The organism is Acidaminobacter sp. (assembly GCF_030247605.1).
Classification (GTDB): Bacteria; Bacillota; Clostridia; order Peptostreptococcales; family Acidaminobacteraceae; genus Acidaminobacter.
Genome location: NZ_JAOTSB010000003.1, coordinates 57672 through 115342, shown reverse-complemented (window position 1 = coordinate 115342; position 57671 = coordinate 57672). Strand labels below are relative to the sequence as shown.

Annotated in this window: 53 protein-coding genes and 1 riboswitch (2 of these 54 cut by a window edge); of the genes, 8 read left to right on the top strand and 45 right to left on the bottom strand. The window is 47.7% G+C overall.

The annotated features are described in order from the left end of the window. The 5 genes from OEL90_RS02450 to OEL90_RS02430 form a co-directional block, all read right to left on the bottom strand. Window positions 1–1736: the 5' portion of a molybdopterin biosynthesis protein gene (locus OEL90_RS02450; RefSeq protein WP_300687009.1), read on the bottom strand. 187 nt of this gene lie to the left of the window's left edge; 1736 of the gene's 1923 nt are visible here — the first part of the coding sequence; its start codon is at window positions 1734–1736; the stop codon falls past the left edge of the window. A gap of 32 nt (window positions 1737–1768) precedes the next feature. Beyond that, window positions 1769–3052, bottom strand: coding sequence for a gephyrin-like molybdotransferase Glp (gene glp, locus OEL90_RS02445; RefSeq protein WP_300687008.1), 1284 nt, complete (start codon window positions 3050–3052; stop codon window positions 1769–1771). Beyond that, window positions 3039–3728 (bottom strand): ATP-binding cassette domain-containing protein, encoded by a 690-nt coding sequence (locus OEL90_RS02440; RefSeq protein WP_300687006.1) that lies wholly within the window; start codon window positions 3726–3728, stop codon window positions 3039–3041. Before OEL90_RS02440 ends, glp begins: the two co-directional genes overlap by 14 nt. Further along, a complete protein-coding gene (locus tag OEL90_RS02435; protein ID WP_300687004.1) occupies window positions 3728–4420 on the bottom strand; it encodes an ABC transporter permease in 693 nt (230 codons plus the stop codon). The genes OEL90_RS02440 and OEL90_RS02435 overlap by 1 nt, the downstream gene beginning before the upstream one ends. A gap of 165 nt (window positions 4421–4585) precedes the next feature. Then, entirely contained in the window at window positions 4586–5521 is a 936-nt protein-coding gene (locus tag OEL90_RS02430; protein WP_300687003.1) for a substrate-binding domain-containing protein, read from the bottom strand. A 156-nt stretch (window positions 5522–5677) separates the two neighbouring features. Continuing rightward, a riboswitch (molybdenum cofactor riboswitch) is annotated at window positions 5678–5829 on the bottom strand. Window positions 5830–5972: 143 nt separating this feature from the next. Here OEL90_RS02430 and OEL90_RS02425 point away from each other — a divergent pair. The 3 genes from OEL90_RS02425 (at window position 5973) to OEL90_RS02415 (ending at window position 9080) form a co-directional block, all read left to right on the top strand. Beyond that, complete coding sequence (locus OEL90_RS02425) at window positions 5973–7562, top strand: ABC-F family ATP-binding cassette domain-containing protein (protein WP_300687002.1); 1590 nt, start codon at window positions 5973–5975, stop codon at window positions 7560–7562. Between the two features lie 222 nt (window positions 7563–7784). Beyond that, entirely contained in the window at window positions 7785–8867 is a 1083-nt protein-coding gene (locus OEL90_RS02420; protein ID WP_300687000.1) for a M24 family metallopeptidase, read from the top strand. Window positions 8868–8921: 54 nt separating this feature from the next. After that, window positions 8922–9080: a hypothetical protein gene (locus OEL90_RS02415; protein WP_291403429.1), complete on the top strand. Its 159-nt coding sequence runs from the start codon at window positions 8922–8924 to the stop codon at window positions 9078–9080. A 155-nt stretch (window positions 9081–9235) separates the two neighbouring features. On the opposite strand, the gene OEL90_RS02410 is transcribed toward OEL90_RS02415, so the two are convergent. The 19 genes from OEL90_RS02410 to OEL90_RS02320 all read right to left on the bottom strand — a co-directional run bounded on the left by OEL90_RS02410 (window position 9236) and on the right by OEL90_RS02320 (window position 30474). Further along, entirely contained in the window at window positions 9236–10690 is a 1455-nt protein-coding gene (locus OEL90_RS02410) for a TrkH family potassium uptake protein (RefSeq protein ID WP_291403431.1), read from the bottom strand. Continuing rightward, entirely contained in the window at window positions 10641–12047 is a 1407-nt protein-coding gene (trkA, locus tag OEL90_RS02405; protein ID WP_291403433.1) for a Trk system potassium transporter TrkA, read from the bottom strand. The genes OEL90_RS02410 and trkA overlap by 50 nt, the downstream gene beginning before the upstream one ends. Before the next feature lie 138 nt (window positions 12048–12185). Continuing rightward, window positions 12186–13352, bottom strand: a complete 1167-nt coding sequence (locus OEL90_RS02400) for an iron-containing alcohol dehydrogenase (protein WP_291403435.1) — start codon at window positions 13350–13352, stop codon at window positions 12186–12188. Between the two features lie 217 nt (window positions 13353–13569). Next, window positions 13570–14256 (bottom strand): hypothetical protein, encoded by a 687-nt coding sequence (locus OEL90_RS02395; protein ID WP_291403437.1) that lies wholly within the window; start codon window positions 14254–14256, stop codon window positions 13570–13572. 103 nt (window positions 14257–14359) lie between these two features. Next, window positions 14360–15802, bottom strand: a complete 1443-nt coding sequence (locus tag OEL90_RS02390; protein ID WP_291403439.1) for a sensor histidine kinase — start codon at window positions 15800–15802, stop codon at window positions 14360–14362. Further along, a complete protein-coding gene (locus OEL90_RS02385; RefSeq protein WP_300686999.1) occupies window positions 15799–16503 on the bottom strand; it encodes a response regulator transcription factor in 705 nt (234 codons plus the stop codon). Before OEL90_RS02385 ends, OEL90_RS02390 begins: the two co-directional genes overlap by 4 nt. 54 nt (window positions 16504–16557) lie before the next feature. Further along, entirely contained in the window at window positions 16558–17964 is a 1407-nt protein-coding gene (locus OEL90_RS02380) for a sulfite exporter TauE/SafE family protein (RefSeq protein WP_291403443.1), read from the bottom strand. A 151-nt stretch (window positions 17965–18115) separates the two neighbouring features. After that, the gene (locus OEL90_RS02375) at window positions 18116–18796 is read right to left on the bottom strand and encodes a HesA/MoeB/ThiF family protein (protein ID WP_291403445.1); all 681 of its coding nucleotides are present in this window, start codon (window positions 18794–18796) and stop codon (window positions 18116–18118) included. Window positions 18797–18837: 41 nt separating this feature from the next. Further along, window positions 18838–19035: a sulfur carrier protein ThiS gene (gene thiS, locus OEL90_RS02370; protein ID WP_291403447.1), complete on the bottom strand. Its 198-nt coding sequence runs from the start codon at window positions 19033–19035 to the stop codon at window positions 18838–18840. A 113-nt stretch (window positions 19036–19148) separates the two neighbouring features. After that, entirely contained in the window at window positions 19149–21308 is a 2160-nt protein-coding gene (locus OEL90_RS02365) for an aldehyde ferredoxin oxidoreductase family protein (protein WP_291403449.1), read from the bottom strand. A gap of 51 nt (window positions 21309–21359) precedes the next feature. After that, window positions 21360–21782, bottom strand: coding sequence for a 4Fe-4S binding protein (locus tag OEL90_RS02360; RefSeq protein WP_291403451.1), 423 nt, complete (start codon window positions 21780–21782; stop codon window positions 21360–21362). Window positions 21783–21949: 167 nt separating this feature from the next. Next, window positions 21950–23098 carry an NAD(P)/FAD-dependent oxidoreductase gene (locus tag OEL90_RS02355; RefSeq protein WP_291403453.1) on the bottom strand — a complete coding sequence of 383 codons (1149 nt, stop codon included), beginning with the start codon at window positions 23096–23098 and terminating at the stop codon, window positions 21950–21952. After that, a complete protein-coding gene (locus tag OEL90_RS02350; protein ID WP_291403455.1) occupies window positions 23095–23880 on the bottom strand; it encodes a (2Fe-2S)-binding protein in 786 nt (261 codons plus the stop codon). Before OEL90_RS02350 ends, OEL90_RS02355 begins: the two co-directional genes overlap by 4 nt. Window positions 23881–23936: 56 nt before the next feature. Then, complete coding sequence (locus OEL90_RS02345) at window positions 23937–25016, bottom strand: NAD(P)/FAD-dependent oxidoreductase (protein WP_291403457.1); 1080 nt, start codon at window positions 25014–25016, stop codon at window positions 23937–23939. Then, window positions 25013–25324, bottom strand: coding sequence for a (2Fe-2S)-binding protein (locus tag OEL90_RS02340; RefSeq protein ID WP_291403459.1), 312 nt, complete (start codon window positions 25322–25324; stop codon window positions 25013–25015). Before OEL90_RS02340 ends, OEL90_RS02345 begins: the two co-directional genes overlap by 4 nt. A gap of 272 nt (window positions 25325–25596) precedes the next feature. Then, window positions 25597–27111: a sodium-dependent transporter gene (locus tag OEL90_RS02335; protein ID WP_291403461.1), complete on the bottom strand. Its 1515-nt coding sequence runs from the start codon at window positions 27109–27111 to the stop codon at window positions 25597–25599. 441 nt (window positions 27112–27552) lie between these two features. Beyond that, the gene (locus tag OEL90_RS02330; RefSeq protein WP_291403462.1) at window positions 27553–29337 is read right to left on the bottom strand and encodes a sigma 54-interacting transcriptional regulator; all 1785 of its coding nucleotides are present in this window, start codon (window positions 29335–29337) and stop codon (window positions 27553–27555) included. A gap of 48 nt (window positions 29338–29385) precedes the next feature. Next, the gene (gene trhA, locus OEL90_RS02325) at window positions 29386–30063 is read right to left on the bottom strand and encodes a PAQR family membrane homeostasis protein TrhA (RefSeq protein ID WP_291403464.1); all 678 of its coding nucleotides are present in this window, start codon (window positions 30061–30063) and stop codon (window positions 29386–29388) included. A gap of 36 nt (window positions 30064–30099) precedes the next feature. Beyond that, complete coding sequence (locus tag OEL90_RS02320; RefSeq protein WP_291403466.1) at window positions 30100–30474, bottom strand: PH domain-containing protein; 375 nt, start codon at window positions 30472–30474, stop codon at window positions 30100–30102. Window positions 30475–30888: 414 nt separating this feature from the next. Between OEL90_RS02320 and OEL90_RS02315 the strand changes: the two genes are divergently transcribed. The 3 genes from OEL90_RS02315 to OEL90_RS02305 all read left to right on the top strand — a co-directional run bounded on the left by OEL90_RS02315 (window position 30889) and on the right by OEL90_RS02305 (window position 34212). Next, the gene (locus tag OEL90_RS02315; RefSeq protein ID WP_291403469.1) at window positions 30889–31956 is read left to right on the top strand and encodes a pyridoxal-phosphate-dependent aminotransferase family protein; all 1068 of its coding nucleotides are present in this window, start codon (window positions 30889–30891) and stop codon (window positions 31954–31956) included. A gap of 65 nt (window positions 31957–32021) precedes the next feature. Beyond that, on the top strand, window positions 32022–32930 hold the full coding sequence (locus OEL90_RS02310) for a D-2-hydroxyacid dehydrogenase (protein ID WP_291403471.1): 909 nt from the start codon (window positions 32022–32024) through the stop codon (window positions 32928–32930). Window positions 32931–32964: 34 nt separating this feature from the next. After that, window positions 32965–34212, top strand: a complete 1248-nt coding sequence (locus tag OEL90_RS02305) for a DUF1015 domain-containing protein (RefSeq protein WP_291403473.1) — start codon at window positions 32965–32967, stop codon at window positions 34210–34212. Window positions 34213–34275: 63 nt separating this feature from the next. On the opposite strand, the gene OEL90_RS02300 is transcribed toward OEL90_RS02305, so the two are convergent. From OEL90_RS02300 to OEL90_RS02280, 5 genes are all read right to left on the bottom strand, one after another. After that, window positions 34276–35718: a nicotinate phosphoribosyltransferase gene (locus OEL90_RS02300; protein WP_331488094.1), complete on the bottom strand. Its 1443-nt coding sequence runs from the start codon at window positions 35716–35718 to the stop codon at window positions 34276–34278. A 124-nt stretch (window positions 35719–35842) separates the two neighbouring features. Then, the gene (locus OEL90_RS02295; RefSeq protein WP_300686997.1) at window positions 35843–37102 is read right to left on the bottom strand and encodes a PIN domain-containing protein; all 1260 of its coding nucleotides are present in this window, start codon (window positions 37100–37102) and stop codon (window positions 35843–35845) included. Window positions 37103–37113: 11 nt separating this feature from the next. Further along, on the bottom strand, window positions 37114–38262 hold the full coding sequence (locus OEL90_RS02290; RefSeq protein ID WP_300686995.1) for a hypothetical protein: 1149 nt from the start codon (window positions 38260–38262) through the stop codon (window positions 37114–37116). A 55-nt stretch (window positions 38263–38317) separates the two neighbouring features. Beyond that, window positions 38318–39106 carry a 4,5-DOPA dioxygenase extradiol gene (ygiD, locus tag OEL90_RS02285; protein ID WP_291404646.1) on the bottom strand — a complete coding sequence of 263 codons (789 nt, stop codon included), beginning with the start codon at window positions 39104–39106 and terminating at the stop codon, window positions 38318–38320. Then, window positions 39103–39846: a pseudouridine synthase gene (locus OEL90_RS02280; protein WP_291404645.1), complete on the bottom strand. Its 744-nt coding sequence runs from the start codon at window positions 39844–39846 to the stop codon at window positions 39103–39105. Before OEL90_RS02280 ends, ygiD begins: the two co-directional genes overlap by 4 nt. Before the next feature lie 234 nt (window positions 39847–40080). Here OEL90_RS02280 and OEL90_RS02275 point away from each other — a divergent pair, with 234 nt between their 5' ends. Further along, window positions 40081–41019, top strand: coding sequence for an AEC family transporter (locus OEL90_RS02275; RefSeq protein ID WP_291404644.1), 939 nt, complete (start codon window positions 40081–40083; stop codon window positions 41017–41019). A gap of 156 nt (window positions 41020–41175) precedes the next feature. Here OEL90_RS02275 and OEL90_RS02270 read toward each other — a convergent pair whose 3' ends face one another. The 14 genes from OEL90_RS02270 to OEL90_RS02205 form a co-directional block, all read right to left on the bottom strand. Then, the gene (locus OEL90_RS02270) at window positions 41176–42615 is read right to left on the bottom strand and encodes a CHAD domain-containing protein (RefSeq protein ID WP_291404643.1); all 1440 of its coding nucleotides are present in this window, start codon (window positions 42613–42615) and stop codon (window positions 41176–41178) included. Between the two features lie 25 nt (window positions 42616–42640). Then, window positions 42641–43552, bottom strand: coding sequence for a class I SAM-dependent methyltransferase (locus tag OEL90_RS02265; protein WP_300686993.1), 912 nt, complete (start codon window positions 43550–43552; stop codon window positions 42641–42643). 42 nt (window positions 43553–43594) lie between these two features. Continuing rightward, a complete protein-coding gene (locus tag OEL90_RS02260; RefSeq protein WP_291404641.1) occupies window positions 43595–44161 on the bottom strand; it encodes a nitroreductase family protein in 567 nt (188 codons plus the stop codon). After that, complete coding sequence (gene rlmD, locus OEL90_RS02255; protein ID WP_300686991.1) at window positions 44158–45540, bottom strand: 23S rRNA (uracil(1939)-C(5))-methyltransferase RlmD; 1383 nt, start codon at window positions 45538–45540, stop codon at window positions 44158–44160. The genes OEL90_RS02260 and rlmD overlap by 4 nt, the downstream gene beginning before the upstream one ends. A gap of 146 nt (window positions 45541–45686) precedes the next feature. Beyond that, the gene (locus OEL90_RS02250; RefSeq protein ID WP_291404639.1) at window positions 45687–46172 is read right to left on the bottom strand and encodes a phosphatidylglycerophosphatase A family protein; all 486 of its coding nucleotides are present in this window, start codon (window positions 46170–46172) and stop codon (window positions 45687–45689) included. Window positions 46173–46215: 43 nt separating this feature from the next. Beyond that, window positions 46216–47103, bottom strand: coding sequence for an ADP-polyphosphate phosphotransferase (locus OEL90_RS02245; protein ID WP_300686990.1), 888 nt, complete (start codon window positions 47101–47103; stop codon window positions 46216–46218). 137 nt (window positions 47104–47240) lie between these two features. After that, complete coding sequence (locus OEL90_RS02240) at window positions 47241–47669, bottom strand: thioesterase family protein (RefSeq protein ID WP_291404637.1); 429 nt, start codon at window positions 47667–47669, stop codon at window positions 47241–47243. 90 nt (window positions 47670–47759) lie between these two features. Beyond that, the gene (locus tag OEL90_RS02235; protein WP_291404636.1) at window positions 47760–48326 is read right to left on the bottom strand and encodes a DUF6648 family protein; all 567 of its coding nucleotides are present in this window, start codon (window positions 48324–48326) and stop codon (window positions 47760–47762) included. Further along, window positions 48323–49036: a metallophosphoesterase gene (locus tag OEL90_RS02230; protein WP_300686985.1), complete on the bottom strand. Its 714-nt coding sequence runs from the start codon at window positions 49034–49036 to the stop codon at window positions 48323–48325. The genes OEL90_RS02235 and OEL90_RS02230 overlap by 4 nt, the downstream gene beginning before the upstream one ends. A gap of 51 nt (window positions 49037–49087) precedes the next feature. After that, on the bottom strand, window positions 49088–49933 hold the full coding sequence (locus tag OEL90_RS02225) for a GTP pyrophosphokinase (RefSeq protein WP_291404634.1): 846 nt from the start codon (window positions 49931–49933) through the stop codon (window positions 49088–49090). A 23-nt stretch (window positions 49934–49956) separates the two neighbouring features. Continuing rightward, window positions 49957–50643 carry an HAD family hydrolase gene (locus OEL90_RS02220; RefSeq protein ID WP_291404633.1) on the bottom strand — a complete coding sequence of 229 codons (687 nt, stop codon included), beginning with the start codon at window positions 50641–50643 and terminating at the stop codon, window positions 49957–49959. A gap of 262 nt (window positions 50644–50905) precedes the next feature. Continuing rightward, window positions 50906–53686, bottom strand: coding sequence for a UPF0182 family protein (locus OEL90_RS02215; protein ID WP_300686980.1), 2781 nt, complete (start codon window positions 53684–53686; stop codon window positions 50906–50908). A gap of 156 nt (window positions 53687–53842) precedes the next feature. Further along, entirely contained in the window at window positions 53843–55567 is a 1725-nt protein-coding gene (locus tag OEL90_RS02210; protein WP_291404666.1) for a 5'-nucleotidase C-terminal domain-containing protein, read from the bottom strand. A gap of 170 nt (window positions 55568–55737) precedes the next feature. Then, window positions 55738–56163 carry a universal stress protein gene (locus tag OEL90_RS02205; protein WP_291404665.1) on the bottom strand — a complete coding sequence of 142 codons (426 nt, stop codon included), beginning with the start codon at window positions 56161–56163 and terminating at the stop codon, window positions 55738–55740. A 278-nt stretch (window positions 56164–56441) separates the two neighbouring features. On the opposite strand from OEL90_RS02205, the gene OEL90_RS02200 reads away from it, so the two are divergent. Continuing rightward, window positions 56442–56681, top strand: a complete 240-nt coding sequence (locus OEL90_RS02200) for a hypothetical protein (RefSeq protein WP_291404664.1) — start codon at window positions 56442–56444, stop codon at window positions 56679–56681. Window positions 56682–56868: 187 nt separating this feature from the next. Here the strand turns inward: OEL90_RS02200 and OEL90_RS02195 are convergent, their stop codons facing one another. Together OEL90_RS02195 and rlmN are read right to left on the bottom strand one after the other, a co-directional pair. Further along, window positions 56869–57282, bottom strand: a complete 414-nt coding sequence (locus OEL90_RS02195; protein ID WP_291404663.1) for an ATP-binding protein — start codon at window positions 57280–57282, stop codon at window positions 56869–56871. 147 nt (window positions 57283–57429) lie between these two features. Next, window positions 57430–57671, bottom strand: the 3' end of a protein-coding gene (gene rlmN, locus OEL90_RS02190; protein WP_330583777.1) for a 23S rRNA (adenine(2503)-C(2))-methyltransferase RlmN. The gene runs 826 nt beyond the window's last position; the window shows 242 of its 1068 coding nt (coding positions 827–1068); the start codon falls outside the window, past its right edge; its stop codon occupies window positions 57430–57432.

Here is a 57671-nt window from a genome sequence, read left to right as displayed (position 1 = left end):
AGAGCAGCTGCCGAGCGTACACCAAGGCCTGCATCCGCAGTGCCGGAAGCGACGGCTGAAGCTACCGCCATATGGGTTGTCATTTCGCGGTCATACCCTTGGATGTCCTCCGAATCCATGTTTCTGATCTTCAGACTATGATCCAAAAGCAGCCGTGTCCCAGAGCCCTTCTGACGGTTGACGAAGCGAAGGTCGCTGCGGGTCAGGTCCTCCAGGCCTTTGATGTCTTTTGGATTTCCTTTTGGGATCATCAGGCCTTGGGTTCGCTTTACCCCTCGAATCAGGAACCCCGTAAAGTCAGGAAAGAGTTTTTTCACATAGGAAATGTTGTATTCTCCGGTGGCTTCGTCCAGCAGGTGGATTGGCGCGAGGTGCGCTTCCCCTTTGACAATTGCCATGACGCCGCCGAGGCTCCCGACATGGGCGCTGGAGAGGCCGGCATCCGGCCACTGTGTATGGATTTGGTCTGCCAGAAGGTCTATGACCAGGTCATGACTGCCTATGACCACGACCGTGCTCTCTATTTCCTCGAGAGGCCTCAGAAGCCGCACCGGGACCTTCATCCCAGCCTCGAAGCCCTCACTGTTTTGAGGGATTTCAAGCAGCCCGTCCGCGCGCACCAGGGACATAGTGACGCCGGCCCCACGATTCAGCGGGGTCGCGATCAGCTGATCCCCAACCTTGCCCAGCTTGACCCTGACAACCTCAAGGTTCTTAAGGGAAGAGACCAGTCTCCTGGAGAGCACCGCTTCTGTGGTTGGCCGCTGAAGCGAACGCTGGTGCTGCATAGTATAGAGGAGCGGCTTGACAATGGTGTCAAACACCACCCATGCAGAAACAGGGTAACCTGGTACGCCAATCACAGGAGCATGCCCAATCTTGCCTAAGATGGCCGGTTTGCCGGGTTTAAGGGCGATGCCATGAACAAAGACTTCACCGAGTTCCTCAACGATCCGTGAGGTAAAATCCTCTGTCCCCGCCGAGGAGCCTGCTATGATAATGACCATGTCGCTGCTCTGTGCAGCCTTTCGAACGGTGTCCACGAGGAGCGGGTAGTCATCCGCCACCGGTGCCAGGCGAATGGCCTCGCCGCCGCACTGCTGAACGATCCCCTCAAACACCCTGGAATTGGATTCTATGATCTTTCCAATCTCCATGGGCTCTCCCGGCTCAACGATCTCCGTGCCGGTCGGCAGGATGGCCACACGCGGCTTGCGGATGACCTTCACTGTGTTGATGCCGCCGCTTAGGAGGGCGCCTAAATCTATAGGCGTCACTTTATGATAGGCCGGCAGAATTAATTCGCCTGCAACAATGTCTTCACCCACCGGCCGTACGTTGTCCCAAGGCGAAATTGCTGCTCTGATTTCCACTTGATCCTCGCTCAAATCGACGAGATCCTCCACCATAATGACCGCATCCCACGGATCCAGAATAGGATCCCCGGTATCCACTATGATGTAATCCTTCCCTTTAGTCAGCGCCACAGGCCGCCGCCCGCTGGCCTCATAGGTTGAAGCTGCGTTCACCGCAATCCCGTCCATGGCGCTGGCATTGAACCAGGGCGCGGACAGGGCAGCGAACACCGGTCCGGCTGTCACCCTGCCCAGCGCCTCCACGGTTGGTACAACCTCTTCTCCCAGTGCTATTTCGCCGCTGGCACAGGCGTTAGTATAGTGTGAGATGGCCTCGTCCAGCGCCATATTGCTCAGGTAAATATTTCTCTCGTGCTTCATTTGCCGACACCTCCGGTGGATTGGTCAAGATTCTAGAACAGGATCACTTGAACAGGTTCGTTTTGGAGGATGCCCTCCTGCTCAGGCTCAATTTGGATATAGCCGTCCGCTCTGCTCATCAGGGAAATCATGCCCGATTTGCCGTGGACAGGGATGGCAGTCAGCTTGCCTGATCGCCGCTCAAGGGAGACCATTTGGAAAGTCGTCCTGCCTGGCGCCGCATGGATATTCGATGACGCGACCGCGTTGACTGTCCGCTTACTGAAAAGGGCAGCAAGTTCTTCTGCTTGCTCAGTACCGGAGCCATCGGCTAAAGAAAAGATCTGTTCTCCTGTCAGTCTTTGAAGGAGCGGCTCTACGACCGCTTTGAAAATCATCATGGCGGAAGCGGGCTGGCCCGGAAGGCCAAAGACAGGCACCCCGCCTATTCTGGCAACTACGGTCGGCTTGCCCGGCTTGATCCCGAGGCCGTGAGCCAGGATCTCCGAGTCCTCGAAGGACTGGATCACCCTTTGAGTGTAATCCTTCTCGCCCACGGAGCTGCCCCCCGAGAGCAGGACCAGATCGCTGTCCGAAACCGCTTCCGAGACGGCCCATTTCAGAGCGTCAAAATTGTCCTTCACGAGGATGGCGCGCTTCACGTGGCCACCTGCCGCCTCAATCAGCCCGGAAATGGTATAGCTGTTGATGTCCCTGATCTGGCCCGCCGTTGGCTTTTGCCCGATTGGTACAATTTCATCCCCCGTTGAGAGGACGCTGACCTGAAACGGCGCAAACACCTGAACATTTTCGATCCCAAGGGCGGACAAAACCCCCAGGTCCTGAGGCCTGAGGCGCGTGCCGCGTTTTAGGACGACTTCGCCGCTGGTGAGGTCATCACCTTTTTGCATAACATTTTCAAGGGGTGCCGATGGTCGGTGGACCGCAATCTGTCCAGCGCCAAAAGGCTCGGTGTACTCAATCATAACAACGGCGTCCGCCCCCTCCGGCAGCGCGCCCCCCGTGGGTACATAAACGGCCTCTCCGGATTTTACGGCTCGAAGCGCCGGCTTTCCCATTTCCACAGCCCCAACGAGATTTAAGAACCCGGGAATGCTCTCACTGGCACCAAAGGTGTCTTTGGCTCTCACGGCGTAGCCATCCACTACGGACCTTGAGAAATGAGGGACATCCTCAGTGGCGGTTTGATCTTCGGCCAGAATTCTGCCAAGGGCTTTCTCCAGGGGGAGACTTTCTTTGGGCCGCGCAAGTTCTGCAAAGGTTTCGTTGAGCTTTGCCGTGACTTCCCGCAGTGTCAAAACGTTAAAAAGATCCAACTCCATCACCTCGTGTAGTGTCGTCTATTGGCGTTTGCAGCATTGAAATTTCCAGTCGGCCCTCCTGGAGCCACAGCAGTTCTTTGCAGCATCTTTGAGCTTGCTCTGCGCTGTGTGTCACCAAAATGATGGTTGCGCCGGTTTCACTGTGGTACTGGATCAGCCTGGACTCAAAGAGTTCCGTCGCCTGTCGGTCCAGACTGGCGGCTGGCTCGTCCATCAAGAGGAGTCTGGGCTCAAAGACCAGGGCTCTGGCCAATGCCACCTTCTGCGCTTCCCCACCGGAAAGTGTCGTCGCTTTTCGGCTGGCGAGTTCCGGAATCTCCATCCGCTCCAGGGCAAGCCTGACTCTTTTGTCCCGTTCCAGCCCTCTGACGCCCCTCACTTCAAGTGGCCAACCCACGTTGTCCTCAACGGTTGCGTTCATCATATATGCCTTTTGACTGAGATAAGTCGTTTCGGTAAACAGACCTTTATGCCAGGCGCGTCCGTCGTAAAGAAACCTTCCATGATCCGGCTTTTCAAGACCCGCTGCCATTTTGAGCAGCGTTGTCTTACCGGCGCCATTCGGTCCCATCAGTCCGTACAGACCGCCTGTAGGCAGTCTGAGATTTTCAATGTCAAATAAAACCCGTTTTCCGTGGCGTTTGACCAGTGCTTCTATTCTGAGCTCCATCAGATCTCCTCCCCGGCGGCGTGATAGACAAATGCGTTCGCCAGAAAGGACAGGCTGAGAAGCACTATGGCCATAGCTATGGATTTTGCGTAATTGCCCATACTGTTGTTCATGGCTATATAAGTCGTCATGACCCGTGTGTGCCCTTGAATATTGCCACCTACAATCATAACAGCCCCTACCTCTGAGACGGCCCGGCCAAATCCAGTGACGAAAGCCGCCATGAGCTCTGCCTTCAGCTCTTTCAGAAAGAGTCCGAGGATCGCCACATGGCCGCCACCCAGGGTCTTCCCCAGCTCATAGACCTCTCTGCCCCTTTTGACGGTGACATTGAAGACAATACCCGTCACAATAGGCGTGACCAGGATGACCTGGGCTATGACCATAGCCGTGGGAGTAAAAATCAGTTCCAGGGAACCCATAGGGCCGCGGCGGGAGAGCAGGATGGCCACCAGAAGTCCAACGACCACCGGCGGCAGTCCCATCATTGTATAAAGGATTCTGGCATAGAGCCGCTTTCCTCTAAATGCCTTGAGTCCTGTGTAAATGCCGAGCACAGTTCCAAACAGGCCCGCGATCAAGGCTGACAATGTCGAAACGACAAGAGACAAGCCTATAACGCTGTACACCTCTGAATCCATGGAGATCAACAGATTAAAGGCTTGCTTAAATCCGTCTGCGATATAGTCCAATCTGTTTTCCCTCCTTTGCGAAAAATGTTGGTCGACAGGCCAAAGGTCACCGTGGCCTTGGCCTGTTGCGTCTTATGCCTGTCGACCCTATCTTCATGATGGCGGAAACGGGTGTCTGACACCCTCTTCTTTGTTTTGCGGTGTGGCAGCGGTCCACAAGTCAAACTATTCCGCGTCCGGGAAGAACAGCGGCGCGCCAAACTTTTCTACGCCATATTCTCCAATCAGCTTCTGTGCCTCATCTGAGACGATCCAATCAATGAAGGCTTGGGCAGCCTCTGCATTAATCTGGGCATTCTTGTCCGGATTGACGGCAATGACGCCATAAGGATTGAGCAGCCCGTCAAGGCCTTCCGTAACAATCTCAAGCTCCAGATTATCCTTCATGCTGAGATAGGTCGCCCGGTCCGTGAGCGTGTAAGCTTGAAGCTCGTCCGCCATTTGCAGAACGTCGCCCATCCCTTTGCCCGCTGAAACGTACTGATCGCCTGACGGTGTCATGTCAGCCAATTTCCAGAGGCTGTTCTCTTTTTTGTGGGTGCCGGAGTCATCCCCTCTGGAAACAAAGGAAGCGCCTTTGTCCATGATCTGCTTGAGGGCTTCGCCGGCATTCGCGAAGGATGCCCCTTTAAGTGCTGCAGGGTCTGCCGATGGTCCCACAACGACAAAATCATTGTACATGACAGAGAAACGCTGGAGTCCGTGGCCATCTGCCACAAATTTCTCTTCATCTGCCTTAGCATGAACCAACAGGACATCTGCTTCTCCGTCGACGCCCATCTGAATGGCTGCACCGGAACCCACGGCAACAACTTTGACTTCAGCGCCGGTTTTAGTTTCGAAATCCGGAAGAATAAAATCCAGAAGTCCGCTGTCCTGAGTGCTGGTGGTTGTGGAAAGAATCAGGGTCTGACCCTCCAGGGACGGCAGCGTCGATTCAGCCGGCGTTTCTGCAGGTGTCTCGGCAGGTGTCTCGGCCGGCGCTTCAGCCGGGGCCGGCTGGCTGCAGCCCGCGCCAAACAGAACGAGCGACAAGAGCAGCATTGTCAGCAGCATGGTGTTGATTGACTTTTTTGAGATTGAACAAAATTTCATTTTCATGTGATTGCCTCCTTAGATTTTGGGGATAAAAAAACATCCTCAAAAAAAGGACGCCCGAAGTCAGATCTTTTAAGTATACGAATGTCATAGTCACGCTTAGTTGGCGTCTTCCGGCGCCGCGAGTCGCGCCGCCTATGTAATGACCTGTCCTTAAAAGTTCGTATAGGGCTTTTTCCTTTCCTCAAGTGGGAGGCCCCAGAATTTCTCCTGTGACCCGGCGGCTGAAGGCCATGACACAGCCTGTCAGTCCGAATGTTTCAGACTTGACCGCGTGCTTTAGGCTATTCAGCTCGAAAAAAGCGCATTATGTTGTGAACCGCTGTTTTAAGTATAGCATGCTATAAATCCGCCTACAATGCGAATTTTGCGTCAATTCAGTTTTATGAGCACAAAACCTACTTTTGTGATATAATGCTAAGTTGTACAAATAATGAATTGAGGAAGATGCATTGTGATTACAGTATCCAACGTCAGTCTGCGTTTTGGCGAGCGCAAGCTCTTTGAAGACGTCAACTTAAAATTTATTCCCGGCAACTGTTATGGTGTCATAGGCGCAAATGGCGCCGGAAAGAGTACCTTTCTAAAGATCCTGTCCGGCGACCTCGAGCCCAATACCGGCGATGTTATTGTCGCGTCCGGCACGAGACTGTCTGTCCTGAAACAGGACCACTTTGAATTTGATCAGAACGAAGTCATGGAAACGGTTATTCTCGGCAATCAGCGGCTTAGCGAGGTCATGAAGGAAAAAGATGCAATATATATGAAGGAAGACTTCACTGACGAGGACGGCATGCGCGCTGCTGAGTTAGAGCACGAATTTGCCGAAATGGGCGGCTGGGAAGCAGAATCAGAGGCCTCATCCCTTCTTCAGGGTCTGGGCATCACAACGGACATGCACTACAAAAAAATGTCAGAGCTCATGGGCTCAGAAAAAGTCAAGGTCTTGCTCGCGCAGGCCCTGTTCGGCAAGCCCGGCGTCCTGATCCTGGACGAGCCTACAAACAACCTCGATATCCAGTCCATCAATTGGCTGGAGGATTTTCTGATCGACTTTGAAGGTACCGTCATAGTCGTTTCCCACGACCGGCACTTCTTGAACAAAGTCTGTACCCATGTGACAGACGTCGACTTTGGGAAGATCAAGATGTTTGTGGGCAACTATGATTTCTGGTATGAATCCAGCCAATTGGCGCTTCAAATGTCAAAGGACCAAAATAAGAAAAAAGAAGAAAAGATCAAGCAGCTGCAGGATTTTATCACGCGGTTCAGTGCCAACGCCTCAAAATCCAAACAGGCGACTTCCAGGAAAAAACTTTTGGATAAGATTACGCTGGATGACATTCAGCCTTCCACAAGACGCTATCCGTTTGTTGGTTTCAAACCGGACCGCGAGGTGGGCAACGACATTCTGATTGTCGAGGATCTCTCCAAGTCCATTGACGGCGAGCTCATGTTCAAGGATGTCAGCTTCACTGTACGCAAAGGTGACAAGATCGCATTCGTCGGAGATAACGAGCTGGTCAACACCGTCCTTTTCAAAGTCCTTATGGGCGAGCTCGAGCCGGACAGCGGTACAATCAAATGGGGCGTCACCATTACCAAGTCCTATTTTCCTAAGGACAACTCAGAGTTCTTCAATGATATCGATATGAACCTCGTGGATTGGCTCAGACAATACTCCGTAGAAAAGGACGCAACGTATATCCGCGGCTTCCTGGGACGTATGCTGTTTTCAGGCGAAGAAGCGCTCAAGTCTGCTACTGTGCTTTCCGGCGGCGAGCGCGTACGCTGCATGCTCTCCAGAATGATGCTCTCGGGCGCTAATGTCCTAGTCCTCGACCAACCGACAAACCACTTGGATCTCGAATCCATCACTGCCCTCAACAATGGTCTCGGCGCTTACAACAGCAACATTCTATTATCCTCCCACGACCATGAGCTCATCCAGACTGTTGCCAACCGCATTATTGAGCTCTCCCCTGCGGGCATGGTTGACAGATTGATGACCTTTGACGAATACCTCGAGAGCAAAGGTAAATAAAGGCAGCTATCATAGAAAATTGGTTTTAACCGCAGTCGATCTCCGTCTGCGGTTCGCGCCAATTTTCTTTTTTATGTGACTGATCCTTTTTGTTCAATATTATAGGCGTTTGTGCCGGTCACAAAACCATCGGCAAAATTCACTCTCTGGCATAAAGTTCAGTACCACTTGCCCATCTCAACCTGATATAATTAGAGTAGCATTGAGCATGGAGGGGTAAAAGTGAACCAGTTGAGATTAGACCGTGTAACGGATTATATGCTTCAAACCCAAATGGGACAAATGCTTATTTCTGATCCCGCTTCCATTTTTTATCTGACCGGAGTATGGATCCAACCTGGAGAAAGAATGCTTGTTCTCTACCTGAACCTGAGCGGCGAGAAGCGGTTATTTGTCAATGGGCTCTTCCCAATTCAGACAAAGGATGCGTCAGACCTTCAGATCCACTACTTCAGCGACACGGATGACAGCATTTCCCTGTTGGCAGAATACATGAGGGACGAAGGCGACATAGGCATAGATAAAACATGGCCGGCGCGCTTTCTGCTGCCGCTCATGGAAAAGCTCTCGCACGCGTCCTTTATCATTGGCTCTCCAGCTGTAGATTCAGTACGGCTGGTCAAAGATGTCAACGAGCAGGCACTGATGAGAAATGCTTCTGAGCTGAATGATCAGGCTATGAAAGTTTTGGCCTCCTCTGTTGAGGATGGATGCACCGAGCTTGAACTCAGCCGCCTTCTGAAGGAAACTTATAGGACTTTAGGGACGGACGGCATTTCTTTTACGCCCATTATCGCTTTTGGCGCCAACGCTGCGCTGCCTCATCACGATAGTGGAAATGTACCGATTCAGCCGGGGGCGTCAATTATTTGCGATATTGGATGCATCAAAGACGACTATTGCTCGGACATGACCCGGACGTTTTTCTATAAAAGCGTCTCTGAAAAGGCCCGCCAGGTATACGACCTGGTGCATCAGGCTAACCTCGCTGCCATTGCTGCAGTTCGCCCCGGCGCCCGGTTCTGTGATGTTGATACGGCAGCTCGACAGGTCATCGAAGCCGGAGGATATGGGGCTTTCTTCACGCATCGTACCGGCCATTCCATAGGCATGGAAGTCCACGAGTTCGGGGATGTCTCCTCTGTCAATACCGCACGCCTAGAGCGGGGGATGGTATTTTCCATTGAACCGGGGATCTATCTCCAAAATGAATTTGGCGTTAGGATTGAGGACCTGGTCCTTGTCACTGAAACCGGATGCGAAGTCTTGAATCATTTCTCAAAAGCACTGACAGTCATTGGTTAAACTGAGCGTCAGCGCTGCTCCCAGTCCACAATATCATTTTTGGAGGCGTCTTATATGAATAAGATCAAACATTATGCCCCGCTGGTGGGCGGAATAGCTTTAGTGGTCTTCGGCATCATTTACTTGTTCCAGGGCGATTACGTAAAGGCCGGCGCAGGTATTCTTGTTGGGTTTATCCTCGCCTCCCCTTTCTTTTTTGGACGCCCTCGCTAAATTTAGCGAGCAGCGTTGGAAATTCCACGAGTTAAATCATGAAATTTTAAAAGGATGTCCGGTTTTCAGAGAAAACCGGACATCCTTTTTCGTTGGTAATATTAAGTACGATTCTTTTTACGCAAAATTTCCTAAGCTGTGGTTTGAAGAAGCTCTTACGACTGGAACACCCGCTCGCGGAGCTGACCTGGAACGATCAGCGCTATGACCGTATAGAGCTCAAGACGCCCAATCAGCATCAGGAATGATAACAGCAGCTTAGATGGATCACTGAAATTTGCGTAGGTCTGCGTTGGTCCAACGAAGTCAAAACCAGGTCCAATGTTGCCTATGGTCGCCGCAACCGCACTCGCTGCGCTGACCAAACCATGCCCCTCGAGTGAAATTAAAACTGTTCCGCCCACGAACGCCACAATGTAAAGCGCGAAAAAGCTCGCGATACTAACGTTTATGTCTCCGGACAACGCTTTGCCTCCAATGCGGATTGGGATCATAGCTCTCGGATGGTAGATCTTTGAAATTTCCCGTCTGATTAGTTTAAACAAAAATAGAATCCTGATAATTTTGATTCCGCCGCCCGTGGAACCCGCGCTGGCGCCAGTAAACATCAATAAAAACAATATGCTTTTGCTGAAATCCGGCCACAAGTCGAAGTTTGCGGTCGCATAGCCTGTTGTTGTGATTATTGAGTTTACTTGGAAAAAAGAGTCCCTGAGCGCTGTCCAGGTGCTGTCATAGACACTGAACCTCAAGTTGAGAGTAATAGCCAGGGTTGACATTAAAATGATGCCCAGATATAATCTCAGCTCTTCGTTTTGAAAAATTTCATGCCATTTGCCCTTAAACGCCTTGTAATATAAGGAGAAGTTCACGCCGCTGAACATCATGAAAAAAGCGATGACAAGGTGGATATAGGTGCTGTTGAATGCGCCTATGCTGGCATTCCTGGTCGAGAAGCCGCCTGTGCCGACAGTACCAAAGGTATGCAGCGCCGATTCATATAATGACATGCCGCCCAGTTTGAGGAGTATGATCTCAATGAGCGTAATCACAATGTAAGTGGTATAGAGTATGATGGCCGTATCCTTCATTCGTGGTGCGATTTTATCCGCTGTTGGACCGGGGGATTCCGCTTTGAACAAATGAAAGGTTCCCGAACCGAGGGTCGGCATAAAGGCCACAGTAAAAATCAGTATACCCATGCCGCCAATCCAGTGGGTCAGAGAGCGCCAGAACAGCAATCCCTTTGGCAAAATTTCGATATCCGTCACGACCGTGGCGCCTGTCGTCGTAAAGCCTGATACGACTTCGAAAAAGGCGTCTACAAAGTTAAGTGAGCCTGACAGCACAAACGGCAATGCGCCGAACACCGAAAATACAACCCAGCCCAGCGTCACAATGGATAGACCTTCCCGGACCTTCATTTTTTGCTTTTTAACCTGGATTCTGCTCATGACAATACCTGCCGTCATTGTAAATGCCACTGTGATCACAAAAGCCATGAGGTCGGGTTCACCGAGTCCCAGCGCGATCAACAAAGACGGCATCATGAGGGCAGATTCAAGAAACAGAAGATTTCCGAGGACCTTTAGTACGATTCCATAATTCACGGAGAAGACCTCCATCATTTGGTCGAATAAATTTTTGAAGCGCTTCCACAGAGGTGTTCAAACTGAAAATAACAAGACGGTCACCTGCATGAATAACTGTTTCTCCATTCGGGATGACCACTTGGTGATTGTGCAGAATCGCGCCAATGATAATGCCTTTTGGCAATCTCAAATCTTTTATTTTTTCATTCACGCATTCGAGATTGTCATTGACGATCACCTCGACAACCTCTGCCTGGCGTTCCAACAGCATGGTCACAGAGACGATCAAACCGCCCCGGACATATTTAAGCACTTCACTGACTGTGATATCAATGGGATTCAATGAAAAGTCGATATTCAGCTTGTCAATCAGGTTCACGTAACTTGAACGGGAAATCTTCGCAATGGTTTTATCTACGCCTTCCTGCTTCGCCATGATGGCCATGAGCAGGTTTTGCTCATCATATCCCGTCGCCCCGACAAAAGCGTCCATTTGAGCCAGGGACTCCTCTTCGAGGAGCTGAAGGTCGGTGCCGTCCCCGTGAATCACGACAGCCTCCGGAAGTTTATTGCTCAAATAGAAACACCGGTCACGTTCCTGCTCGACTATAACGACGTTGACATTGTTATGGAGCAGCTGACTGCCAAGATAGAACCCAATATTGCCGCCGCCAAAAATCATGACATCTTTCACCGGCCGTACGTCCAGACAGAGTTTGAAACGCTTGACAAATTCATTCAAGCGATGTGTTTTTCCAATGATGTAAAGCAAATCATCAGGCTTTAGAACAGTTGAGCCGTCAGGGATCAGGATAGTGCCCTCCCGTTTAATGGCAGTGATAAGGAGCCCTTCAAAATTGACGAGATCCATGATTTTTTTCCCGATCAAATCCTGAAGCTGATTAACCTTAATATCCATCATGGTGACTTTACCCTTGGCATAGTCCCCTGTATGGAAATGATAGCCCTTCATTAAAAACCTCAGCATTTCATGTGCCGTTGCCAGATCAGGGTTGACAATATGATCTATGCCCATGTCCACGGTCAAATATTCTTTTTGCCTGATATATTCAGGATTTCGGATCCTGGCAATAGTGCGCTTGACCCCCAGCTTCTTTGCAATTGAGCAAATGATGGTGTTGGCCTCATCAATCCCCGTCACTGCGATCAGCATGTCATAGGTTTGAATGCTCAGTTCTCTTAAGGTTTCCATGTCGAGCCCATTTCCCAGGACCGCCAGGACATCCAAGTGATCTTGTACGCGTTCGACCGTTTTGGGGTTAGTGTCGACCAGGGTAATGTCAATCTGTTCGTTCATCATGGTTTCGGCAAGCCGGTAACCTAATTTTCCGGCACCTATGATCATGATTTTCATGAGAGCCCTCACCTTTCCGGATTATACTTGAAGGCTGCAGAACATAATTTCTGCAGCCTGAGTCAATTTCATTATTTTGTTGACAGTCACTGAGTAGATGAAATCATTTTACCATACAGGCCTACCAGTGTCCAACGATTACAGCGCCATTTTATAAATTGCTTTGACATCCGCTGCCTCAAGCTTTTTGTACCCACCGAGGGAACCAAAGAGGGTGGCTTTCTCTGTCATGAGGTCAAGCTGATCTGCAGGTAAGGCTGCCTCCCCAAAGGATTTTGGCAATCCCATGTCCGAGAGGAAAGCCTCAAATCTTCGAATCCCTTCGTTGGCAATTTCTGCAGGAGCATTGAATGCCTCGGGTGAGACTCCAAAGACGCGCTGGGCAAATTGTACAAACTTATCAGGCCGTTCAGCGGACACGTATTTCATCCATGCCGGGAAGATAATCCCAAGCGTCACACCATGAGTCGTTCCATACAAAGCCGTGATTTCGTGGGCGATCCTGTGACTTGCCCAATCCTCCAAACGACCAACACCCAGGATGCCATTGTGGGCCACTGTTCCCGCAAGCATAATTTCCGCCCGGGCGTCGTAATCATTTGGATTGCTTCGAAGCTTGTAAGCGTTTTCAATGGTCGCCTTCATAACGCCTTCACACATCAGGTCTGTCACATCCACCGGTGTGGTGGTTGTAAAGTACCGCTCGAAAACGTGGGACAATATGTCCATGATCCCCGCAAAGGTTTGCTCTTCCGGCAGGGTCAGCGTCAGCTCGGGATTCAAAATTGCGAATGAAGGCCGAATCAAATCTGACTTCACGCCGCGTTTCATCAGACCTTCCTCTTTTGTTACAACGGAATTGGGACTCGTCTCGCTGCCGGTTGCGGGGATCGTTAATATGACGCCTATTGGCACACACGAGCCAGGCTGGGCTTTTCCCATAAAAAAGTCCCAGACATCGCCTTCATAATTCACGCCAATACCAATAGCCTTTGCAGAATCTATGACACTGCCGCCGCCAACTGCCAGAATCAGATCCACCTGATGTTCACGGCAAAGCGCGATCCCCTCTCTGACGAGGGTAAGCTTTGGATTGGGCTCTACCCCGCCAAGTTCGACAACCTTGACCTTCTTTTCCGTTAAGATGGTCTGGACCTGATCATACAGACCGCTTCTCTTAATGCTTCCTCCGCCATAATGAAACAGGACCGTCTTAACCTCTGAAGAAATTTGTGTTCCTAGTTTATCTACAGAATCTCTTCCGAAAATGACGGACGTCGGACTGTAATATTTGAAATTCAGCATGGATTGTTCTCTCCTTTATTGTTTGTCGTTCAAGCGGACTCTACACCTCGAGTCATCACGGTGTTGTTGTGTTGTTGTGTTGTGCTGAAATGGAAATCCATTTCAATTCTGCTTCAATTTTACCATGAACTTAATCGCATAATCAACGCTTCAAAAAAAGAGGAAGAGCAGACCGCAAGCTGTCAGTCTCCCCTTCCTTTCGATTTACAAACTCAAATTAGTCAAAACTATAAGCCATCAGGAACTTTTCCACCATGACCGTTTTACCGGCTTCATCCATGACTTCCACTTCTCCAAAAACCCAGGTTTCGAGCTTCGCTGGGTCAACACCTGCCTGAATGAGTGGTTCCGGGTTCAGAACGAAGACGAGGTCTTTGTCATTGGTTTCCAACGTTTTCGCCCATTCCAGCATGTTTCCGTCACCAAGACTGATGCCAAAGTGATCCATTGGGGCATGGTAGCCTATAGACTTTCTGTAACCCTTCACCCATTGTTCGAAGGTCTTTTCAATGGTGTCACCAGGTGCACCCTCCAGCTGCGCATCACCCAGGTTGCTGATCACGGACAATCGATTAGTCGCAGGATCAAAGCTATAGCGGTCTTCAGACAACAGAGAAGGATTTAAACCTGCGTTAATAAACAGTGCTGCATCCACCTCAATAGCTATGTCCAGATCAGCCTCTGCGCTTTTACCGAGTACAAACACGGCGGCTTCGGACGCTTGAAGACGCCAATACGCCACATCTCCAATATCTGATGTTTGACTTTTTACTGCCTCATTGTTCGCCATGGCTTCAAATGACGTCACGGCAGAGCTGGCAACCACGTCCGTGGAACCGCACCCGGTCAATGCCAACAAAGCGGCTATAGCAAATACACTGCTGAATAAAACTCTCTTTTTCATTGAACTTCCCCCAGAATTGGATTTTTGGCAAGGATGACTGACAGGTTGCTTGTTTTCAAAATGTGTCGAGCCTCACTGCCGGCTGCAACTCCGAGTATAGCGTTTAATTGTGGAGATTTGATGGTTCTAAAGGGAGTCTGATCACAATTTGCGTGCCACTTCCGAGACCAGGGCTGTTAATTTCGATTTTTCCGCCGTGGGCCTCAATGATGGTCTTGCTGATTGTCAGCCCTATCCCCGCACCGCCGGTTCCACGGCTTCTGGATGGATCCACACGGTAGAACCGTTCAAAGACAAAGGGTAAGTCCTTTTCGGCAATACCCACGCCGGTGTCTGTCACCTGAAGGAGGGCTGTACCGCCTTCTCTTCGACAGTCAATCTCAATGCTGCCGCCTTCCGGGGTGAACTTTATACTATTGGCAAGGATATTAACGAGGACTTGGCTGATCTTGTCGCGGTCGCCGCTTAAGACCATCGGCTGAGCCTCGCTTTTTATGCCCTTGACTTTCAAATTGATGGATTTTAAAGCTGCCTGATTTCGGTGAAGCTCTGCCTGTTGAAGCACGAGTTCAGCCAAATTAAAAGGCTTCTTCTGAAGAAGATTCATGTCATGTTCCACCCGGGATAGCTGCTCCAGGTCGCCCACCAGTCGCTGAAGCCGCTTGATCTCCTCGTGACACAGGGAGAGTCTATATTCATCCGGCTTGAAGATCCCGTCCAGCATGCCTTCAAGATGGATCTGCACCGTCGAAAGCGGCGTTCTCAGTTCATGGGCGACATCCGAGGTCAGTCTTTTTCTCAGAATTGCCTGCTGCTCCAGGGTCTGCGCCAGATGGTCCACACTCTTTGTCATAGTGTCAATTTCCAAGGTGTGCGTACGCTCTACCACACTGCCAATGCGCTCATCATAATGCCCCTCAGCTATGCGCTGCGTTGCCGCCGTGACACGCAGAATTGGCCGTGTGAGCCTTCTGGATACCAGGATCGCCACGCATGCGGCTGTAAGAAAGCTGATGATCCCAACGGCCAGCAAAATCCGATTCAAAGTATGCAGAAACTCGAGGTCCGACTCCAAATAATAATAAGGTCCAAAGAATCCTATCTCCGCCACGCCGACCTTCTGTCCGTCCACCATCAGCGGGTAGGGCACTTCAACATAGTCACCCTGCCACTGCGGATAGCGTGTGCGCATATTCTCCGAAATCTGATTGAGCATGAGATCACACATCATGTGATCCATGGCGCGTGCGCTGAAAATCTCTTTCCCGACTGAATTTTCAACGCGGAGGATCAGCCCCTCCCCTAAAGCGCTCATGCCGATGGTCTCAATCAGCGCCACATTCCATTCATCCTCAGATTGATACAAGTTTTCGATCTGGTCGACAATCTCCAAATGTCTGCTGTCGATTTTACGCGTCACATAATCCTGAAATTGTTGTTCCAAAAATAGATTGGACAACAGACTGATCAAGCCAACGGCGATCAGCGCAATGGTTATATGGGATACGACCATTCGAGTTCTAAGTTTTGTCACCAGCCTGTTCAATCCACATCACCGCCAAAACGGTACCCGATACCGTGTACAGTCCTGATATACTGAGGGGCTTTCGAATCTGATTCGATTTTTTGCCTGATGTTTTTAATGTGGGAATCAATGCCTCTGTCAAAGCCGTCATAATCACTGCCCAAAGCAATTTCAATCAGTTCCCCGCGCGTGAAGACCTTTCTGGGATAACAGGCTAATGCCAGCAAAATTTTGTACTCATTGGGCGTCAAGGATACCTTGTCACCGGATTTCCATATTTCGCGGGCGAGCGTGTCTATAACCAGGTCGCCGTTCTGATAAGACATACGGTTCGAAAGCAGGGTTGGATCCTCCGAGCTCCGCCTGAGCAGCGCCGCGATCCTGGCTACAAGCTGTCTGGGACTGAAGGGTTTGGTCACATAATCATCTGCGCCCAATCCAAGTCCGTTGAGCAGATCTTCTTCCTGGGATTTGGCTGTGAGAATAATGATGGGGACACGGGACCATTTGCGGATAGCCGTACATACTTCTTCGCCCGGGAGATCGGGCAGCATGAGATCCAGGAGGATCAGCGCCGGCTCTTCACGCCGCGCCAAATCAACGCCGCTGGTTCCATCATGGGCTGTAATGACGTCATAGCCACTCGCTGTGAGATACTCCTTGATAACCTCCGCCAGGCTTGCCTCATCTTCAATTAACAGGATTTTCGTCTTTCGCGTCATGGTTTTTGCACTCCTTTGCCCATCACCACTTCCACCAGCATGCTGATCGTGGTTCTATTTCGTGTTGTTTAACGAATCCACCACCAAAATCTCACTGCGAATCATCCCCATCCAGCAAGAGAACGGGATTACCCCCGCTTGCTCCGGAACAAACTCAATCCAGTTGTCTCCAACCATCAATGGCTTTTGAATATTGAATTCCGGAATTTGAACTGCGTCATTACAGGAATTAAGCGAGCCCTCTGCTGCTTCTATGTTGAATCTGACCGGGATGCCCTTCTGCACGACAATGGGTTCATAATATCCGGGATGAAGTTCTATTGTGACGGTTTGAACACCGTCTTGCACCACAGCGATCTGTCCGTAATCCTCAAGGGTTTCCATTTCGATTTCAGTCACGCCGGGATTAAATGAGATGCCCGCGAGACTGAGTCCTCTGCCGGTCATAATGACACCCAGCGCTAGAACCATTATGGCACTCAGCCTGAACAATTTTTGTGATACTGACCTGCTGATCAGAGTGCTCAAAAATCCCATTCCAAACATCAAGGGTACCGTACCCAAACTGAAGGCAAGCATAGACAGAGCCCCCGCTGAGAAGCTGCCCGTACCCAAAGCGTATAACTGCATGGACTGCAGCGGACCGCAGGGCATAAATCCATTGAGCAAACCTACCAGAAATGGTTTTTGAGAACGCTTATGACGATTGAGTTTATTTTTCAGGAACGCGGGCGGACGAGGAATCAGTTTTCCGGCCCAGGAACCGGCGCCCATCAAATTAAGCCCCATCAGAATCATGAAAGCCCCGGCCACAATGGTTACAAAGCCCTTCGCGCTGTTGTCGAAGCCAATGACTTGTCCCAGCATGCCAACAACACCCCCGAGGACAGTGTATGACACAACACGGCCGGCATTATACTGCAGGCTGGGTTTCATTGCCGCGCTATGATAGCCCTGATGCAGAACTTGATCTTCACGTTGAATGCACTGTGATAAGTTAATTCCACCGCACATTGCAATACAATGAACAGAGGTTATCAGACCCACAAGAAAAATTATGCCATAGCTTGCTTCGGATGTAATTTCCGGGATCAGTGTCACGCCTGATATTTTTTGAAGCATCCAAAAGAGCACAAAGATTAAGAGAACTAAAATGATCCCTTGTCCGTTTTTCCAAACTTCGCTTTGGGCCTCATTCCTTACACTGTATTCGCGGAGCGTGCTGCCTGTTTGGATGCCGACGGGGGTGACTTTGTATCCGGCAGCTTCAATTCCATTTTTGATTTTTTCTTCTGACGTTTGTCCAAAAATGTAAACGATCTCTACGCTTCTCTTTTGCCGGTCTGCCTTCACTGAAAAGACGCCCTGCAGTCCGCTCAAAGCACTTTCAATTCTGATTTCACAGGCACTGCAGGTCATGCCGTCAACTCTTAAACTAAGCTTTTTCTCTTGTTGGTTCATGCGCTCACTCCATCAACACCATACTCTGCCGTTCGTATTAGATTTGCGATAACGAGTGACTCTACGCTATCAATTTTGTCAGTATTGGCAGATCACAATTCTATCAAAGACCTGTGGAGATTATGTGGAGGCGGATAGGTTTACACCCAAACTAAAATTCAAAAATCTGGTATTCATGGTCCAGAAGATTTAAGGTGAGCAGCCTGCCTACCAGCGGTTCGCCTTTTTCTATCAACAATTTCAAAGTTTCGCTGACCTGTATGGAGGCCACCAGGGCCGGTGTGAAAGCAGGATTCCCGAGTTCGGTTTCTATGCCCTTCTCTGCCGTTTCAGGGTACAGCTTTGAGAAGACACCGGATCCGGGCATGATTGTCGTCACCTGACCATACCATCCCGCTATAGCACCGTGAATCAGTGGTATTCCACAAACTGAACAGGCTTTCTCCAGGATTCTGCGCGTCGAAATATTGTCCAGCGCATCCACGACCACATCATGACCGGCAATCAATGCCACTGCGTTGTCATCTCTTAAAAAGACTGCTTTGGCGACGACTTCCACTTCTGAATTGACCTTTTGAATTCGCGACTTTGCAGCTTCAGCTTTGGAGGAGCCTATAAGCGCTTCTTCAGACAATAACTGACGGTTTAGGTTTGTCTCGTCAAAAACGTCTCCGTCAATGGCCGTTATGGTTCCTACACCCAAACGAGAGAGCATTTCAACAATATACCCACCCAGTCCTCCGCAGCCTACGACGCAGACCCGTTTCTTTTTTAAGGCTGTAATCTCATCTTGTGTCATAAGTTTCATATTTCTTTGATAGCGCTTCTCCATATCTTGCCATGCCCCCCATTTGTATCTTCAGCATCTATAGGTTATCCACCGGCCAGCATATGAATAGCTTTTACATCATCTCCGTCGTGTATAAACGTCGACTCATATTTTTCAACCGGTATAAACACACCATTGATTTTGACTACAATTTTTGCATAAATATAGTTTTTTTCTTTCAGCATGCTTGCTACCGTCATACCTTCCGACCATATCATAGGCTTGCCGTTGACCTGGATCATCCTTCTCACCTCTCTACCCTTTTAAGTGTACCTTTGAATTTTCGTTCCTACAACAGTTGTTCCATGCATTAAGACAAAAAGAGGCGATCCCTCGCCTCTTTAAGAGTTTAAGTTTACGCTTGAAGCGGCGTGACCACTTCCAGCACTTCAGGCAGATCCATGCCAATCTCCCTGAGATACGCTGTGGTAGGGACGCCTTCAGACGACCAGCCTCTGCGCTTGTATACCGCATCCGTCAGTTTTTCGTACTGGTCCACTCGATACGCCCGCACTATGGCAATCTTCTCTTCCACCGACTTGCCTTCCGGATCCACCCCAATCAGCTCTTTCATCTGCTGATCATACCGCTCCTGCCTGGACAGGTACTCCTGCGCCGTCACCGGACCCATTGACCGGTAAGGCATAGCGTCGTGAACTCTCAGTCCTTTGCCCATCCGGATGTTGAAAACCCTCTGGAAATTGTAGACCCGCTCGGATTGACGGATCAGCTCGTGCTTGTCAATGGAAGCCCCCGTGACCCCATTATAAAGGTCCACGTAGTTCTGTACGTGCTCAGGGATCTTCGCAGGCTCGTCTGTCATGCCATTGTCCGCCGGCGTCGTGTCATTCCACGGCAGCTTACATAGACCCATCAGGCCAAACCACGTCCGGAACATTGGGAAGTAGTGCAGCGCCTCTGCCTTATCCTCAAAGGTCGGGATCTGGTTGTTGACCATATCCATGAAGATCAGCCAGGCTTCATCATGCTGCGGCCCCTTGTTCGTCAGGCCATAGCCCCCCTGCTGTGCCAGGGATTCCTTTGGCAGGTATTCGGAGACCTCAAGGCCCTTCTGCTCCATGCCAATATCCTCAAGAAACGCCCGATCCGCCCCAAATTCCTCCGCGAAGTACTGCTTCAGGTGTCTGACGCCAAGACCTATGTGATACCCAAAGCCTTCTCCTCTGGACATCTGGTGCAGCAGTTCCAGCTGCGCCATGGCATTTCCAAAGGTCAGCTCAAGACCTCCCGTGTGGCTCTTGTCAATGATTCCCCGCTCATAGCACTCCATGGCAAAAGCTGTAATCGTGCCAAAGGAGATGGTATCCACGCCGTAGGTATCGCAGTAAAAATTGGCCTCCAGAATGATTTCCGGATCAAAGATCCCGCAGTTGGAGCCAAGACCCGCCGCGTTTTCGTATTCCGGTCCGTCTATGGTCACCTTGTGGCCTTTGTAGGGTCCCGTCTTGAGTTCAAAGTGATCTGCCGTCTTGGCGCAGGAGAGCGAGCACCCATACCAGCATCCGTCCGGCATCCCCTGGGTGGTGTATTTCTCAATAAAGACTTTGGACGCAATCTTATAGGTATCCGGGTGACTCCCGTACTGATAGTTGTGGGTTGGCAGCAGATCATAGGCATCCATGACCTCTATGATGTTGGCCGTGCCAATCTGACGCATACGGCACTGGGCATCATCCAGGTCGTGGATCTGACGGTGGAGCTTGATCCCCGCCTTGTTGATCCGGCTCTGGTCCGCCGGCTTATTGAGATTGCCTTTGGTACCCCGGAACCGGATGACGACCGCCTTGATCTTCTTGTCCCTGAAGACCCGGCCTATGCCGCCGCGGCCCGCCTGCTTCAGCCTGGCCACCTGTCGCCGGAGGTCGTAAAACGAGAAGTTCAGGAGGCCTATGTTAGCGTGCTCCGCTGCCGTACCGGCGCAGATGATCGAAATGTTTTTCTTATCTTCTTCATCTTCAGCGTACATCTCCGTCAGCTGTTCCGCCACAACGTGGCCGTCCACTGCTTCCAGCGGCGCTTCTTCTATGGTCACCCGGCCACTGTTGCCGTCTATGAAAATGACGACGTCCTTTTCAGACTTCCCGCTGATCTCCAGAGCATCATACCCGGAGAATTTCAGATATGGACCAAAGTACCCGCCTACATTGGAATCAATGGGCATGTCCGTCATGGGCGAAATGGTGCAGACCAGGGATTTTCCTGAGCCGGGATACTGGGTGATGCCGCAGATCGGACCGCCTGCGACAATGATGGCATTTTCCGGATCATTCCATCTGGTTGACGGCTTCACCGCGTCCCACAACAGTTTCAGGCCATAGCCCTTGCCGCCTATGAATTTCTCCCGTACCAGGGCCGGGACCGCTCTGGCTTCCACCCGGTTCTCTCCCAGCCGGATATGTAAGGATCTGTCTGTATAGCCCCGCTCCAATGGCGCGGGCTCGTAATCGAACGCTGTCAGCAGCGTCCGCGCTTCTTTCATGGCTTTGATCTCCACTGAGTCCCCTCCTGTCTGTTTAAATCCTGCTATTTTTGCGGCATTTAAGCCTTACTTGAAAAAGGTCACTTTTTCAAGGGGCACTTGCGCAGCGTCCTTGTCTATGTAGAGCGCCTCAGCCGGACACACGCCGGCGCAGATGCCGCAGGCCACACATTTGAATGGTTCCTGGAACTCATCATGCTGCATCATGACGGACGCGTCGCAAAAGCCCACGCACATCAGGCAGCCCACACATTTTTTCTTATCGATGCGCACTACGCCCAGGGCGTCTCTTTTGATCGCCATGACAGGGCAAATATCAATGCAGAAGCCGCACTGATTGCAGACGTGAATCCGCTTGTCCTGACCGTGCTCGGTAATGCGGATCGCAGATTTTTCACGGTCCTTCACCTTAAAATAGGCGTTTGAGCATGCCATCTCACAAGCGCTGCAGGCTATGCACCGATCTTCTATCTTTTGCAGGATTTTCAAACCCTTCACCTCCGAAGTCGAATTTGAGCTAAGGCAACTGCCAAAGTTAGTGCTATAACGTGACTGATGCCCTTTCAGCTCATTTTATTAAATATTGTGTTACGAAGTTAATCCTCAGAATTGGCATCCCTTCTCAATTTCCAGGCAGTCGTCAACGACTCCAAAATTTAGACCACCGAAGGCTCAAAGACCAGTTTGTTTTGCTTGATTCGACTGAGGGTCAATGTCTCTACCGGCAAAGTCAGCTTTTCTCCCAATATGTATTCAGACATGATCAGACCTGTCGAAGGGCCAAACATAAAACCATGACCACTGAACCCAGCGGCAACATAGAATCCCTCCACCTCTTCAACTGGTCCATAAATAGGTTGACGGTCCGGAGACATATTGTACAGACCAGCCCATTGTCTGAGTACTTTTGCGTTTCTAAGCGGCGGTAAAAGTTTTGTAGCGCAGAGTGCCATTTCCTCAAGGAATTGCCAGCTGCTGGTCGTCCTGAGGTCCCGCGGTTCGTTCTCATCTCCGCGTCCCATGATGATGCCGCCATGCGGGACCTGCTGACAATAGATGTTCAACGAAAAAGACATGACCATAGGCCCCAGAATCTCTTCTATTGGCTCTGTGACAAGAATCTGATGTCTTTCAGAATAAACCGGAAGGTCAACGCCTGCCATTTGAGCAATTTTTTGAGAATAGCCGCCTGCGGCATTTAGAACAACAGCTGTAGCAACATCACCTTTATTGGTTCTGACGCCCCTGATTTTTCCGTTTTCTACATCGATCCCCGTTACTTCTGTGTGCGTCATGATCGTAGCGCCCAAGCGTTTCGCTGCATCAGCAAAAGCTTGAGTGGTATGAAAAGGATTCAGATGGCCATCCTTTTGATGGAACGCCGCTGAAATCAACCCATCCGTATTCAGAAAAGGAACGATCTCTTTCGCTTCTTCTAAGGTAAGCAGTTTCGAATGGATCCCCATTCTATTTTGGACTTCAATATTTTTGATAAATTGTTCATGCTCCTTATCGGTGCTGGTCACCAATAAATAACCGCCCTGCTTAAATTCAATGTCACCGTCGTATTCCAGCTCTTCGTTCGCAGTCTCAAAGAAATCGCACGAATGCTTAGAAATCATACAGTTGAGCTCGGTCCCCCACTGCTGGCGTATACCGGCGCCGCAGCGGCCTGTAGATCCACTTGCCAGGTAGCCCTTTTCAATCAGGAGTACATTTTTCACACCTTTTTTCGCCAGGAAGTAGGCTGTTGCGCAACCGGAAATCCCACCGCCAATAATGACCACATCTGCTGTCTTCATCATTTGCTGTGCCCCCTTACGGCTTCATCAGCGATTTCGCCGAGCTTGAGAGATTTTACAGGCTGCCTGTAAGTACCAAGTGTCAGCGCCTCCATGGACTTGCCAGTCATAATTGAGATCTCTTTCAAAACCATTGGTCCGCAGTTTTTGGATTGACACGGTCCCATCCCTACCCTGCTGAGCCGTTTAATTTCATCAAAGGTCGTGTAACCCTTTCTGATCAGCCCCCTGATCATGCCCAGACTTACATCAGAGCATCTGCAGACAATCACATCATCATCCGCTTGTCTTACCTCAACCGGTTCGACTTTGATGTTTCTGATTTGACGGACGAAAGGCTTTCCTACAGCGACAGAGACCACAGCCGTCCTGTCCATAGCTTTGGTGTTCAACACTTTTATGACTTTGACCGGCGTTATAAAATTGCCTTCCCGGTCCAGACCTTTAATAATCATGCCAGGTTCAGGCATAGGTAAAAATTCATAAGGCAATTTTACCAAAGCCTCAGTATCTGAATAGGTCATATCCACCGCCATGATCGCAAGGCCCGGACACTTGCCAATACAGAGGCCACAGCCATTGCAATTGTCCTCTACAACGACCGGTCGATCATTAATATCTTCAAAGGGTCGAATGCCTCCGCGATGACAGGCGGTATAACATGGATTACATGGGATTTTTTTGTAACATTCAACGACAATAATCGCCCCCCGATTCAGACGCTCTTCAGACGGAAAGACGCTGTCGATGTCCTCAGGTGTTGGTATTCCAGTATTTTCGAGCATTATGCTTGGCACCTCCAATTCATGATGAGCAATTCACAGGCTCTCGAGAAAAGACTTTAAGCTGTTGAAACTTCTGAGATCCCTTGTCTGATTCTCGCGCCTTCAGGGCCTGCCCGCAGTGCGCTGAGCTGGTCTATGTAATCTGATTTGAGCGCATCCAGGCGATCTGACTGGCGGCCTGTATAAGCCGCTGCAGACAATCCGGCCAAGTAACCTTCAACCATGGCACTGCTGGCTTCTTCGATACCTGCGACGTCTCCTGCAATAAAGAGGCCCTCAATCGAAGTCATCATTTCAGAATTTCGAATTGGCACATATCCACCCAGGGCAGCCAAATATTTCATTTCACAGCCCGCTTGCCATAGCAGCTCTGACAGAGGTGAAAGCCCGACCGCAATGCACATGACATCGACATCCAGGTCAATTTCAGTTCCCGGAATAGGTGACCAATTTTCATCCAGCTGCCAGATTGTTGCACTTTCCAGGGCGTTTTTACCGCGGGCTTCTTTGACCGTATAGCGCGTATAGATTGGAATCCCTAAACGTCTGATTTTGGAGGCATGCACAAGATACCCGCCTATTTTGGGACCACCTTCGACAATGGCCTTCACGTTGATCCCAGACTGCATGAGCTGATAGCTGACGATCAAGCCAATATTTCCGGCACCAATCATGAGAACATTGTCCCCCGGTTTGACGCCATAGACATTCATTAAGGTTTGAACCGCGCCGGCGCCATAGATCCCCGGCAAATCATTGTTTGGAAACGGTATGCTTTTTTCGCTGGCCCCGGTCGCCACGATAATGGCATCCGGATCGACTTTTAAATAAGTGCCTTCTTTTTCAAGTGTCACGATACGATCTTCATAAAGACCAACTACGGTCGTATTTTTCCATACTTCTATATTGGGTGATTGATCTATTTTCTCAAGCAAAAGCTTGCCAATGTCAATGCCTCTTGTAGACGCGTACTGCTTTTCTGAACCAAAGAACATATGTGTTTGTTTGACAAGCTGCCCGCCAAGGGCGCCGTCTCTTTCTACCAACAATACCTGACATCCCATTTCTGCAGCGCTAAGCGCGGCGCACAATCCGGCAGGACCTCCGCCTATGATGAGTGTTTCCACTTTCTTCACAGAAGTTCACCCTTTCCTTCCTGTGTCCTGACTGTCATGCCCTCTTCCAGCATTGTCACGCAAACCTTCACATTTGCTTCACCATTGACCTCCATCATACAGGAGGAACAATTTCCAATCGCGCAATAAAAGCCGCGGGGCCTGTTTCTCTCAATGCTGTGACTGAGAACTCTCACGCCTGCAGCGTGCAGAGCAGCGGCAATGGTCTCCCCTTCATAACCGGTTATTTCTGATCCGTCAAAATTGAAACTGATTTTTTTGCCTCGATCAAAACTTAATATTGGATGCTTTTCGAGTCTGGATGACATGCTGACATACCCCCCTGGTCGACAACCTTCCTTTTGCTTCGGGGACCGAAGACTGTCTGAATAGATTCAGTAACCACGCTTTATGCCGAAGGACCTTTGGTACAATGCTCATAATGCCGTTTCAGTCACTATGAGCATTGTCAACCGTCAAAGGCCTCCAGGTTATGACTTATTCGGGTTTAGGTTTGCTTGCCTTATAAAGCAGTAAACCGAAACCAATAAAATACGAACCCGCCACTATGATCATCATTATCATTGAGGTTGTCGACATCTTAAGCACGCTCCTCTGCAACCATTTTAATTTCCTCTTCAGCAGTAATATCTCGTCCCGGACCAATTTTTCTGGCAAACCAGTTGTTGGTCATGTAGGCCGCGATCAGAACGAGCACGCATTGGAATATGATAGTGCCTGGCGTAAAGACCTCAAACGGTGCCCACCAATTGTCCGGATACCAGCCAACCGCCTGCCAGAACCACCATGCGGTAATCGAAACAAAGAAAACCGGGAAGAGTCGGATACAGACTGACCACCATTTACCAATCTGGTAGTCGGACCACGGCATGTTGATATCCTGCGTACGTGCTTTTTCGACGCCGTATTTAACCATGGCGAAGGCGACAAACAAGCCGCTGACGAGCAAACCAATGCCCCATACCCAGTCCTGATTGTCCAGGAAATTTAGGCTGTAAGCCGATGGTATACCGAGTAAAAAGCTGCCTATAACGACAACCAATGTTGCCTTTTTCCGTTCAAAGCCCATATCCATCATATTTCTGACACCGACCTCGATCATTGGAAGCAGTGATGATAGTGCCGCAATTGACATAGCCAGGAAGAACATGGCGGCGGCGAGATTGCCCAGCGGCATTCTTGTAAAGAGCTGCGCGAGATAGATAAAGGTAATACCGGTATTTCCCTGTGCCAGCGCTTCATTTGCGAATTCAATGCTTGGCGACAGTGCAAAAATCGCCGGAAGTACTGTCATACCTGCAATGAGTGCGCCAACGTTGTCGCCGACGCCCATGATCAGACAGTTGCCTGCAACGTCCTCTTTGCGTTTCGTGTATACTGCATATGTAATGATGAAACCCCATCCGGCACCTGTTGACCATGCTGCCTGGGTAAAAGCCGCCAGCCAGATTTTAGGCTCTGCCAGCATGTAAAATTTTGGGCTGAAAAGATACTCAAGACCTTGGGCCGCACCAGGAAGCGTAACGGCTCTCAGCATAGCGGTAATTAATAGGACGAACAAGGTAGGAATCATTATTTTAGATGCTTTTTCGATCCCTTTAGTGACACCCTGATAAATTATAATGCCTGCAATTGCCATGGAAATGAAGTGGAAAAGTATGGTCTGTGACGGCGTTGTCGTGAAGACATTCCAGATTTCTGCGGTCTGCTCAGTTCCCATACCCGGCTTGAAAGTACCTGCGACAGCCAAAGTAAAGTACTTCACACACCACCCCATGACGACTGAATAGTAAAAAGCAATTGCCAGACAGACGATCATGATCCAGGTGCCCATCCATGTATATTTCTTTCCGATAAAGTCTCTGAAGGCACCTACAGTTCCCAAACCTGTCTTTCTGCCCATGACCATTTCGCCCATAAGCAGTGGTATAGCCCATACGAATAAAGCGATTGTCCAGGCGATAATGAACGGTCCGCCGCCATTTGCAGCTGCGACTCGCGGAAATCTCCAGATGTTACCGGTTCCGATAGCCATGCCAATCGAAGCCAGTATAAATCCCCAACGACTTCCCCATTGTTCGGTGTTTTTGCTCATTCACATAGTCCCCCTTTGATTTTTTAGTACGAACGACGATCCTCCTTCTTGGCCAAGTTTATTTTAAGTGAACGTCACACTGAGCAAGCGTGACGGGCCAATCTCATACTACTGTTGTAAGGTTAGGTTTACTTGTGACAGCACTTGTCATTGCATAAGGACGCTTCGTCAACTTATGTCGCAAGCACTGTGCCAACTATTTGAAAGCTTGAATTTCTAAAAAAATATATTTTGGGCGCTGATAGCAATGCTTTCAGCACTGCTAATTATTGAAGGCGACACGCGTCTTCAATTTTCATGTCAGTTTTCCGACACTTAAACCTTCATAAATTTTCATTTTTCAACTGAAACCCCTACTTATGTATTGAAATTTATACAGTTACGAAAAAAACCGACAATGTCGAATATATGACATGTGTCGGTTTTTCGACACTCACTTACTCAAATCCCGTAGTGATTGATTTTGTAATAGAGTGTACTTCTTGGAATATTTAAGGCTTCTGCCGCTTTTTTCTTGTTGCCATTATGGGTCGTCAGAGCCTTAGAGATCATTTCCACTTCCTTGTCCCGAATCGTTTTGTCAATTTCAGCCAGTGTTTCTGCCTCATTCTTAAATTCCGGTCTTTCATCCGGACAAGGTGCGCTCTTTTCACTTTTAGCCAGATTAGGCGGCATAGTCTCAATAGTCAGTTGGTCAGATCGACCGACAACCAGCATATATTCAACGACGTTTCGCAATTCGCGTATGTTGCCTGGCCAGTTATACCGGAGCAAAACGTTGAAAACAGCATTGTCAATATGCGGCATTTTTCTATGATTTTTTTTGCACCCTTCTTCCAGGAACCGATTGAATAGCAGCGCTATGTCCTCACGTCTTTCTCTTAATGGCGGAAGACTGATTTCCACGACATTCAGGCGATAGAATAAGTCTTCTCTAAAAGAGCCCGCTTTTACCATTTCCAAAAGATTTTTATTGGTTGCACAAATGACTCTGACATCCACCGGAATTCTGCGTTCTGCCCCTACTTTAGATACCATGCCGTCCTGAAGGACTCTCAGAAGTTTTGCCTGATGTTCCAGTGTCAAGTCGCCAATTTCATCCAGGAACAGCGTCCCCTCGTGAGCCAGTTCAAAAAATCCTATTTTCCCTGTTTTAAGTGCGCCTGTGAACGAGCCGCCCACATAGCCAAAAAATTCGCTCTCGAAGAGTGCCGCGGGCACCGCACTACAGTTGACAGGTACAAATAATCCCGCTCTGCGGCTGCCCTCATGAATCGCCCGGGCGAAAACTTCCTTGCCCGTTCCGCTTTCTCCCGTGAGCATGACATTGGTATCCGTCGCAGCGACATGGGTTGCTAATTCAATACGGTTTTGGATCACCGGATTGTTGCCCAGAATGCCATTAAAAGTGAAACTTCCCTTTGACATTTTTTCTACTTCTTTTTTGAGTAAATCAATTTCAACATTAGCGTTGACCAGCTCGTTGGTCAATTGATTGTACTCCGTGACATCCCGTTCTGTAGCAACGACGCCTAAATATTCGCCGTCTACGACAATGGGCAAAGCACTGACTATGACATAGTAGTTTGGTTTTGGCGCATGATACACGTTTTCGATTGGAATTCCCGTTTTCATGACCGACAAACTAAGGGCATTCGGGAAAAAATCTTCTAATTTTTTATACAGGATTTCTGAAGGCTTCAGGTTATAAATGCGTTCTGCGTTCTTATTCCAAAGCAGCACATTGCCATCCCGGTCAGTGACTGTGACAGCTTCGTGCATCTGATGGATGACCGCCATATATTGTTTGTTGATAATCTCCAAAAATCTGTAATAACTGTCTCTGAGATTTTCGCTGCGTATTATGCCTGTGATTCTGCTCCCATTGAAGATAGGAAGGCAGCCAATTTTTCGTTCAATGAGAATTTGCCGCACCTCGCTCAGAAGCATCTCCTCAGTGCCGGTTATAACTTTTTTCAGAGCAAACTGTGACAGCGGCGCCTCCAGACTTTTCCCAAGCTTGATCAGCTCTGAAATATCCCTGAAAGTCAGTATGCCCAAAAGATGCTCTTCCTCCTTTAGACTCCTGACCACCAGCACTTCGGGAATATTCTCCCTTAGCATCAGTTCCACCGCGAAGGATAGTTTTTCACTCGGCTCCAGCTTCAGAACATTGTCGGACATCACACCTTGAACGGTATAACGGGAGAATTGAACTTCCAGCATGCCTTCCATCCTTTCAAGAATCTTGACTAGCCTAAAGCGGACGCATCTTTATTTTACTGCAAGATATCTGAAGATGCCCAGAAAATGAAGGACACTGCCCGCTAGAACAAATAAATGCCAAATAGCATGATGGTAAGGAATCTTTTTAACAGCGTAAAAAATTGTGCCGATGGTATAGGCCGCGCCCCCCGCAAGAAGCCAAATCAGGAATCCAACCGGAACAGTCTGCGTCATTGGCTTTATTGCGATCACCGCGATCCATCCCATCAGAATATAGAGGGCCAGGGAAACCCCTTTATATCTGTCCATTTTGTTATATGTCACCACTTTAAAAACAATGCCGGAAATTGCGATCACCCAAATGGTACTCAGGATGCCGACACGCCAATATCCTTGCATGGCAATCAGCGTTACGGGCGTATAGGTCCCTGCAATCAACAAAAAAATTGCCGAGTGGTCGAGTACCCTCATAATACGTTTTATTTTTTCTTTTCTGAAACTGTGATAGAGCGTAGAAGCTGTGTAGAGAAGGATGGAACTGACGCCGTAGATCGCAAAGCCCGTTATTGCCGCAGGACTCTTCATCCAAATGCCGTAGACCAATAATATGGTCATGGCAACAATACTGAATACAATCCCTATGCCATGAGAAACACTATTGGCAATTTCTTCTCTCAGGGTATACATCTTTTTCTTGCTGGTTTGAATTAATTCGTTTCTTTCCATAGGTCATGCATCTCCTACAATTGTCGATCCAGTGAGTTACAGTATATATTCTCCGATCATTTTATTGAATCCGAGGATATCAAAGGTGCCTTTAAATTCAAATCTGATTTTTCCAAGTCCTGAAAACCAAAGATCCAGTTCGCAGTCCAACCCAGGTTCCCCTGCTGTTTCAACAGAGAAAGCCTTAACTTTGATATAAGGCAATGACGTATAGTCTTTTTTCAGTCCGGTTGTTCCGCGTTCCTTAATTATGATGACGCGTTTCGTAGTAAAAATAACATAATCTCTGGCAAAACAAAAAGTAGCAAAGACCTCTTCGCCTTCGATCAGCATTGGAGTAACACGTTTCAGTGCAGTTTTAAAATCGAATGGTTCCAATACAAATAAAGCGTCCTTTGAAAAATCGATCATCCTTGCGGGCTAAACACCAAAGCAAGATGTGCTGGAACGCGCTCAGGCATTTGCCCTAACCTCCTCCACAGCTGAATTTTTGTGATTATATACCAATTTATTTATCTTACAAAACTGTAAAATAGAAAAGAACGGTTCGAAACACTCAATACCTCTAAATTCAGGTTCCGATTTATCAAGTGTTCTGCCTTTATTATACTGGATTTTTCGTTAAATGACCAGTTGTCCTGAGGATGTCTCTTCAATTGCACTTAGGATTTGAGTACAAATACGAGCATAAAAATGCAAAATCAATAACATAATCTTTCTTGTTAAAAAATTAATTTATTTGATTTTGCATAAAAAAGGGTAGAATAAGAATGTTAGGCGTAAGATTTGAAAAAAACAATTACAAACATGTCAAGGAGGGTCACTATGCATAAAAAACTTTTCATCCCAGGTCCAGTGGACGTCAGAGAAGACGTCCTCCAGAAAATGGCTACACCAATGATCGGTCACCGGTCAAAAGCGGCTTCCGCGCTGCAAAAAGGCATTTCCGACAAGCTTAGACAGATGATGTACACAGAAAACACCATCCTGCTTTCCACTTCATCCGGAAGCGGCGTCATGGAAGGTGCAGTTCGTTCTTGCACAAATAAAAAGGCAGCTGTCTTCTCTGTTGGCGCTTTTGGCGACAGATGGTACAAAATGGCCACTTCAAACGGGATCCCTGCTGATCTTTTCAAATCAGAGCCCGGCAAGCACACCTCAGCTGAAATGGTTGAGAAAGCTTTGGCTACTGGTGAGTACGACTTAGTCACTGTCACACATAACGAAACCTCTTCCGGTATTCAAAATCCGGTTGAAGAAATTGCGGAAGTCATGAAAAAGTATCCGGAAGTCATTTTCTGCGTTGACGCGGTCAGCTCCCTGGGCGGCGCGAAAATCGAAGTCGACAAGCTCGGCATCGACATTTGTATCACTTCCAGCCAGAAGTGCCTCGGGCTCCCTCCGGGAATCGCGCTTTGCAGTATTTCTCAAAAAGCTGTTGAAGCTGCAAAGAAAGTCAAGTACCGCGGTCTCTATCTGGACCTCCTTGCCCTTTATGACAATGTCATTAAGGACGATCAATATCCTTCTACACCAACCCTTTCCCATATGTTCGCACTGGATTACCAGCTCGACCGCATCATTGAGGAAGGCTTTGAAAACAGATTCGCGCGTCATACCGAAATGGCGAAAGTCGTCCGTGAATGGGCTAAAAAGCACTTTGCTCTTTATCCTGAAGAAAAGTATGCTTCCAACACGCTTACGACTATTGTCAACACCAAAGGCATCAGCGTCGCTGATCTCAACAAGAAACTCGGAGAGCGCGGTTTTGAGATCTCCAATGGCTATGGCGATTTGAAGGAAAAGACATTCCGCATCGCGCACATGGCTGATATGACCATGGAAGAAGTCCATGATGTTCTCAGAAATATCGAAGATATTCTCGGACTGTAATCCCCCGGCACTTGATTCACAGCTTCACCCCGAGCTTTTAAAAACAATTTGAAAAGGAGTTTTATATGCTTAAAATTCTCGCAAACGACGGTATGGAACAAAGCGCGGTAGCGCATTTGACGAACCTTGGTCACGATGTTGATACCAATAATTACGATCAGGAAACGTTGAAGACTGCCCTGCGCGACTATGATGTCATAGTCATCCGTTCCGCCACAAAACTGCGCAAAGACATCATCGATGCTGTAGAAGGCTCCAGACTTAAATTAATGATCCGTGCCGGTGTCGGCATCGATAATATCGACGTCGAGTACGCGGAATCCAAAGGCATTGCTGTAAGAAATACGCCTAACTCCAGCAGTGCTTCTGTAGCAGAGCTTGTCATTGGCCACATGTTCAGCCTGGCGCGTTTTATTCACATTTCCAATCACACCATGAGACATGGTGAGTGGAATAAGAAACACTACGTCGGCACTGAAATTTGCGGCAAGACACTCGGTGTTATCGGTTTTGGCAGAATTGGTCAAGAAGCGGCTAAGCGTGCCCTGGCCCTCGGTATGAAAGTACTTTATCAAGATTTGCTCGGTCCTAGAGCAGGCCTTGACGAGTACCACTACGCTGACTTTGAGACAATCCTCGAACATGCCGACTACATCACTTTGCATATTCCGGCGACGGCTAACAACAAACCTCTTCTGGATGCGGCAGCGTTCGCAAAAATGAAAGATGGCGTCTACATCATCAACACCTCCCGTGGTGGTCTGATCGATCCTGACGCTCTGATTGATGCCCTTGATTCCGGAAAAGTTGCCGGTGCCGGCCTGGATGTGTTCATCGAAGAGCCTCTCAAGGATGAACGACTGATGAAGCACCCTAAGATTTCCATGACACCGCACATCGGCGCATCCACAGAAGAAGCTCAGCTTCGCATTGGCGCTGAAGTCTGTGATGTTATCGAAAAATTCTTTGCGTAAATGACGAGATTCAACCACTATTAGGAGGTAAATAATGGCAATTGTAAAACCCTTTAAAGCGATCCGCCCTGCGACTGAACTGGTAGAAAAAGTCGCATGTCTTCCCTATGATGTTATGAATACTGAAGAAGCTCGGGAAATGGCAAAAGGAAATCCTCATTCTTTCCTGCATGTCGTCCGTCCGGAGATCAACCTCGCGGCTGATCAAGATCCTTATGCAGACGTTGTCTATGAGACTGCCAGAAAGAATCTGGATGCTTTTGTCGAAAAAGGCTACATGAAAGAAGAAGCAGTTCCACTGTTCTATATCTACAGACAGCTTATGAACGGCCGCGTACAAACGGGCATTGTAGGTTGCACCTCCATTGATGATTACCTTAATGACATCATCAAAAAGCATGAGTTTACACGCCCGGTCAAAGAAGTTGACCGCATTCAAAACTTCAGCTTCTGCGAGGCGCACACTGAGCCAGTGTTCCTCACTTATCGCAATCGTAAGTCACTGACTACGATTATGAACGACTGGATCAAATTCCATATGCCTGCTTATAATTTTACTACAGATGATGGCATTACCCACATTTTCTGGCCAATTGGCGATCTCAGCATCGTCAGCGAAATTGAAAAAGAATTTGCGGATATTGACTTCCTCTACATTGCGGATGGCCATCACCGCTCGGCCTCCTCTGTCAAAGTCGGCCTTAAGAAGCGCGAAGAGAATCCTGGGTTTACAGGCAATGAAGAATTCAACTACTTCATGGCTGTTATCTTCCCGGATGATGATCTTTTCATCATGGATTACAATCGCGTGCTTACAGATCTGAACGGTTTCAGCGAAGGAGATTTCCTAACGAAAGTTGCGGAAAAATTCGATGTTTCTGACGCGCCTGTCGGAACACCTTATAAGCCAATGTCCAAGCATACTTTCGGGATGCTGCTCGACGGCAAATGGTATATCCTCAAAGCAAAAGAAGGCATCTATGATGAGAAGGATCCGGTAGATCGTCTGGATGTCTCCATCCTTCAAAAGAATCTTTTGGGACCGGTTCTCGGCATTCAGGATCCAAGAACTGACAAGCGCATTGACTTTGTCGGCGGCATCCGCGGTCTTGAAGAACTTGAAAGACGTTGCGCGCTGGACATGAAGGTCGCATTCTCCATGTATCCAACCACAATGGATGACCTTCTTGACATCGCAGATGCAGGCGAGGTTATGCCTCCTAAGTCAACCTGGTTTGAACCAAAACTGAGAAGCGGACTTTTCGTCCACAGCTTCAAGTAATTACAGAACAAAAAGAAGTCGGCGTCATCAGGCCATAAGCCTGTGACACCGACTTCTTTTTGTTTAAATTGAACTCATGCTTTTTCTCAGGCGATCTCTGCAATCCCATAATTTCTGGGACAAGTCCACATAATAACCATGGGGATTCTCAAATCGAAGTGCTTCTTCCCATAATGTTTCAATCTGTTTCATGCAAAAAGCCTGAATCTCTTGAAGCGTTGGCGTTTCATACACACATTCGCCATTTTTGAAGACGGGGATCAGCAGCGGCTTAGCGATAAAGTTTTCAATAGTTTTTTGTTTCCACGTCTGCTCAGGATCGAAGATCGTATAGGCGCCGGAGTCATCCACAACCTCTTCGTGATGGGTTATGAGGTCCGAGATAGCTTTTCCGGTGGTTCTGTCAAACAACCGCCAAACCTGCTTAAATCCAGGTATAGTAGTTTTGCTGATGTTCTCACTCAGCTTCATCTTCGGAACCCATTCGCCATCCTTTTGTACTGCAGAAAGCTTGTAGACCCCTCCAAAGACGGGTTCTGACTTGGACGTGATCAAACGCTCCCCAACCCCAAAAGTATCCACCTTAGCGCCTTGGATTATAATATCGCGAATGATGTATTCGTCCAGCGAATTTGACGCAACGATTTTACAGTCCTCAAATCCAGCATCATCCAACATTTTGCGGGCTTCTTTCGACAGATAAGTAATGTCGCCGCTGTCAATGCGGATCCCCTTAGGTCTGAAACCCAAAGGCACAACCACTTCCTTAAAGACTTTGATGGCATTAGGTACACCGGACTTCAATACATTGTAAGTGTCCACCAAAAGCGTACAGTTGTCAGGATAAACCGACCCATAGGTCTTAAAAGCCTCATATTCAGAATCATACATCTGAATCCAGCTGTGGGCCATGGTCCCCATGGCCGGAATGCCAAAGATCTGCTCGACAACAGTACAGGACGTGCCTATACAACCGCCTATAAAGGCCGCTCTTGCGCCAAGCACTGCACCATCATATCCATGGGCGCGTCTGGATCCAAACTCCATGACAGCCCTTCCCTGGGCTGCTCTGACTATACGATTTGCTTTAGTTGCAATAAGGCTCTGGTGATTCAGGGTCAAGAGCACCACCGTTTCAATAAGCTGAGCCTGTATGACCGGTCCTGTCACGACAAAAATGGGCTCATTAGGGAAGATCGGTGTTCCTTCAGGCATAGCCCAAACATCACAGCTAAATTTGAAATTTTCGAGATAGTCGTAAAATTTCTCATCAAAAATTGCTTTTTCCCTGAGAAACGCAATATCCTCTTTTTCGAATTTTAAATCCTTAAGGTATCGAATGATCTGATCGAGCCCTGCCATGATGGCAAAGCCGCCGTCATCCGGTACTTTTCTGAAAAACATATCGAAACAGACGATTTGATCCATCTTCCCCGACAGCAAATAACCATTCCCCATTGTTAATTCATAGAAATCTGTCAGCATAGCCAATTTGTTGACTTTCAAGCTGAAGCCTCCCTCACGGCACGGCCTTCAAAGTGTGCCTCATGATGTTTTACTTGCATTTTACCTATTAAATCCACTTTATTCAAGTTTTGACCTTATATTTCAAAAACATCACAACTCTTGACTATTCGGCCGCTGGATCTTTTGAAGCCACAAGTCCCGTTTCACCAGCATCTTCAGTGACGTTCGTTTTTTCTGCTGACTTGGATGTACCATTTTTCTTCCTTGGCCTGCCCGGTCTGCGTTTCTTCTTGTCGACCGTCTTTTCATGAGGATCTGCCGAGGCTCCGGTCTGAATGGTCTCCGGATGAGGCTCCATTTCCGGCTTTGCCTGTGATTCTGATTGTCCTTCTGCCATGGATTCAACATGGATCACCGGCAGCTGGTCCATATCACGTTCAAAGCGCACCCCTTCACTCTCCGAGTGCTCAGCCTTAGACACAGTTTTAGCAGCCGGCTGTTTCCTTTTACGCCCGCGCGTCTTTTTCTTAGTTTCAACAGCCGGTTTCTCGTGGTGAGTCACCGGCTCACCAGCAACCAATTCTGTCATTTCAGCTGATGAACCGGCCTCCATAGGCACTTCTCCACCGTTGGATGTCTCAATAAGGTGATCCCCATGAAAATTCAAGCTTTGCATCTCATCTTCAGGCCGCAGATCTTCAGTGCGCTCTATGACCGGCACAAACCCTTCATGGATCTCAGACATGGTCTCATCAAGTTCCGGCACAACTGGCGGCAATGTCTTTTGATATTGTTTGTGAAGCGCCTTCAATTTGCCATAGACAGGGTGATTGCCCTTCTTTCCAAAGGCTTTTACCAAACGGTCATGCAAGGTATTTAATGTAAGCGACTCCTTGAAAATAGCATCTGCTTTCTTCAAGTCAGAAGGACTCAATTTTAAACTTACCAAACATTTTCGGATGAACGCTGCGAATTCCCATTCCTCAACCAACTCATCCGGTATAGGCTCATCTCTGACAAAGTCGACGTTCTGATCAATTTTCTCAATGGTTTCACACTGAATAATTTGGAATCCGCGATTTAAAAATGCAGTCACAACATTTTCATATCCCCGGTCTTTACTGATGATTGCGAACTGTGTGGACTGCGCCTCATAGGTATGACGCCCAATCTGATAGCCCACTTCAGCAATCAGCTGAAAATCGAGATTGTTTTTACCAGTGCCAATAGTATGGATGATATTCAGCTCACACTTTTTTCGAAGGAGTGTTTCCAGCACCACAAGGCTGATCTTGTGGGAGGCACTGCTGATAAATATGGTGACCGCGTCTCCGTCTGACAGCGCTTCAACGCCTTCAAATCCGGATTCGTGGACATTTTCGTAATCGATAAAGCAATGTGTTTTCCTGTTTTCCCGCTTCATGCTCAGCGCTCCTAATCCTTTGGTTTCTTATCGTCAAAATGGATGTCCATTACCCTTTCTCTTATCCGCCTGCGTCTTCTGCAGACAATCACTACTGCGGCAATAAAGGCTGAAGTCACCACGACAATCGGCAAAAATAAAATCATCATAAAGACCATCCCGTAGGAGGGCTTGACAACATTGAGTGACAGGACCGCTATCCCAACGATCAGGAGACCTGCAGCCACCCGTTTTTTGTGACGGGCAAAAAGTAAGGCTGCAATGAAGCTGAACACAGACGGCGGCCAGGTCCAAGCCAATAAGGCTGCTCTGGAATTGAGTCCGAACATCAGCGCCTTAGTGTCGAGCAAGCTCAAATACAGGTCTTCAGAACCTATGGCGTAATTCTTCAGGGTGTACCGCCCCGGCGCTTCGAGTTCCAGCGGCAGATTAGCCGCAGCGAACCAATTATCCGGAACAATCAGTTCGAGGTCGACGACCGCCTCACCATCGAAAAACCGGGCAGGAGAAAGCGCATAGTACAAGGTCCTGTAGTTGGTAAAGTAGTCAGAATGACTCAGATACCCACTTTTAGCCTCATAGGCCACCACGACTTCTGTCCGTTCCCGCGGTGCCAGTTCGAGAAGCCACTCTGTGATTCTGGCCGGTGTCTGAATCTGGCCGTAATAATCCAGAGATGTCTCCGGAAGCTCATTAAAGGGAGTGACAAAGGGAGGATCTTCTTCAGGCGCCCAGTTTTCAATATGGTAAGCTGCCGGCTCAATCTCTTTTGAAGGGACCCATTCGCTTGAACTCCGGATCTCAAAGCTCTGATCCTCGTAATCACCACTCATAAACCATAACGTCAGCGCCTGAGGGCTTTCCTTCGTGTTCTCAAAAATATAGGTGACTGTAATCTCAGCACTATAGAGCTCCGGCTTCCACTCCATCCTGAGATGTTCACGAACCAGCGCAACGCCTGGATTCTCCATGAAAATCACTTTATTTTGATCCGGCAAAATGCGAGGCGGACCGCTGTTGGCGAGGGCGGGCGGGCACTGGATCAAGAGAATGAGAAGCAGGCAAAGGGAAAGGCATCTCCAGCCGCGAGCCCCTTTTCTCGAACCCCGTACAGGCTTCAGTCCTGCCGCCAATTCCTTGTTTTTAGCCGATGGTCCCACGCCCCCGCCCCCTCTTTCCTTCAAACACCCAAAGCTGCTTAACGCTTATTTTGTGTCACTTAATCTCGACGTTATGATAGGCATAACTCGTCATTGACACCGAGCCCATGACACACGCTTCATTGAATACAGTGAGCCTGTCGTCGTCTCTGCTGGCTCCCAGGACATAAAGCAGCGGATCATAATGCTCCGGTGTCGGGAAAGCCAGCTTTGCGCAGTCCCCTGCCTGACTGTGATCCAGAATGGCCTCTACTTCACGCCGGACCATATTGTCCCGAATGTAGCCATCGAATTCATAGGCCCAGTCGAAACCATCGGCACGCTGCATTTGAACACGCCTCAGATTGTGAACCACATTGCCGCTTCCCAAAATCATCACACCTTGATCCCTGAGCTCAGACAGTGAACGTCCAATGTCGAAGTGCGTTTTCGCATCCGCTCGGCCGTTGATGCTCAACTGAAGAACGGGGATGCGCCGGTCGGGGTACATCCTATGGAGGACCGACCAAGTGCCATGATCAATACCCCAGGAATTGTCCGCCACGCACAGATGGGCATGTTGAGAAAGCTGGTTAAGAACAGCCTCTGCGGCTTCAGGCGATCCCGGCGCGTCATAGACAATCTCGTAGAGCTCTTTTGGAAAACCATACATGTCGTAGATCGTTCTGGGGGCAGGATCATTGTTGACCCGCGTGCCGTCTGTATACCAGTGCGCGGAAATTGACAAAATAACCTTTGGCTGCGGCAGTTTCTCTGCCATTTGCACCCAGCCTTTTGTAAAATCATTATCCTCTATAGCATTCATTGGGGATCCATGACCGACAAACAACGCTGGCATCCTCATTTTTTGGCGCCTCCTTTGCTTCTGCCCTTTTCTTCAATGGGATTATACCTTAGGCCTGCAACCTCTTCTTTGCTGAGTGGTCTCCAGTGACCGCTCTTTAAATCTCCCAAGCGCAGATCCATGATTCTGGTGCGCTTCAGCTTGACCACCTCATAACCCAGCGCCTCACACATGCGCCGTATCTGGCGGTTGAGTCCCTGAGACAGAACTATTCTGAAGCCATATTCCGAAACACGCACGACTTTGCAGGGCTTTGTCTTTGTATGTTGTCTTTTGACTGGATTATAGATTCTGACGCCATTGGACATGGCTTTAACAAACTCAGGTGTCACTGGCTTATCCACCTGAACGAGATACTCCTTCTCGTGATCGTTCTCTTCTCTCAGGATTTCATTGACGATTCCGCCATCATTAGTCAAGATAATAAGGCCTTCAGAATCTTTGTCGAGTCTTCCCACCGGAAAGATCCGGTGGGGGTGATTCACAAAATCGATTATATTGCCCTTAATATGACGCTCTGTCGTACAGGTAATGCCCACGGGTTTATTTAAAGCAATATAGACACTTGGCACTTTTTTGCGCAGGACTTTTCCTTCGACCTCGACGACATCTCCCTGCTCGGCCTGAGTTCCAAGCGCCGCGACTTTTCCATTCACCCTGACTTTACCCTCGAGAATGAGTCGATCCGCTTCCCGCCTTGAGCAAAGGCCTGTACTGCTGATATATACGTTAAGTCTCATAATTGAGTCACTCCATGCCTCCGGAGCGCTTTGCAGCACTTCCGCCGAAAAATTGTTGTAAGGTTGCGTTGAAAAGAAATTGCGTCTACAATAAAAACTATAGAAATACGAGGTGATAAGGTTGTTTTCTGTATTTTCTCCGTTTAAACCAATGACTGAAAAGCCACTTGGCCTATGAACAGATTTTTACTGTCTATAAGCATAATCTTTTTTGGGCTTCTGACGGGCCAGATCTTGAATAGAATCCTGTTTCGCAAAGCAGGTCGTTTGGAGGCTGACAAGGCTTCACAATACCTTGGCCGCGCAGAACTCACAGTCCGCAGAATGCAGCTGTTCGCCATGTTTGGGTTAAATCCCGTCGTCACCTTTGGCGCTTTCTGGGTCGTTCGGCTGGATGACCTCCGCTACGTCGCGCTTCCGTTAATTGGCGCTCTTGCTATCCTATCCGGCGGGATCCTGGCTTACGCAACTTCAAAAGGCATGGGACACGAAAGGCATCAGACCGGCGCCTTTATTTGCTCTGGCGCTTTTATGAACCTGGGAAGCTTTGGCAGTCTATTCTGCTATATTTTTTTAGGAGAAGCCAGCTACGCGCTCGCTTCCATGTACCGTTTGCTGGAGGAATTTCTCTATCTTTTGGTTGGATATCCAATCGCTCGACTTCACGGTACAACTGCGGGTGAGGAAGACAAGCAATCCGCGCTCATGAAAATTATAAAAGATCCTGTCTTTCAGATTTACATCACCAGCATTTCAGCCGGTCTGATCCTCAACTTCCTTGGTGTTGAGCGACCGTCGTTTTTCTCGCCCGTCAGTGCGGTCATTATCCCATTTTCGTCTTTCCTGCTGGTGACGTCAATTGGATATCGCATTAGATTCAGCGCGATCCGGCATTATCTGAAAGAGTGCCTGGCAATCTCAGTTATAAAATTCATAGCCGTACCTGCCATTGCCCTATCCGCTGCCTTTGCCCTGGGACTGGACACGCTCCAGGATGGTCTCGTCGTTAAGGTCGTACTGATCATGTCAGCCATGCCGCCGGCTTTCCATTCCCTGATTCCGCCCCAGCTCTATGGTTTGGATGCAGATCTGGCCAACTCCTTGTGGCTGTTTAATACCGGCATGCTGGCCGTCGTACTGCCCATCCTTTATGTCCTTCAAGGGTTGGTTTAGTTCGGCTTTTCTATCGCTCAACCCTTAATAAAGCCAGCTTCTCAAGTCGTCAGAACAAAAATTCATAATATTGATGCGCTTAATGAATGAGACCGCTTTTTAAAGCGGTCTCATGTTTTTGTCACTCATATCAGACAGAAGTCAAAAGACTGCATCTCACTTGAGCCATGCCTCAATCTCTTCCATCAGCCCGGCATGAACAAATTTTAACTGGGCACGGTACTCACAGCCCTGTCTCTCGCGAAAGCTGAGATAGCCGGAGAGATCTTTCGCGCCCTGTTTGGACTCAGCCTGGCTGTCAGAGAGGACGCCCCCCTCTTCAGTGAGCAGAATCTTTGACACCGCCACATCGTGCAGTGCGCCGGACAACGTCTGATAAGCTTCAAGGGCGTTTAGCAAGGCTCTGGATTCGAGTGGGATGATCTTTTCAACCGCCCTGAGGGTGTATCTGATTTTCTTCACGTCAATTCGGCTCGCATGAATTAAAGTGTCATTTTCAAAATCCATTTGGCCATAATGCTTTGTCCATTGCCGTAACCACAGTCTAACTCGTTTTAAGGCAAAAGTGTCAAGAGGCATTTCTGAGACTCTTTTTGAGAGGGCCGCATGTCGCATGCTGCTTTCCCAGGTTTGAAGGACATTTGCCCAGGAAAAATCCCCGGCTTCAGCAATTGCTGCGCCAGCTCGCTCAGCGAACACCGCAGATCTGAGAGCGATCCAGTCCACCTGCGACTCATTGTCAGCGCCTCCGCCAAGGCTCGCTGCGAAGTCTTCCATAGCCCTCAGTTCTACTGCGCTTTCTCTGGCGTCTTCAAAGGTGTGCAATGCTTTTCGAAGCTGCTTCTGTCCGCGTTCATAGCGGCGCGCTTTAAACAGAGGCTTGAAAAAAGACTGGAGTGCCTTGATCTGCCGGATAAACACTCTGAAATCATGCACACTCTTTTCATCCAGGACATGATGTTTGCGGAGCAGCAGCCAGGAGTCAACCTCTGAGAGAAATCTGAGGAAACCTTCCTCAACACTGCGATCCTTGGGAGAAAGAGTCAGCGTATGGTCTCCCGCTTGTACGGCATACCGTCTGAGCTCATCAAGGACCAGCGCGGCGCGCTTTCGCCAGGCAGGCCTGGAAAGGATAGGCTCACCTTCTAAAAGCCGCTGAAACACGTCTGCGTCCTTCAGCAGCTCGTCATAGTCCTCCTGTTGTTTTCCCTTAGCGCTGTGACGTCGGATCGCATTAACTGCAATGAGTTGGAACGATTCCGGCAACAGTTGGTTTTCTTTTAAAAAAACCGATACCTCAGCGGCGCCATGTTCGGCATGATCCTCAGGTACACCCCCGGGTCTGAGCCGGCCGGCATCATGGAGCAGGCCAATAATCTCCGCAAGCTCAGGATCAAGGCCTCTGATCCTTGCCAGGACAGCCATTAAAGCTGCCACCGTACGGACATGGGTGATTTCTTCAGCCAATAGACGCCATGGTTTAGACGCAAGGTCAAACCACCCTTCAAAAACCCAATCCAGAATTAAAGACGCGCGAAGGGTTGAATCCATGTTCAGGGCATTGTCTGCTTCTTTTTGGAAATCCTTTTTTGACATATCCTCAGTCCTTGAAATTTCAGCCTTAGCGATACCTCGATGGCATGAACTGAATTTTTCTGACCAACCAGGTAATCCCTTGCAGTGGCATATCTGGTGCCGCCTGTTTGACGCCCTGGGCTCTGATGAATTCATCAAAGAGCACCTGCTTCTCCGGATGAAGGGCTTTCAGCTCTTCTGCGCGAACCTGGATCAGCGCCATCTGGGCGTCGTTGAAAGAAAACAAGGCCTGACCTTCTGTCACTATGGTGGCGACCACTTCAAGTCCTTCAGCTCTAAAGAGGGCCAGCCACTCGTCATAGGTCAGATATGGGGCTTCAAGCACTTCAAGCGGAAACTCGGGAATTTCATCCAATGCCATTTTGGGGGAACTGTATTTGGAACCGGTTGTCTTGGCCTCTTCCCTGCTATCTCTTGACTCCTGATCCTCAGGGCGCATTTTGTAAGCGTCATTGATCAGAAGATACCCGCTTTCCTTAATGACGTGACGAATCATTCGAATGGTTTCTGCCGGCGTTCCAAGGACATCCATGATGGCGTCCAGAATCGCGATATCATAATTACGCTCAATCAGAACCGCCTCGTTGATGTCACCGACGACAAATTCGCATAGGTCGCCAACGCCATTCGCCTCTGCATGCTTGACAGCCGCCTCAATAAATTCGGGAATGATGTCGATCCCTTTCACATGACAACCAAACGCCCGGGCAAGGTGAACCGGTGCGGCGCCTTTGGCACAGCCCATGTCAATTATATGCAGTTTGTGCGGAGAAGGTAAATGCTCCTCAATTAATGTCCTCATGTCCTCAGGCGATGAACCGAGGTCCCAAATATCCATCAGCAGATAAGGCAAATACGGGATCAGTTCCGGCGTCTGTGCAGTCAGTGACTTGGCCAGTTTTTCCTCTACCTCGTCTTTATAAGTTTTCTGATTCAAGTGCCATCACCTCCTAAATTATTTTGTAACACATCCACTGCTTTATTCCACAATATTGACCGTACCTTCGCGGCGCTCTGCAGCCTTTGGCAACGGCCCATCCGGATAACCAAGGGTCAGCGCCGAGCATACGACATAGCCCTTTGGAACGCCCAGTGCCCTCAAAGCGGCCTTCACTCCCGGTTCATCTCTAAGCCGCGTCAGAATGTGAATCCAGCAGCTGCCAAGGTCAAGGGCTTGAGCTGCGAGCATCATGTTGCCTGCAGCAAGCGCAGCGTCTGACACCGGAGATAATGAAATTGAATTTGCCGCATTGCTGATGATCACCAGAACAGGGGCGCCATAAAAATAGTGAAACTCTGCAAGCTCACCCATTTTTTTCAGATAAGGGTCTTCTGAGCCTTTTAGCGCCTCATACACAACCGCTTCCAGCGCCTCAATCTTCTCTCGGTTCTGAATCACGCTGAAATGCCAGCTCTGAGCATTCATACCGCTGGGCGCGTATTTAGCCGCCTCAATAATCTGCTGCAGATCCCCTTCCGTTATGGCGTCCAACTTATATTTTCTGATGCTTCTTCGGCTCAAAATGGCCTCTATGACATTGTTCATTCTTCATTTCCTCCTCGACGCCTCAGCCAACAGATAGTTTCGCAATTACTTGTATGCGGGAACATGTCCACGCCTGTGACCTTTACGGGTTGATATCCGGCCAGAGCCATCATTGAAAGATTCTCAGCAAGCGTTTTGGGATTGCATGAAATGTATAGGATTTCCGGTGCTCCAAAAGCGACAATTTTCTCAAGCGCTTTTTGAGCAATGCCCATTCTAGGCGGGTCCACCACTATAACATCAGGTTTGTGGCCTTCATAATGATCCAGAATTTCCAGAACATCCCCAGCCCGGAATTCGCAGTGGGAAAGCTCGTTTTCAGCTGCGTTGGCTATGGCTGCCTCAACCGCGTCCGCCACAATTTCTATGCCCACAACACGCTTTGCCCGTTGAGCCAATAACTGTGCAATCGTTCCGGTTCCGCTGAACAAATCAAAAATATATTTGCCGCGAATATCCTCAAGGCCGTCAAAAGCCGTCTGATACAGCAACTCAGCGCCCGACGTGTTGGTCTGAAAGAACGAGTACAGCGAAATGCGAAACCTAAGACCCAGAATCTCATCATAGTAATGGTCCCTGCCGTACAGAACGACCGGCTCTCCACTGACCGCGTCTGCTTTGCCGGTGTTTTCAACATACAAAACACCGACAATCTCGCCTTGTAGTTTTAATCCAGTCACCAGATCGACGAAACTGCTGAGATCTTCTGCCGATGGTCTCGCAACCGACAGCGCTACAAGAATCTCGCCTGTTTTTTCCCCTTTGCGAACGACAAGATGCCGCAAGATCCCCTCATGACTGAATTTATTATAGTGCTCAACGCCTCGCTTCTTAAAGAATTCTAAAACAGCGCTTAAAATGACCATAAAATCAGAATCGCAAATCTGGCAGTGATCCGTAGTGATCACTGAGCCAAACTGACCTTTTTTGTGAAGCCCAAGATTTGTCTCTCCGCCTTTGAACGCGTTTCCAAAGGTAAATTCCATTTTATTTCTATAAGCCAATTGTTTGGGACTTGGCAATACCCCTGTGAACTCAATGTCCTTGAAAACCTCTACAGGCAGATGGGATTCAAGGAGCCCGCATATCCAATCCTTTTTCATTTCCAGCTGAGCGCTGTAAGGCAGCGTTTGAAGCGAGCAGCCTCCGCATTCGCCGTAATGATTGCAGAATGAGGACGTCTCGAACTCTGATTTTTCAAGTACACTTAACAACTTGCCTTCTGCATGGTGATCCCTGTTCCTGGAAATCCTGACCTCTACCTTTTGACCCGGTAGAGCGCCTTTGACATGAACAGGTTTTTGATCAACATAACCAACTCCTTCTTGAAGCGTCGCCATTTTTTCTATCCAAAAATTAACTATTTGATTTTTTTTCATGCGTAAGCCCTTTCAATTAGCTCGATTATTCAAAGCTGGATTTTATCTTATTCTATATTATAGCGCAAAACCCGGCATCAGAACAGCACCAGCAGTCGCGACTGCTGTCGTGTCTATGTCCTGCCTTTCAGCGGGCGCATTTGCTGTTAATCCGCATGGGCGATCCTGCTGGCAGCTGCCGCAGCGATTGCGGCTGCCAGATCATCCATAAAGGTATGCACATGAGTACCTTTCATGGCATCGAGTTCTTTGATGATGCCAATTTTTTCTTTGTCCAGATAGCCGTAGTTAGTGAGGCCTATTGTCCCATAAAGATTCGAGATGGATAATGGCAGAATCTCATCTATCCCATACAGCGGTTCGTCTGATTCAATAATTTGCTGAAGGGGTTCCGGCAATGCCTTTCGTTCTGCCAGTTCATCCAGCGCGACACCTGTTATAATAGCGTGAGCCACCTCGCGTTTATTCAGCACTGCCTCTACACTCTCCATGCATTCCTCAAGAGTAAGGTCCTCATTGTATTTCTTTTGAAGATGCATCACCAGAGCTGCGAGATCCTCGAGTCTGACGCCTCTGCGATCCAAAGCATCCTTTGCCGAAGCATTAAGTTCAGCCATTGAAACTCTTGCCATGTCTTCACCCGGTCCTTTCACTATTCTTTAAAAAAAGTAATTTCTATTCTTCCGAATTTAGAATTGCTTCAAGGTCTCCTTTGATTCTCAAGAGTTCTTCTCTATGGGTGTCAGAAACTTCCGGATATTGTAATTCCATATCATCAAACGCCTCGAGTATAACCTGTGAGATTATCAGACGCGCATTTTTCTTATCATCCGCCGGAATAACAAACCATGGCGCGTGTTTTTTGCTGGTGGCCTCAAGACAGTCTTCGTAGGCCTTCATGTAGTCATTCCAAAACTTTCGTTCTTCTATATCACCCAGGCTCATCTTCCAGTTCTTCTCAGGTTCTTCAATCCGGTCAAGAAACCTTCTCGCTTGTTCATCAGATGAAACGTGCAAAAAGAATTTGATGACCCGTGTGCCATTTCTGATGAGATGCTTTTCGAAATCCGCAATGGACTCATACCGCTTCTCCCAAAAATTCTTCCCGTTTTCGATTTCTTTTGGCAGTCTTTGATTTGCCAATAATTCCGGATGTACTTTAGCCACCAGCACCTCTTCATAATAAGAACGGTTGAAAATTCCTATACGTCCACGTTCAGGAAGACGACAGGTGGTTCGCCACAAAAAGTCATGGTCCAGCTCCTCCGCACTAGGCTGCTTAAAACTATAGACCTGGCAGCCCTGTGGATTCACACCGGACATGACATGTTTGATTGCGCCATCTTTTCCGGCGGCATCCATAGCTTGAAAAATCAAAAGGAGTGAATAGCGATCCTGGGCATAGAACATATTCTGTTCCTCGGTCATTTTTTCCTTGTAGATCCCAAGCTGCTCTTTGTAGATTTTTTTTGAGTCGTAATAAGACTTTACCTTAGTAGGCCAATCCTTGAGGTCTACCTTTTGGCCTTCATCCACACGATATTTACTGGTATCAATCTTCAAAGCCAGCCCTCCTCAAAGCTTTTCTACATCTTTACCCAGTCAAAGGAGGCTTAGTCAGGAACAAGTAAAAAGCCTTCCACCGAGATCAATGGAAGGCTAATAAGTTAATTGGACTGTTTTCAGAAAATGAAGTGGAATCAGACGTTTACACCAATTTGGCTTGAGAGCGCGTCTTCTGTAGCCTTTTCCATGAGTCTTGTTTTATTGACTACAAAACGATCCAGTTTGCCGTGTCCAATTACCCCTTCTTCATCAAATGCTTCTGTCTCAAGCTGGATATAGTTGCTTTCCTGACTGACGACTGAAACCTTAATAGTTACTGTTTCACCTAAAACAGTCGGTTTTTCGTGGGTAACAGATAATGACTTGCCAACAGATACATAACCTTCTGGAAGTCGACTGTCAATCAGTCTGGTGGCGGCTTCAATCATTAAAGCAACGAGACTTGGTGTTGCGAGCAAAGTGTCGAGTGCGCCGGAGCCATAATGGATTGCGGTGTCATCCTCGGTAACGATTTTTTGGATTGTCAGGAATTCTCCCGGCTCAAAAATAGGAACATTGATCATGTTGATTCCTCCTTTCGACTTCTAATATATAGATAACCAAAAGTTGAGGCCTTACGCTAATTTTTCATTTTTGATATGATCTTTCGCATATTAATACTTAGTATTTACATAATCATCAATCAACGATCTTTTGGGACTCTCTAAAAAACAGCCTTGCATTTTGAGTTTGCGTTGAATTCTGACATCCATGGAATGCAGGATCGCCATGGGACGGTCGGTGAAGACTATCTCAAAAAGCTTCCCCGAAAGACGCTCAGACCTCATCTCAAGATAATAAGCCTCTACATTGATATAGTCCACAAGTTCCAGCATTTCCTGTGTAGCACGGTCCTTTTGGAGGTAATGGTCATCCATTTTTTTCTCAAAGGCTTTCAATTCTGCATAAGCTGCCGTATAACTCTCATCTATCATCATCTTGTAGAATTTCGCGTAAGTATTGTGATACTGATAATTCACCAGGCCCTCTTCAAAAGTCGACGCCTGGGGTTTGAAAGGCGTGATCCCACGCTTTTCAAAATAGTCGTGACATTGCTCCAAATAATACCGCTTAGAGATCGTCCCAGATTCCAACTGATTTATAAGACTGGTCCGCTGTTCGAAAAACTCCGACAGGAACAGTTTTGCAGATCCGGAAAGTCTATTGTCTGTTTCGTTCATGAGTTCTCCTCGTTCTTTTCCTCTAATAAACACAGGGGGATAAAAGCTCTGTAATCCGCAGATACCAAGCGGTATTCCACTCCGCCAAAATTCCCGGCGATACCTGCTTTAAATCCGAATTCTGTATGGAGATGGCCGTAAACCACTAATTCAACGCCATAGCGTTCAAAGAGTTCAGTAAACCCGCTCGACTCCATCTTTTCGTTTGTGGGCGCATAGTGAAGCACACCGATTATTCTCTGGAAACCGGCGGCTTTTGCCTGCTTCAGGCTGTTTTCAAGTCGAAGCAGTTCACGCTGATAAATGGCTTCATCCTTTTCCGTAAAGCCATTGCTGCCAGGACATACCCAGCCCCGCGTCCCGCAAATGGCAACGTCGGAATATACCTGAAAATTATTATACAAAAACTTAAAATTAGGCCACCGTGTCTGCATCTTCTTGACTGAGGACCACCAGTAATCGTGGTTGCCTTTTAAGACGATTTTCTGGCCTGGCAGCTGATCAAGAAACTCAAAATCCGCGTCCGCTTCCTCAAGCCGCATCGCCCAGGTTATGTCACCCGCCAGGATGACAACATCCTCGGGCTTAATAAGGGCCACCCAGTTCTCTCTTATTTTTTCTATATAATCTGTCCAAACACCGCCAAAAACATCCATAGGTTTTTCAACCGTGAAGCTCAGATGCGTGTCTGCAATGGCATAAAGCGCCACATAATCACCCCGTGACTGTCATTGGATTTGCAGGGTGAGTTCAAGGCACCCTTATAGATTCGGCGATTCAGCCCCATGGTCGCGATCAGCATTTTCAAACATCCTGAATCGCGGAAGCGTCAATTTGATTTCATGTAAAAGTTCTTCAAGTTCTTTTTCGCTTCCATTTTCCCACAACAGGTCAAATCTCTCTTGAAATTCGAAGGCTTCAGCTTTTCTCCCAAGCGATATTAAGACTTCCAGATTCTCCATGATATCGCTGACCAAATTTGATTTTTGTTCAAACATGAGCTGTGCCCGGATAATTTCATTTCGGATGTCACTCATCTCCAAATCGAGCATTGCCGCTGCATCAGCAGTTTTTTTCAGTCTTGCCTTAATGTCCAGAGGCAGCTTATCCTGATATTTATAGTTCAAGGAATGCTCAATAGTCGCCCAAAAGTTCATGGCCAGCGTACGAATTTGAAGCTCTGCCAAAACCTCTTTGGTTCCAAAAGCAGTCTGTACAGGATAACTTATGATGATGTGGTAGCTCTTATAGCCACTGTCTTTCGGATTGCCAATATAATCTTTTTCATAAACAATCTTGAGATCTTTTCCATCTCTTGCGCGAATTAAGTCCACCACTTTGTAAATGTCATCAATAAACTGGCACATAACCCGGATGCCTGCAATGTCTTCCATTTCGTCTATGTTTTCTTCAGGGATGTTATATCTTTTGCATTTTTCAAGTATGCTTGAAATGCGTTTAACCCGTCCTGTAATAAACTCAATAGGAGAATACTCATTCATGTCCCGGTATTCTTTTCTGATTGCTTTGAACTTGACTTTAAGTTCTTCCACTGCCTGTTCATATGGGATTAAGATCTGCTTCCATTCTCTGACCTTATGCTCCATGATGCCACCTCCCGAATGCACTATTAGACGCTTAGACCTGTCCGGAAAAGAAATTCGTCTGTATCCGTCAAATCATTAAGCAAAAGATCTGGCGCATGTAAAGCTAACTGCTCTTTAGAAAAATTTCCGGTTGCCACTGCTACCGTCATTGCACCAACAGCTTTTCCGCTTTCTATATCTAAAGGCGTGTCCCCTATGACAACCGTATTGTAGCCCTGATGCTGATGACCATAACGAAACTCCGCCTGATCAATGACATGCTGAATCAGTTGTGCTCTGGTATCGTGATGGTCGCCATACCCACCAAGAATAAATCGATCGTGAAGCTGAACTGCTTTGAGTTTCTCATATGCGCCTATTTCACAATTGCCTGTACCCACTGTACACAGAACGTCCGGCCTAACCGCAAGTGCCTCAAGCAGCGTTTCAACGCCTGCGTAAGCCATAACACCAGGATTGTTCTGAAGATTTTTCTTCAAATGATACCCATATAAACTGAAAAAGGAGGCTTCATCTTCCAGCTTTACCTGATGAATCTCAAGAGAGGTCCTAAGAATCGCTCTATCCAGACACCCAGCCATATTGACTTTTTCAAATCCGTTTTTAATACTAAACACTTCCAAAAAAGCGTCATTCATTGACTTCCTGCCGCTTCCGCCACATGACATCAGCGTCCCGTCAATATCAAAGATCAACAGATGACCGAACACGAGACGTCCCCCCTTTGAAATGACACCTCTATTATTATACACCATCAAAGCGCGAACAAACACGAAATTATAACTGCTATTTTTTCACATTAACCAGGGAGGCAGATTTAATTCCCCTCCCTGGCCTGGCATTTATTTTTCAGTCACTAGTAGTACATTCCAAAATAACTGTGCAATATTAAAATGGATTATAAGCCTGAAATGAGCCAACAGGGTGAACATACTTTTACACAGGAATTTCAAAATCACTGTACCGGTTCTACTAAGGCGTCACTGCCGGTTCTGCCGCATCACCTTCGGGAGTGGTCTCTTTCTGACTTTCCATTTGTGTTTCCAACTGCTGAATAATTTTTTGAATTTCACTCAGCGAACGCGTTAACTCGTCATAGACAGATCTGACTTGGTTCAAAACAGCATCTAATTCTTCACCCTCCAGCTGTGGGAAACCACCTTCAGACGGCAGCTGCGGATCTGTTTCTGACACAGCACCGAAAATTCGCTCCAAAGCAAGGTCCAGAGTTTGCTCCATCACGACCTTGTCGCGATAGCCAACTATAACCCGTTTCGTTTCAGGCAGACTGTTGACATTGTCTGCCTGAATAAAGATCGGTTCAATATAGAGCAGTGAATTATTGACCGGAACCACAATGACATTACCCCTGAGAACATTTGAGCCTTCCTGACCCCATAAGGTGAACTGAGGTGAAATGGTAGAATCCTGATCAATTCTGGACTCGATCATCATAGGGCCATCAATGGTCTTGTCCTTTGGAAAACGATATACAAAAAGTTTGCCATAGTTTTCGCCATCATTTCTCGCGACGAGCAGACTGGTCATGTTTGCCTTTTCACGCGGCGTGAACGGTAAAATCAAAGCGAACTCTTCGGTGTCTTCCTCAGGCAACTTAAACATGACGTAGTTTGACTTCGCTTTCTCAATCTGGTCCAGATATTTTTCATTAGCGATATCCCAGGCATCCTCACCATTATAAAAAACAACCGGGTTATTGATGTGATAAAGTCTATATACCTCTGCCTGCAGGTCAAATAAGTCCCGCGGATACTTTATATGCTGCTGCAAGCCTGCGGGAAGCTCAGACGCAGGTTTAAACAAATCCTTGTAAATATTTTTATAGGTCTGGATCATAGGGTCGCTTTCATCAAAGACGTAATAATCAATTGTGCCATTATAAGCGTCTACGACAATTTTGACCGAGTTTCGAACATAATTGACAATATAGCCTTTAAACCCGTATCGCTGAGAATATGGATAATCCGCAGTCGCTGTATAGGCGTCCACAATCCAATACAGTTTGCCATCCTCCTGGTTCATGACCATATAGGGGTCATGCTCGTAAATTAAGAATGGCGCAATTTTAGCAGCGCGGTCAATGACGTCTCTAGTATAATGGATTCGGCTGTCCGCAGTAATATTATCAGAAAAAAGCAATCTCATACTGCGCTGAGTGATTGCATAGAGGAATCTGTTCGCGCCACTCAGACTGATGCCGTCAATGCCTTCATAACGGGTTTCTGTGTTGTCGGAGCCGCTCGGATAGTCGAACTCATCCTCATTCGTCCCTGTGATAATATATTGATCTGTCAGAAGACCAAAATAAATCTCCGGCCTAGTCAGCTTCAAATCCGTCTCTGTGGTCGGCGGAATATTTCTAACCATGAGCTTTGGCTGGCCTTCAGGGGTGACTTCGTTGACCGGCGCCACGACCACGCCATAACCGTGAGTATATTTCAAGTGCAGATTAATCCAAGTCTTTGCTTTCTCTGTCAGTTTATCAGTGTTCAGTTCCCTCGGAGCCAGAAAGACTTGTCTGTATTGGCCATCAATGACATACCTATCCATGCTTATATTGCTGAACTGATAATAGAGCCTCAAACTCTGCAATTGGTTAAACGTCTGAAGCAATGGCGTTTCGTCATTGATGCGAATGTTTCGGATGGTTGCTTCATTTTCTTCAAGATCTTTTGCGGTCAGCTCCTGATTGACAGGAAATTCCCTCGACTCAACCTGGTCGAGATTAAAGCTTTTTTGGGTAAAAGCAATGTTGTATTCAATATAGGGCTGCTCTTTTGAAATTTCATCCGGCTCTACAATTAATCTTTGAACCCCAAAGGCGATCACCGAAGTGATAATGCCAATAAACACGATTGCGACCGGACCCGCTGCGATTAAACGCTTTTTCTCCTTCACCATGCCTACAAAAAAAAGTACAGCTGAGATAAAAGAAACAATGGCCAGCGCAATATACCCTTTCAGTGTAACCGCGACATCCGTGTAACTTGCCCCGAAAGCCGCTCCCCGTGGAGAATAGACGAGATCATAGGTCATCAGCAGGAAGAAACTTCCCAATAATACGAAAAAGAGCGCGCCTAAAGTAGCGAGTCGCTTCACAGCATTTCTCAAAATGTCCCGTTTGAAAAAACTAATTACATTTGGAATGCCAGCAGTTCTGTCCAAATAATAAACCGTACCTTCTGAAGGCGGATATTGCTTAAATACAAGAGAATAAAAGACAAGTGTCGCCACAATGATCACAAGGGTTGTGAAAATGCCGAGGCTCATCAGATTCTCAATCATAGGCTTTGAGAAGATGTAGAAAGATGCGTCGTTACCAAATATTGGGTCTTCAACACCAAATGAATTTCTGTTTAAGAAGAATAATATTTTCAACCAAAGCTCACCGGTCGATACCCACGACAAAAATATGCCCAATCCAACCGAAATCACGACCAGGATTTTTTTGAATTTAGCCAGCTCCGGTTTGGAAATAAAGATTTGCCCTAATTTTATATACTTGTCAAATAATTTGATGAAGTACAGACTGAGTGCCACTGAGAGGATCAGTGAAAGCGGTACCCATATCATCAATTTTGTCTTGATTTCAACAAAGAAGGTTTCAGTATAACCCAACATTTTAAACCATTGATAATCTGCTGCAAAAGCCAAAATCTGATCTCCGAAAACAAATAGCAGCAACACCCCACCTAAAATTGGCGGCAAAATTTTGTTCCATTCTTTTTTCATAAGGGCATCCCCTTTCAAGGTTTCAATAAGTTGATACCCCGAATAAACGGCCATCACACAATTGCCTCACACTTCAAGAAAAAAATGAGAGCCAGACAGGTATCATCTGGCTCTCATTTACGACTTGACTCATTAAAAACCGCTTATAACAAATTGCTACATAGCCGGAATGTGAATGATCTGACCTGGCAGGATCACATTAGGATTGCTGAGTTTATTGTACTCAGCTAATTTTTGCCACGTTGTGTTGTATTTTAGCGCAATACGATACAAAGAATCTCCTGAAACGACAGTATAGTGACCTTCTGTTCCTGGTGTTCCAGGTTCAGGTGTCACAGGTGCGGGCGCAGGTGCTGGTGTCACAATTGCCGGACCGTCATAGACTTTAATTCTGCCGTCAACTGAGGCACTTCCGACGCCGACTTCCTTAATATATTTCACAAGTGCTTCGTCCAGAGCTACAAACAGACCTGCCTCTGGGTAATTTTTAAACATCAGATACGCATCACCGCCGGCTGCCATGAAGTCGTTTGTCGCTGTCATATACATGTGTGCAGGCTCCACCGCTTTGCCGTCCACAGTTGCGGTTACGACTCTCTTGCCCACTTCTTTCGTTGGATCAAACTGTACTCTGATCCCTGCGATGTGCGGGAAAGCACCCATCTGATTAGGATAATCCGTTAATCCATGCTCGATGGCTTTCAGAAGATCTTCCCCGGAAATTGATTTTGTCACAATGTAGTTGCCAAACGGCAAGACTGTAGAAATTTCACCCACGGTAATATCTCCGACATCAATTGACGCCCGAATGCCGCCGCCGTTAGTTATGGCAACCTCTGCGCCCGTGGCGTGAATCATGGCCTGAGTAATCAGATTCCCAAGATTGGTTTCACCCGTTCTGACCAATTCACGAGTACCAACGAGTTCTACAGGGGTGTTCCCGACGACGACCGAAGTCACGACATCCTGCTCACCTTTGAGCGTCGTGATCAGATTTTTTACGGTTTCGTCTTCGCCCAGGTCAGCGACTGACGCCGCAGGAATCAAATATGGCTTAACAGAAGCAATTTCACCGCCGCTCCAGGTAATATCAATTCTTCCCAAACTTTCATTGTACCCGCCGGTTTGAACGATGTTGACGCCATTGTTGATAATGCCGGTTGAAAAGCGCGTGTGGCTGTGTCCGCCAATAATGAGATCCACACCCGGTACCTGATAGGCGATCATACGGTCTGTGAATTCTGATGCAGGCTCTAGTCCAAGGTGTGACAAGACTATAATAATATCAGTTTTGTCCTCGAGTTCTGCGACCATTGCTTTGGCGACTTCAATTGGATTTTCGATCTTCAGTCCCTTGGTATTATCCGGATGGGACTTGTAATAAGTTTCAGGGGTTGCAAGACCGAACACACCTACTTTGACACCTTCCATTTCTTTGATGATATAACGTTCCACAAAAGGCGTACCGTCTTCATTGATCACGTTTGCTGCAAGGAACGGATATTCCGCCATGTCTTCAAGCTCGAGCACCCGTGCTTTACCGTAGTTGAAATCGTGGTTGCCCAGCGTCATGGCATCATAGCCAACAGCATTGTAAATATCTACAATGCTTTTGCCTTTTACAAGGGTAGCAATGGTCTGCCCATGGGTCGCGTCACCCGCATCCAAAAGCATTACATTTGGATTTTCGGCTTTCGCCTTATTTACCAGTGTGGCAATTTTAGCATATCCAACAATAGTTGCGCTGGACTCCACCCTGGCATGGGCGTCATTGGTGTGGAAGATTGTAATTTCGACAGATTCACTCTCCGCTGCAAAATTAAATCCCGTCAGTGATAATACGAGAATCAAGATCAGCAGCATACTCAGATTGCGTTTCATTCAGTTCCCTCCTTTTGATCAGACAGACTAAATTACCGGCATCCTATTCATACCACAATTTGGATAGACAAAACATCACGCCTGTTTTTAATTCCCAAATGGTCGACTTTTGGAGCGAAAAACTGCAAATAAAAAAAGCCCTCCAAAAAGGGCTTATGACTTGAAACGACTTATATTGACGCCGTCAGAGCGACACCCTGTTCTGCGGCAAATTCCAACGGTACAATTTCTATGATGACATCTCTGTTCAATTTATTTTCCAGTCTGTTGATCATATTCTGCTGCTTGGTGGTCTCGAGGGATTCGCCCATCACAATGGTATCCACCTGCTCTTCATAAGCGAACTTAGTAAGAGCGCCTTCTATATCCATTTCTTTGATGACCGACAGGGTCGCATCATACGCCTTTGATATGTCAAAAAGATATTCAAGCGCGTCAGCTTCTTTTAACTTCCCGAAATAGCGCCAGTTTTCTTTAACAACATGAACGACCAGCAATTCATCCTGCGGCTTACAGAGTTCCGCCCCTCGCTTGATGAGACGCTCGCATGATTTCTGCTGGGTGACGCAGACCATGATCTTCCTTCTGTTTACCATGTCTAACCCCTTCCAAATGTCGTCTGGTGCTCTATGTGATCTATTGTTGGTCCATTCCCAATCGACTTTAAAGGCAGTTGTTAAAATAAATATGCCGATGGTCACTGCTTTGTACACATTATCATACTTATTATACCAAACTTTGACCTTGATTCTTACCTTTTAATTATTATTTAATCTGTTTTACTTTTCTGAATTTTTTCCAATCACCTCAGTTTTGTCATATAATAGATTTAAGTACGAAAGTCTACAATTTTCAACTAATCAGGAGGGACTCTATGCAAACCTATACAAAAGTGATCGGGCTCACCGGAAGCCATTTCGTAAAAGAATTCGTCAAGATCAGACACCATGACAACAAGGTCAGAGAAATCAGCGAAGAAACCGTCGCAAAAAAATTTAAAGAAGGCAATACCAAGGTCATTGTCCATTTTGAAGAGGATGGCCGCGAAATTGAACTGGATGATTTCAGCGATCCTGATTTAATCCGCAAATTTCTCGGCAAAGCCTTTATTTAGCGTCTTACAAAAACGGGTGGAAGCAGGTCTCTCAGACACCCGCTTCCATCAGTCACCCGCTTCCACAATCAGAAAAAAACGCCCCTGAAAGACCGCACAAAGCGTCTTCAGGGGCGTTTTAACCGTTTTTGACAGTTCAACTTAATGGTCTGACGTTGAACCAAAGGCGGTAACATTCAATTTAAAATTATTCCTTAATGTACTTCTTAAGTTCTTCAGGAATTTCTTCCATTTCACAGGTCACCGTTGCCACAACTTTAACATTGCTGACCTCTGCATAAGCTTCCACGCGTTTAATGTTCTCTGCGATTTCATCCATGCTGCCCTTCATAGTCTTCTTCAGACCATCAATGTACAGATTCTCCAGATCATAATCACTTGCCATCAAACCACAAATGAATCCGAAAAATTCTTGGGCAGATTGTAAAGGCAAATCCATAGTGCTGATGTACCGGACATTGTGGGGCAGATCATACATGTGGCTCTTGTCGGCATCAATAAATATACTGGTGCCGTTGGAAGTTTTTGCTCTCTCGTTGGCCATATCAATTAACATCTTTGTTTTTCCACTGCCACGGTTCCCTACGATTAATGAAAACATGTCAATCTCCTCCTCTTAATTTGGGTGGATGGTTTAACGATAGTATACCCATAATATTCGATTTCCCTCAGAGTATGTCCTTCATGAACGAAAAAAAATTTTCAGACAATTTCATTCGTTTATTCAGCGATAAAAGTTGAATGGACACTACGCTTCCGGTTCGTCCAGATAAGATTTTCTAAGCTGCCCACAGGCGGCATTAATGTCGCTGCCAAGCTCTCTCCGTACTGTCGTCTCTATGCCCGAGCGCTTAAGCAGCTCTGAGAATCGCTTGACGGATAAGTCGCTTGAGGCTTTATAGCCACGTTCCGCCACCGGATTAACCGGGATCAGATTGACATGACAAAGCTTTCCTTTGAGTGCTTTCGCCAGCTTTAAAGCCTCTTCTT

What these genes read in the sequence shown, in the direction of transcription:
- OEL90_RS02440 (WP_300687006.1), bottom strand. Translation starts at nt 3,728, where the DNA reads ATGGAGCTCAGAATAGAAGCACTGGTCAAACGCCACGGAAAACGGGTT.
- OEL90_RS02430 (WP_300687003.1), bottom strand. Translation starts at nt 5,521, where the DNA reads ATGAAAATGAAATTTTGTTCAATCTCAAAAAAGTCAATCAACACCATG.
- OEL90_RS02415 (WP_291403429.1), top strand. Translation starts at nt 8,922, where the DNA reads ATGAATAAGATCAAACATTATGCCCCGCTGGTGGGCGGAATAGCTTTA.
- trkA (WP_291403433.1), bottom strand. Translation starts at nt 12,047, where the DNA reads ATGAAAATCATGATCATAGGTGCCGGAAAATTAGGTTACCGGCTTGCC.
- OEL90_RS02400 (WP_291403435.1), bottom strand. Translation starts at nt 13,352, where the DNA reads ATGCTGAATTTCAAATATTACAGTCCGACGTCCGTCATTTTCGGAAGA.
- OEL90_RS02395 (WP_291403437.1), bottom strand. Translation starts at nt 14,256, where the DNA reads ATGAAAAAGAGAGTTTTATTCAGCAGTGTATTTGCTATAGCCGCTTTG.
- OEL90_RS02385 (WP_300686999.1), bottom strand. Translation starts at nt 16,503, where the DNA reads ATGACGCGAAAGACGAAAATCCTGTTAATTGAAGATGAGGCAAGCCTG.
- OEL90_RS02380 (WP_291403443.1), bottom strand. Translation starts at nt 17,964, where the DNA reads ATGAACCAACAAGAGAAAAAGCTTAGTTTAAGAGTTGACGGCATGACC.
- OEL90_RS02375 (WP_291403445.1), bottom strand. Translation starts at nt 18,796, where the DNA reads ATGGAGAAGCGCTATCAAAGAAATATGAAACTTATGACACAAGATGAG.
- thiS (WP_291403447.1), bottom strand. Translation starts at nt 19,035, where the DNA reads ATGATCCAGGTCAACGGCAAGCCTATGATATGGTCGGAAGGTATGACG.
- OEL90_RS02355 (WP_291403453.1), bottom strand. Translation starts at nt 23,098, where the DNA reads ATGATGAAGACAGCAGATGTGGTCATTATTGGCGGTGGGATTTCCGGT.
- OEL90_RS02350 (WP_291403455.1), bottom strand. Translation starts at nt 23,880, where the DNA reads ATGCTCGAAAATACTGGAATACCAACACCTGAGGACATCGACAGCGTC.
- OEL90_RS02340 (WP_291403459.1), bottom strand. Translation starts at nt 25,324, where the DNA reads ATGTCATCCAGACTCGAAAAGCATCCAATATTAAGTTTTGATCGAGGC.
- OEL90_RS02335 (WP_291403461.1), bottom strand. Translation starts at nt 27,111, where the DNA reads ATGAGCAAAAACACCGAACAATGGGGAAGTCGTTGGGGATTTATACTG.
- OEL90_RS02330 (WP_291403462.1), bottom strand. Translation starts at nt 29,337, where the DNA reads ATGCTGGAAGTTCAATTCTCCCGTTATACCGTTCAAGGTGTGATGTCC.
- trhA (WP_291403464.1), bottom strand. Translation starts at nt 30,063, where the DNA reads ATGGAAAGAAACGAATTAATTCAAACCAGCAAGAAAAAGATGTATACC.
- OEL90_RS02320 (WP_291403466.1), bottom strand. Translation starts at nt 30,474, where the DNA reads ATGATCGATTTTTCAAAGGACGCTTTATTTGTATTGGAACCATTCGAT.
- OEL90_RS02315 (WP_291403469.1), top strand. Translation starts at nt 30,889, where the DNA reads ATGCATAAAAAACTTTTCATCCCAGGTCCAGTGGACGTCAGAGAAGAC.
- OEL90_RS02310 (WP_291403471.1), top strand. Translation starts at nt 32,022, where the DNA reads ATGCTTAAAATTCTCGCAAACGACGGTATGGAACAAAGCGCGGTAGCG.
- OEL90_RS02305 (WP_291403473.1), top strand. Translation starts at nt 32,965, where the DNA reads ATGGCAATTGTAAAACCCTTTAAAGCGATCCGCCCTGCGACTGAACTG.
- OEL90_RS02295 (WP_300686997.1), bottom strand. Translation starts at nt 37,102, where the DNA reads ATGAAGCGGGAAAACAGGAAAACACATTGCTTTATCGATTACGAAAAT.
- ygiD (WP_291404646.1), bottom strand. Translation starts at nt 39,106, where the DNA reads ATGAGGATGCCAGCGTTGTTTGTCGGTCATGGATCCCCAATGAATGCT.
- OEL90_RS02280 (WP_291404645.1), bottom strand. Translation starts at nt 39,846, where the DNA reads ATGAGACTTAACGTATATATCAGCAGTACAGGCCTTTGCTCAAGGCGG.
- OEL90_RS02270 (WP_291404643.1), bottom strand. Translation starts at nt 42,615, where the DNA reads ATGTCAAAAAAGGATTTCCAAAAAGAAGCAGACAATGCCCTGAACATG.
- OEL90_RS02260 (WP_291404641.1), bottom strand. Translation starts at nt 44,161, where the DNA reads ATGAACAATGTCATAGAGGCCATTTTGAGCCGAAGAAGCATCAGAAAA.
- rlmD (WP_300686991.1), bottom strand. Translation starts at nt 45,540, where the DNA reads ATGAAAAAAAATCAAATAGTTAATTTTTGGATAGAAAAAATGGCGACG.
- OEL90_RS02250 (WP_291404639.1), bottom strand. Translation starts at nt 46,172, where the DNA reads ATGGCAAGAGTTTCAATGGCTGAACTTAATGCTTCGGCAAAGGATGCT.
- OEL90_RS02240 (WP_291404637.1), bottom strand. Translation starts at nt 47,669, where the DNA reads ATGATCAATGTTCCTATTTTTGAGCCGGGAGAATTCCTGACAATCCAA.
- OEL90_RS02235 (WP_291404636.1), bottom strand. Translation starts at nt 48,326, where the DNA reads ATGAACGAAACAGACAATAGACTTTCCGGATCTGCAAAACTGTTCCTG.
- OEL90_RS02225 (WP_291404634.1), bottom strand. Translation starts at nt 49,933, where the DNA reads ATGGAGCATAAGGTCAGAGAATGGAAGCAGATCTTAATCCCATATGAA.
- OEL90_RS02215 (WP_300686980.1), bottom strand. Translation starts at nt 53,686, where the DNA reads ATGAAAAAAGAATGGAACAAAATTTTGCCGCCAATTTTAGGTGGGGTG.
- OEL90_RS02210 (WP_291404666.1), bottom strand. Translation starts at nt 55,567, where the DNA reads ATGAAACGCAATCTGAGTATGCTGCTGATCTTGATTCTCGTATTATCA.
- OEL90_RS02205 (WP_291404665.1), bottom strand. Translation starts at nt 56,163, where the DNA reads ATGGTAAACAGAAGGAAGATCATGGTCTGCGTCACCCAGCAGAAATCA.
- OEL90_RS02200 (WP_291404664.1), top strand. Translation starts at nt 56,442, where the DNA reads ATGCAAACCTATACAAAAGTGATCGGGCTCACCGGAAGCCATTTCGTA.
- OEL90_RS02195 (WP_291404663.1), bottom strand. Translation starts at nt 57,282, where the DNA reads ATGTTTTCATTAATCGTAGGGAACCGTGGCAGTGGAAAAACAAAGATG.